This is a genomic window from Acinetobacter soli, from assembly GCF_000760595.1.
GTDB lineage: Bacteria > Pseudomonadota > Gammaproteobacteria > Pseudomonadales > Moraxellaceae > Acinetobacter > Acinetobacter soli.
Window position 1 is genome coordinate 1 of sequence record NZ_BBNM01000013.1, and the last position, 57671, is coordinate 57671.

Below are 57671 nucleotides of genomic sequence, written 5' to 3' on the forward strand. Positions count from 1 at the left end.
TTTTTTGCTTTTTTTATGCCTTTTTTAAAGTTTTTTTGCTTTAATAGTAGCTATAAGGAAACTGTTAAATAAAAATGATCTTATTTAAAATCATATAAGCTTTCACCTTCGAGATGGTGGTTAAGGAATTCTATGCATTATTCAAAACTTTTTTTTGCTGGTCTCTTGTCGGCAGGTCTATCTGGTTATGTGTTTGCCCAAGACACCGCGGAGCAAAATACTAATGCCAACGCTGTGGCTTCTGACAGTATGCAAGCCGATGTAGAACCCTCTACGCAATCATCAACTCACTTTCAATCTTTACGTAATCTCAAGTCTGAATTAAAAAATGTTAAAGCCAGTGACTTTAAGGTAAATGCAAAAGCATCTCAGCCCGATGAAGTGAAAGATCCTTTACAGCCCTTAAACCGTCAGTTTTATGCTTTTAATGATTATTTAGATCGTAATGTAATCCGCCCTGTGGCCGTACAATATGTGGCTAAAACACCTGAAGATGTAAGAGGTTCGTATCGTCAGTTTAGAAAAAACCTAGGCGAACCTTGGAATGCAGTCAATCAGCTGATTCAAGGCAGACCAACCCGTGCGGCAAAAACATTAGGACGTTTTACAATTAACACCTTAACTACGCTTGGTCTGGCAGACCCTGCACGTCGACTTGGACTACCACCTGAAGAAGAAAGCTTTGGCGTCACGCTGGGTTATTATGGTGTTCCGTCTGGTCCATTCTTAATGTTGCCGTTTTTTGGGCCAAGTACATTACGTGATACTGTTGGCTTAGCAGCAGACAGTCAGGCTCGTCCACAAAAATATATTATGGACGATCAAGATGGTTTGTATTGGTCTACTAACGTGCTGCAAGCAATTGACACACGTGCTCAAGTGCTCGATATCGAACAAATTTTACAAGGTGATAAGTACGCTCTAATTCGCGACTTGTATTTGCAACGTAAAAATTTCCAGATTGCAGAGAAGAAAGGAAACTCGTCTGAACAAATTAATTTTGTGGATACCGATGATGACGGGTCAGACGACAGCGACACACCACAACCCTAACGTTATTTCCAATAAGAAGATTGCTATCTGGATGTGACATCTTCTAGCAATCTTTTGTTTTCTATAGTACATCTACTACTATGGTAAATACGGTTTTCTTGTAAAGGCAGTGTTCAATCCTCTATGTATCTCATTCAACCGACTCGTTCTATTTATAATTTAGACGAAACGCTTCAGGCGTTGCCCGATCTACAAGTGATTCACATAGAAGATATCGACCTTTACGATCCAACGATTATCGCGATTGCTGATGTGCAGGATTATCTACACTATCAGTGGTCGTTACCAACGATTGTACTTGGATTTGAACATGAAGGTGCCGCGCTTTCACAAGCATGGGAAATGGGTGCCCTAGCAGGCTGGATCTGGGGAAGTCTGCCTAAAAACTCGAATGAAGCATTATTGAAAATTGATGCCAAATATAAACGTAACCAAGACAGTCGTGATCTGCCCGCTGCTGCTGAATTACAAAAAAAATTACTTCCCAATCCAATTGACTTACTAGATTACAAGATTGAAGCTTTTTTTCAGCCTTCTGCGTATTTGTCTGGAGACTGGTACGATTACTGGAAGCTCAATGACAAAGAAGTCCTGTTTTATTTGGCTGACGTTTCAGGCCATGGTGTGACCAGCAGTCTACTGACTTCTTGGATGGCTGCATTTCACGGCCGCTCAAAAACACCTCGTCAATTGCTGAAAAAACTAAATGGAATGCTGTTACAAGAGAATATCGAAAAACATATTACGATTGTGGCGGGTATTTTAAATCTGCAAACGCATCAAATTCGCTGGTCAAGTGCTGGTCATTATCCACCGCCGATTATTTTTGAACCCGATCAACCACCAAAAATTTTAACCACCAGCAGTTTCCCTTTAGGGCTGACTGATGAGCTGGATTTTGAAGAACATGAATGTACATTAAGTCGTCATACACGTTTTATTGTTTGCTCGGACGGTGCACTTGAACCTTTCGATGGTGGATTGAATGAACAGTTTTCCCAACTCCTCGATCATTTGCAAAAACAATCATTCAAAGCACCCGATCATGTTGCAGACGACATTGCTATTTTAAGCTTATGTAGAATGAATTAATTTAAAAAACAATAGGTTAATTCTTTTGAAATCATTATGCGACTGTCAAGCACTTGAGTATCGATTCACCCTATGTGATAATTTTGCTATCCTTCTCTGAAAATGGCATTTATATGTCAACAGGTCATGTTGAATATGCAAGTTTAGATGGAACGCATATTTTCAAACTTATTGGTGAAGTGCGTGCTCAATCTTGCATCAGTCTTGATAAACTTTTAAACCGAATTGAACAGCAGAAAAATGTCGTTGGTGCGATCGTAGATCTTACCCGAACAACATTTATTGACAGCACAGTTCTCGGCATTCTGGCAAAGCTGGGTCTTAAACTTAAGCAAACGCACCACATTCAGGCAGTTATGCTGTCGACCAATCCAGATATCAGTACCTTGGCCAACAGCATGGGGCTTGGGCAGGTTTTTGTCATCTTGAATTATTGTGGCGATCCAAACGTATGCACGTTGGAACTCACCGAAGAACATATCACTCATAATGCCATGTTGACCACGGTATTAGATGCGCACAAAACCCTAATGCGACTCAACGAAAACAACCAAAATATGTTTGAGCCGCTTGTGAAACAACTACAAAAAGAACAAGATACTCTGGATCAGGCCTGCACCAAGCAAAATGCTTGACGCCTAAACGGACTTATACCTCATGACTTTACTTTCTGTTGCACAAATGAATTCGCAAAACGATATTGGAGCAAATTTCTGTATCGTTGAATCTCTGATTGAGGAAAGTAAAGCCAAACAGGCTGAGTTAATTGTTTTCCCGGAAAATTTCATTTGTTTTGCTGCCGGCAAACAACGTGAAACTGCTGCTCAATTTGAATCGATACAAGCCCAGTTGGAAGAACTGGCTCATCGACACAACATCTGGATTGTTGCAGGTACATTACCTTGTCCGTTTCGCCCAGATGGTAGTGTGATTCGGGATGGTCGTGTCAGAACATCAAGCTTATGTATTAGCCCCGAAGGTACAGAAGCACGCTACGACAAAATTCATCTATTTGATGTTCAGGTTGGCGACGCGGTGGGTGGTTATCAGGAGTCAAAGTTTTTTGAACCGGGTGATCAGCCTGTTGTCGTCAATACACCATTTGGACATATTGGTTTAATGGTGTGCTATGACTTACGCTTCCCCGAACTTGCATTAACTTTACGTGCCCAAAATGCACAGATATTAACTGCACCTGCTGCATTTACCTATACCACGGGTCAGATGCATTGGCAGCTCTTGTTGCAAGCACGTGCAATGGATACACAATGCCATGTACTCGGTGCCGCGCAACAAGGCTGGCATGGTGAAAAACGTCAAACTTGGGGACACACTGCTGCGGCGAATAGTCGCGGGCAACTGCTGGATATTATTCAAAACGATGGTACTGGATTAATCACAGTTGATTTTGACAGTGCAGAGCAGCAGCAGATTCGTGAATCAATGCCCTTAATGCAGCATCGCAAGCTCATCCAGTTTTAATTCATTTCTTTCTAAGCCATCGCTTAACTGGTCGTTATAGCGAAAACAAGGCTATACTTGAGACTTGCCAAATGACTCATGAGGCCTTTATGCAGCAAGACAGTTCTATTTTACATCTTGATAATCAATTGTGTTTTTTGATTTATTCAACCAATTTGGCGCTGCATCAGTTATATCGTAAGTTACTGGCCCCCCTCGGACTCACCTACCCACAGTATTTGGTCATGTTGGTGCTTTGGGAAAAGGATCATATAACGGTATCGGATATTGGTGCACAATTGTTTTTAGAATCGTCTACCCTGACACCCCTGTTAAAAAAACTCGAATCGTTACAACTCCTCACACGCCAGCGATCAAAGCGCGATGAGCGTCAAGTGATTATTTCACTGACAGATCAAGGTGCACAGCTTAAATCACAGGCGCTAGACATTCCGCATCAGCTCGCCCAAGCCAGTGCATGTGATTTAGATGAATTAATGCAGCTTAAGTCTCAGCTCGAAGCACTTCGTACAAATATCAGCAAATAAATGCATTTGATTACAAAAAAACCTCTTGCACACCTATTTATATCGTGTACGATATATTTGTACACAAATTAAAGGTGGTTTAAAAATGTCATTAGAAAAAGTTGTATACACAGCACACGCTAAAGCAACCGGTGGCCGTGATGGTCGAGCAACATCTTCGGACAATATCTTGGATGTAAAACTGACCGTGCCTAAAGAAATGGGCGGTGCAGGTGGTGGTACCAACCCAGAACAACTTTTTGCAGCTGGCTACTCTGCATGTTTCCTTGGTGCCATGAAGTTTGTTGCCAACCGTGACAAATTCAATATTCCAAAAGACGCTTCAGTTGAAGGCGACGTTGGTATTGGTCCAATCCCAACTGGATTTGGTATTGAAGTCAAACTTCATGTTCACTTGCCAGGCATGGACGCAGATGAAGCGAAAAAACTGGTCGATGCTGCGCATATTGTCTGCCCATACTCAAATGCAACACGTAATAACATTGATGTCGATTTCAATATTGTTACCGATGCTTAATTGATTGAGCAGTTTGTAAAAAAGCACCTCCATTGAGGTGCTTTTTTTATTCTTCAGCTTGATTGGTCACACGAAGTACTTCTTCGAGCGTGGTTTTACCCGCCAATACTTTTTTGAGTCCATCGTCTCGGATTGAACCTGCGCTACGACGTGCATAGGCTTCTAGTTCAAATTCGGCAGCATTGCCATGTATTAGACGACGGATATGTTCATCGATAGGGACAATTTCATAAATGGCTGTTCGACCAGTAAATCCAAGATAGGAGCAATGTTCACACCCTTGAGCTTCTGGTAATTGAAGATGCGTTCGATCAGATTGTACATTTTGAAAAATTTGCCGTTCGAAGTCGTCTCCCTCGCGCCATGTAGCGCAGTGCGAACATAAAGTTCGAACCAGTCGCTGTGCAATCACACCAATTAATGAACTCGACAATAAAAAGGGTTCAATTCCCATATCTTTTAAACGTGTCACGGCGCCAATGGCCGTATTGGTGTGCAAAGTAGATAAAACCAAGTGACCCGTCAGTGAGGCTTGAACTGCAATTTCAGCCGTTTCAAGATCACGAATTTCGCCGACCATGACCACGTCTGGATCTTGCCGTAACATGGCCTTTAAGGCACGCGCGAATGTCATGTCGACTTTGTTGTTCACCTGCGTCTGACCAATCCCCTCTAGCTGATATTCGATTGGATCTTCAGCCGTTAGAATGTTTCGAGTATTGTCATTTAAATCAGATAGAGCCGCGTAAAGTGTCGTGGTTTTTCCTGAACCTGTAGGCCCCGTGACCAAAATAATCCCATGTGGACGATGAACCAAATAATCCAGACGCTCATAATCTTCGGGCATCAACCCCAAATGCGTCATATTTAAACGACCGGCCTGCTTATCGAGCAATCGCATCACTACCCGCTCACCATGCGATGACGGCAAAGTCGAGACACGCACATCGACTTCACGGCCAGCTAAACGCAAAGAAATACGGCCATCTTGAGGTATGCGTTTTTCAGCAATATCCAGCTTAGCCATTACTTTAATCCGTGACACCAACAGTGGTGCCAGTTCACGGCGCGGCTGCACAATTTCACGTAATTGACCATCGACACGCAACCGCACGGAAAGCTTTTTCTCAAATGCCTCGATATGAATATCCGATGCATTGACGCGAATTGCTTCTGACAGTAAGGCATTGATCAGACGAACAATCGGGGCATCATCCTCCTGATCCATCAAATCTTCTGCTTCGGGTACTTGGTCTGCCAGACTCAATAAGTCAGGATGATCTTCTAGCCCTGCGGCGACCTGCTGCGACTCTCCACGATCTCCAGCATAACTAGAACTGAGCAAAGCATTAAACTTTTGCTCGTCACAAAGTTCATATTGTGCCGCCCTGCCCACGATTCGGCGTGCTTCTTGTAATGCAATCCATGCGGTTGTTTGTTTTCGAACAATAAAAACCTGATCACCGTCGTATCTCAACAAGACACCATGACGTTTTGCAAAACTATAAGGAATTTGTATTTGTTTGAGTATTTGCATCACAAATTTATAATGATCATAAAGATAGTTTTGAGTGTACTCTAAGCGTATGACAGCGTGAAGTCCGTTTTAGATAAACTCAGCAGAGGATTTTTTCGACTTGACTCAACAACATGACCTTCAGGAGCTTGCATCCCCACATTTAAAATGGTGGGGCGAGCATACATTTGAATTACACCAAGTCAAAGCTTGGCAATTTGGTTCTCTGCTTTTTCGATTGACGCGTGGGATCAATGAATGGCGGCTGGAATATCATCGTCCGCAATATCAATACGATTACGAACAAAACTGGCATTCAATTACCGATACCAATTTTGCCTGCCCACAACCGCGTAAAATTGAACGCTACATGTTTAAAAAAACCCATGAAACCTTTCAGTTAATGCCACGCCTTGCAGATCGTTCTGTGGTGATTAAACCAGTCGATCCAATTTATATTCCGGCAGGCCAGCGCGGTACTTTATATATCAGTACGCCACTTTGGATCGCAGGCTTTGTCGAAGGTCAGCGTGAACCATTGTTTGATCTTCCAGTGATTCAGCCTAAAGATACTTGGTTTGGCCCAGATCGTCGTAATGGTGAAATCTGTTATGCCACCGCAGTGGATGGGCGTACCGATATCAACCAACTCAAGCCACGCGCCTTTCGTGCCGTAACCCCTGTCGAATTCCACAACACCAGCAGTCAGCAATTGCGATTTGACCGGATGAATGTCCCCGTTGCTGCATTGCCTCTGTTTTACAGTGAAAGTACACAGCGCTTATGGACCTCACAAATTAAAGTTTTGCATGAAGGCTACGACAAGCCACCGCGTATTCGGATTGAAAACCGGACGCCACCTTTGGCCGGTGAAGTCATTTATGTACATCCACCGCGTTCACCAGGTGGTGCATTGTTTAATATGTTTGATTCATTTTTCTAGGACGTAGTATGGCTGATTCCAATATCCCGAAAGATGTTGCCGTGAGTCTTAAAGGGATTTTTACCAATATCAATCTGGACCGTCTGAGCGAATTGCTGGTTGCACTGGTACTGTGTTTAATCGGGTTTATCATTGCCCGACTGGTCTCGAATACGTTTATTCGTACCATTGGGCATCGTTTTAATGCCCATCAAAGCATGGTGTGGCGACGCGGGATTTTTTATTTTATTTTCTTAATCTTTGTGATGGCCAGCCTAAAAGAAGCGGGCTTTAAGCTCAGTGTATTTTTAGGTGCAGCAGGGATTCTTACCGTAGCGCTGGGTTTTGCCTCACAAACTTCGGCCAGTAACTTGATTAGTGGACTGTTCCTGATTGGTGAAGGCTCTTTTGAGGTGGGTGACACCATTCAGATTACTCTAATACGTGGTCAAACCATTGAAGGCGAAGTCATTTCAATCGATTTACTGTCGGTCAAACTGCTCACTTTAGATAATGTATATGTACGTTTGCCAAATGAGCAACTGATTCGTGCACCCGTAATGAATCTGTCAAAGTATCCGATTCGACGAATTCCCATTACACTAGCTATCAACTTCCAAGAAGACATCATGAAAGTTCGCAAGGTATTGTTGGATGTGGCATCTAAATACCCATTGGCTCTAGATGAACCGAAACCTGAGGTCACCGTTACCGCTTTTCGTGAATCTTCAATCGAGCTTTTATTTACCGTATGGTGCAGGCAGGAATTTTTCTTAAAATCACGTGATGAATTGCAAGAACGCATCCGCAATGGCTTTTTAGAAAACCAAATTGAAATTCCAGTACCCAAAATGGGCTTTGTTGATCGCCCACCTATTAGCGCGCTAAACGAAGATGAAATCGATCAATATGCCAATAAAGAATCACTTAAGCGTGAACCTAAAGCTTAAATCCCATTAACTACAATATTCACTAGGATGTGTAACCATACAACTAGGTGACACATCCATCTCAATTTTGTATTCCAATGATGAAATAGCAAAAGATGAATCAGAAGGCATCGGAAAGCCATGAAATGCCCACATCAACAGATACAGGCATCCTAAAATCATCACGACAAAAAATAGAATTTTTAAGCTATTTATGATCATCGGTTTTTTTCTCTATATCCCTATTCTCAATAGGCGGTAAAGGCGCCAGATAAGCAATGACCAACATCACACCTCCAGCACCAATAAACGAAACCACTCGAGTTAAGGTGCCACTTTGTGACAAATCCAGACTGACCAGTTTGATCACCACTATTCCCAGTAAGGCTGCACCGACAAACCAGATCTGACGAATGTGTCTTTGGCTGGAAAAAGTCATCAACACAAAGGCCAAAATGACCCACAGCAAAGTCAGGCTCAGTTGTACTGCACCATTCGACCAGATCGATATCCCCCAAAGCGGTGTTCCCAGATAGACATGTAATGCACGCACCACGATACTACTGAGTACCAAAAGAGCCATTAAAATGCTTATGACTTTACTCGCCCACTCTAAGCCATGCTGTTGAGGCAAAAATTCTTTTCGGTAAATTGCCCAGAGTAAAGCCGTCAGTACCATCAATGACAATCCATCTACCGGATTCAACACAGGCAATAGATACGCGGCGAATGGCGCTTGCTGCAAACTCACCACAATGAGCCAAATCCAAGTGATGCCCCATACCGCAGGATACTGCATTACACCTGAAGTACCCCGAGACATACAGACCATTGCATACACCACCGGAGCGAGTGCCAAAGATAAAATAGCTTCTGCTGGCCACAGCACTGGACCGAGTGCTGCAAGTGCTAACCAGACCACCGAAGCAGCAACGTGCTGCATGATTAAGGAAGCGTCAGCGTAACGTGTGGTGCGTAAAAACAACAACAGCACGAACCCTTGTGCCACCACAAAATTCAACTGCTGGATCAAGTTCAGCCATTTAAAACTTGCAAACAAACCATAGTTAACCAGTTCTATGTAGCTGAGTAACAGTAAGACCGTAGCTAAAATGAGTTCTGGCGTATGGCTGGTGTTTTGTTTTCTGGCCGCGACAAAACGAGCAAATCCAAACAACAACAGCGCGCTGATCGCTAAATATGGACTTAAACCACTCGATTGCCATGCCAAGGCGTGTACACCAGCCAATGCGCCAGCGTAAAGCCCCAAAGCCAAAAAGAGACTGGCCAAAATAGGCGGTTGTTTTTGCTGCTCGGCAAATTGAAACAAAAAGTAGGCAGCAACAAACTGGGCAATTGCATAAATGGTGGTGCTTAACGTCGGAAATCCCTGAACAGACCAAAACTGATCAAATAGTGCCAAAGAACTTAAAAATACCAAAACACAACCTAAATAACGACTAACTGAATAACGCTCAGTCACGCCCCACACAATCAGTGCAGCCCCCTGAACCACCCAACCTACAGCACTCCAGTGCGCACCTTTCCAGAGTGGAAAAATTAAAGAAATAAAGGCCACTGCCAAGATAAAAAAGCTTTTGGCCAGTACCGACAATTCTGATTGTTTTTGCTTGATCCACCACGCGAGTCCGCTATAGGTCACACCGAGTGCCAGTGCTCCCAATGTTAGTGCCGTACTTGACTGCTGCATCAAGACCGCATGCATTGAAAAACCCAGAATAGGCACACTAAAAATCAGCCCTACATCTATTAACGGCGGCAACACAAACTGGTTGTGTGCTTTAAGACTTAGATATTCTTTTTTAATTAATTGACTATAACGTATGCTTAGCCAGATAAATAATCCGATATGCAGCCAGAGAATTTGATCTAAAACCGCATACTGCTCGGGCTTGGCATATACACTGATATAACTTCCCGCAATCAGACCCGTGGCCACAAAAGCCAATTGATGAAGCAGCTTCCATGGTTTGACAAAATTAATCGCCGCAACCGCAAGGTTGATGACCAAATAATAACTGAGTAAAAACACACTCCCTGGGTGGTACTGTGGAATCAAAAGAGGCGCAAGATAGGCCATCGACAGTGCCAGTATCGATAAATACAGTGCATTTTGAAAGAGACTGAGGGCAATCGTGATTAGCAGTAAGACTGCGAAACACAGGCTAGCGGTCATCAGCTCTTCAATAACCTCAAAGTGATGCGCAAATACCAAGGTTAAGAAAATGATGGCAAGGCCTGCACCTTGTAAAGCCACTGCAAACAGTGCATTTTTATGACGCAAGTAAAATCCAAGCACTGTCGCCGCACCACCCGTTAGTGCAATGGCCAGCAATTTCACACTCAAACTTAATTGCCAGTGCTCACTGGCAAAACGAAGCAACAGCACGACCCCAATCATCAGCACCACAATCGCGACACGCAAAATTGGATTACCGTGCAATAACCAGTGTTGAACAGGCTGCCACCATGTTGCTGCATTTGAAGTCTTGGTCTGAGCTGACACAGCTTTAGTCGATGGCGCGACTTCAGATAAAAATACATTCTGCGGCTGTAACGTATGTTGTGACTGCGCATCCTGAATGGGATGCGCCGAGGTCGAGAGTGCAGATGAAGAAGATGAACTTGAGGGATCAGTCTTTAGGCGATCGAACGCTGTATCAGAAACCTGACGATCTGTGTGCTGTGTGGATGTGAGAGATTCAATGTGATTTAAACGCTCCGTCAGAGCATTAAACATCTGCAACAAGCTCCACAGTCCGATCACGGCACCAAGGATTGGCATCCATACAACGCCAATAAACCCACCGATCAGTGCGATCAATACACCCAGCCAAACACCAGACTGCCAACCACGCATAGATGTGACTGAAAAGGCAACCGCATGGTGCTGCTCAAGCTGCTGAAGGCGTTTGTCTAAACGATTGAGATAATACATCAGCACAAACAGCATCAATGTACCCAGCACAACCGCTAGATTTGCCGCGTGAAGTACATAGCTCATCACTGTGCCCACGCCCAGCATAAGCACGATGATGCTGATCTTTTGTTTATCGTTTTTATACATGATCAAAAAAACAAACACATGGATTGAACTATCATTTTAAACCATGATGTCTTGAGCGTATATTTAGACATACAAAACAACCGTAAAAGTGAATCTCAGCATTTTGATGCTTTTTCACGTAGAATAAGAGCTAATTGTTTGTGAGGAAATGTTCAATGCCACCATTTGTCTTGGTTGATGGCTCATACTTTTTGTTTCGTGCGTTTCATGCACTCCCCCCCTTGACCACGTCAACAGGCCTTCAGACCAATGCCATTCGTGGTGCCATTTCCGCCATTCAAAAGTTAATGCGTCGTACCCAGCCGACGCACATGGCTGTGATTTTTGATACTCCTGAACCGACATTTCGTCACGAACTTTCGCCAATTTATAAAGGTGATCGTCCAAGCATGCCAGAGGAACTCGCACAGCAAATCCCTTATTTGCATGCCTTGATTAAGGCCTTGGGAATTCCGCTGTATATGCTCCCGGGTGCAGAAGCGGATGATGTGATTGGAACACTGGCCAAACGTGCTGAAAAGGAAGGACATCAGGTTCTGATTTCGACGGGCGACAAAGACATGGCACAGCTTGTGACTGAAAAAGTCACGCTTGAAGACAGCTTCAAAGACAAACCCATGGATATTCAGGGTGTATTTGAGAAGTTTGGTGTCTGGCCAAATCAGATTATTGACTACCTCACCCTGATGGGCGATGCCTCAGATGGCATTATGGGGGTACCGGGCGTAGGCGCAAAAACCGCAGCCAAATTACTTACAGAATATGGCTCGATTGGCGGTATCTTGGAAAATGTCGACAAGATTAAGGGAAAAGTCGGGCAAAACATTAAGGAACATGCAGATGGTATTGCGATTGACCATCAGTTGGCCAGTATTGTGTGTGATCTCGATATTGCACTGACTTGGGACGACTTACAACTACGTGAACCGCATGTGGAAAGTTTGCGCAATTTATACACCGAGCTTGAATTTAGAAACCAGTTACAGTCGCTAGATCATCCCAATAATCCGGTAAGCAGCAGCTACAAAGCAGCCAGTCAAGAAATTGAAAAGATACATACTGCACCTGCGATTGAAACTGAAGATCAGGCCAGCCTGACCAGTGAAGATGATCAACTTGGCACGGCAAATTATCATACAGTGCTAACACAAGCTGCTTGGGATGCCTTATTGCAACGCTTCCAGAGCGAAAAGCACTTTGCAATCGACACTGAAACCACCAGTTTAGATTATCGTGTAGCACAAATGGTGGGCTTCTCTGTGGCGTTTGATGCACAAGACGCCTACTACGTGCCATTGGCTCATGACTATGAACACGCACCTGAACAATTGAACCGTGAGCAGGTACTGGCTCAGCTTAAACCCATTTTAGAAGATGAACAGGTTGGTAAAATTGGCCATCATCTTAAGTATGATGCACATATCTTCGCGAATCATGGCATTGAACTTAAAGGCTGGTACTTCGATACCATGCTGGCCTCTTATGTGCTGAACTCGGTCGCAACACGACATGGCATGGATGATGTGGCACGGGTCTATTTAAGTCACCTCACCACCACCTTTGAGCAAATTGCAGGTAAAGGCGCTAAACAAAAAACTTTTAATCAGATTGATCTTGAAGTGGCTGCGCATTATGCCGCAGAAGATGCGCATGTCACCTACCGACTCTATGAGGTACTGGCGCAAAAACTCAAACAAAGTCCAGAACTTGAACAGCTTTTGTACCAGATTGAAGTCCCTGTAGCGCGTATCTTGGCCGGAATGGAAGAAGCAGGCATTAAACTTGACCATGACTTTCTGGGTCGGTTAAGTGGGGAATTCACAAACACCATTCAAGGGCTTGAAGATCAGGCCATCGAACTGGCTGGTGAAACCTTTAATGTCAGCTCACCCAAACAGGTGGGTGAAATCCTGTTCGATAAGATGGGGCTTAAAGGCGGCAAAAAAACAGCCACCGGACAACACAGTACCAGTGAAAGCATTTTGGAAAAAGTTGACCATCCGATTGCCGAGGTGATTTTAGAACATCGCACGCTTTCTAAACTCAAAAACACGTATACCGACCGTTTGGTCGAGCAGTCTCATAACGAAACGCATCGGGTTCATACCAGTTATCATCAGGCCTTGACTGCGACAGGCCGTTTGTCATCGTCTGATCCGAACCTACAAAATATTCCAATTCGCGGTGAAATTGGTCGTCAAATTCGTAAAGCCTTCATTGCACCTGAAGGCCGAGTATTGTTGGCTGCCGATTACTCACAGATTGAATTGCGTTTAATGGCGCACTTTTCTCAGGATGACGCCTTACTTGACGCGTTTAAAAATGGTCAGGACGTACATCGACGTACCGCGGCAGAAGTACTCAACATCGCACTGGAAGACGTCACCAATGATCAGCGCCGACAAGCCAAGGCCGTCAATTTTGGCCTGCTCTATGGTATGTCTGAATTTGGTTTGATTCGTCAATTGGGATTCACTCGTGAAGAATCGCAAAATTACATCAAGCAATATTTCCAGCGCTACCCGGGTATTTATGAATACATGCAGCGCACGCGCCAGATTGCACTGGAGCAAGGTTTTGTCGAAACCATTTTAGGACGACGCTTATACACGCCAGATATCGATGCACGCAACATGATGGTACGTAAAGGTGCCGAGCGCGCCGCAATTAATGCACCGCTGCAAGGCAGTGCTGCCGATATTATTAAATTGGCGATGATTAAAGTCGATAAAATGCTGCCAAAAGATCAAGCCAAGTTACTGCTGCAAGTACACGATGAACTGGTTTTTGAAGTCGATGCGGCAGTTGCAGACCAGCTTGCACCACAGCTTGCAGCCACCATGCAATCGGTGGTCGATATTTCGGTTCCTTTACTGGTGGAAGTCGGTAAAGGTTTAAACTGGGAAGAAGCCCATTAAGCATGTTCCATAAAAAAAGGCCGATCAAATCGGCCTTTTTTTAAAGCAACTTATAGTCCGGTCAGAAGAACTTTAGCCACTTCATTCATCAGAATTTCAGCAATATACAACGCCAAAAAGGCCAAAATAGGCGATAAATCAATCATGCCCATGTTTGGCAATAACCGGCGAAAAGGTGCCAGTAAAGGTTCGGCAAGTTCTTGAATCACTTCGATATAAGGCGAGCGAGACTGGGTAAACATCACCACCCAGCTCAAAATAATCGTAGCAAAAATCAGGTAACGACAAAAACGGATTAAATCCTGAATCATGGTGACAAAAGTCAGAATCAGCAAATGAATCGGACTATTTGGCATTGCACCCGAAAGATACATCACACCAAAAATCTTAAGTAAATACAGCACGACCAACAGCGCAATCGCTGCAAGGTTCACGCGGCCTTTGGCAACCGTTGGGAAAATACGGCTAAAAATATCTACAATTTTGGTGGCTTTAACGGTAGATAAAACCACAGGATTATAGGGAGTAACCCCGGTCAACTGGATGAGAAATCGAAAAAATACCAATAAAATGGCAACATTAATTAAAATACCAAAAATGAGCGCAGAACTCGCCATAGTGTTCCTATCCTACTTAAGTCGTTTTGGTGCTGTCGCTGAGCTCGCGGGCTAACTCTTGACTTCTTTTTTGCGCTGCGGCAAGCGCAGCCTGAATATTTTGAGAGATTTGAGCACGATCAAATACTTCAAGTGCGGCCTGAGTCGTTCCGTTTGGAGAAGTCACATTTTTTCTTAACTCAGACGGAGTGCTCGAACTGGTAATGGCCATTTGCGCTGCACCCAATGCGGTTTGCAGCGTCAATGCGGCGGCAACTTTTTCATCTAGTCCCATGTTTTTACCCGCACGGATCATGCTTTCCATCAGGTAAAAAAAGTACGCCGGACCAGAGCCAGAAACCGCTGTGACTGCATCGATCTGTGCCTCAGACTGTACCCAGATGGTCAGACCTGTAGCTGCTAGAATTTGGCTAGCCAGTTCACGATCTTTTGCACTGACTGTCTCGTGTGCATACAAGCCATGTGCACCCGTTTGTACCAAAGCTGGTGTATTGGGCATTACACGCACAATACGCTCGGCTCCGGTTAAAGCGGCAATCGTTGCAATCTCTGCACCAGCAATCACAGACACAATCAGTTTATCTTCAAACAAGCCTTGAAGTGGCTTAAGTACCTGAGCCAATACCTGCGGTTTAACAGCCAATACCACAACATCTGCATTTTTAATCGCTTGAAGATTATCATCGATGGCATGAATTTCTTTTTCTTGAAGTACTTGGCGAATTGCTTCGACCGGATCAGAAACGGTAATCCGAGTTGAGGGTAATCCACGCGCAACCAGCCCCCCAATCAGGGCTTGCGCCATATTACCACCACCAATAAATGTGATATTTGAATTTAATGTCGCACTCATGAATTATGCTCAACTCGCAAATGATTGACGTCAGAAATTAAATAAGGTTGCCATCCCCCGACTTCACAATAGTCAGATTGTGCCAGCCAAAACCCATTGGGCGTAAAAACCCCTAGCATAACATTATCTACCAGCAATATTTGAATTGTGTGACGTAACCAAGGGAAAATTTGTGCGTTCTGAATCGCTTTTTTAAGTGGCCAATGTCCAACCCGACCATAAAGATGAATCTTTTCGCCGCCCTGACGTGCCAGCACAGTGAGCTCACGTGCCAGAAGAGCTCTAGATAGTCCAATATCTGCTGCTTTTAAGATATAACGACCCGATGACAACTCAAGCATGTGATCGAGTTTCAGGTCAGCAAGTGTTTGCTGCTGAGGCAATGTTTGAGCGGTATAAGCGGCATGTGCAATACGATGCAAAATCTGCTGATAGCGAACATAATAAAAACCGTTCCAATGTAAGGCAGCTTGAGCATCGGCTTTAGCGTGAATGACTTCCTCTTGCAGACGGTTCACCATATCCAGAGAAGGCCTGTACGTTTCTTTGCCTTTCATCCAAAACGATAACAGTTGCCTCTGGCGGGCAGCTGAAAGCTCTAAAAATGGTTGCAGCATCAGATGGTTGTCCGAACCCGTGGTAGCTAAATCTTGTTGCAACACCTCATCTAAAATGGTTTGCGCGTCTTGCATCAATACACTGGTACGCGCAACCGCGTCTTGCATCTTGGGAAAGCGTTGTTCCAGTAGCGGCCAAAGCTGCTCCCGACACCAAGCACGATCATAGCGTGTGTCAAAATTGGTCTCATCTTGTACATAAGGCAATGCAAGTTGATCTACCCACGCCTGAATCTGCTGCCGAGACAGTGATAAAAAAGGACGCCAGCGACGAAGTGTCTGAATGTGATCGTGTTCCTTCATGGCCGCTAAGCCCTGAACACCAGTGCCTGAAAGAAGGCGAAGTAATACGGTTTCGGCCTGATCGTTTTGATGATGTGCCAACACCAGAATATCGTTGGGCTGTGCATGGCGTAAAAAGGCAGCATAACGTGCTTGGCGTGCCTGATTTTCAAGGTTGCCTGCCTCAACATCGACGGGTTGGATGGTGACTGGAATCTGATGTTGCTGTGCAAAATTCTGGATAAAATCGCCCCATGCACGGCTGCTCGATTGCAGCTGATGGTCGATATAAATGGCACGAATGTTATGAGGAAAGAGTTCAGACATTACATGCAGCAGTAGCATGGAATCCATACCACCACTGCATCCAATGAGAAAGACCGAATCAGCAGAGAATTGCTGGGCCTGTATTAAGAGGCGATGCCTAAATTTTCGCTGCCAAATTTCATTAAACGTTGGTAACGCGCTTCGCATCGTTCATCTGCATCCATAGCTAGCAATTCATCGAGCGCTTGTTTTAACACGACTTGCAGATTTTGCATAACCTGATCTGGATTGACATGCGCGCCTTCACCTTCATCGACCACATACTCTACAATACCGATTTTTTGTAGTTTATCTGCGGTCAATGCCAAAGCATCACTGGCTTGTTCTGCTTTTTCAGCCGTTTTCCACAAAATCGATGCGCAGCCTTCAGGTGAAATCACTGAATAAATACTGTGCGATAACATGATAACGCGGTCTGCCACACCAATTCCAAGTGCACCACCTGAACCACCTTCACCCAATACGGTAGCAATCACAGGTACTTTTAGGCTTGAAAGCTGTGCCAAACTGGTTGCAATTGCTTCAGCTTGACCGCGCTCTTCTGCACCTACACCCGGATAAGCACCCATGGTGTCAATAAACGTAAATACCGGCAGGTTAAAACGTTCTGCCATATCGAGCAAACGTTGTGATTTGCGGTAGCCTTCAGGATTACACATCCCGAAGTTGTGCTTGAGTTTTTCACGTGTACTACGGCCACGATGTTGACCCACGACCATCACAGGACGACCTTCAAAGCGAGCCAAACCACCCACCATCGCACCGTCATCACCAAATAGACGGTCACCGTGCAGCGCATCAAATTCAGTGAAGATTTCACCGACATAATCTAAAAACTGCGGACGATCTGGGTGTCGCGCAATTTGAACCGTTGTCCACGCTTTAGACTGAGCAGCTTTATTTTTCATAAGTCGAGCATTATCCCTAAATTAACCAAATCGAGTTAATCGATAAATTTTTCCGACTGAATATTCAACTCAATGTCCCAGTGCTTAAATTGCTCTTGCTCATCATGCAAATCGGCAACCAGCAATGGCCATTGTTTGGCATCACCAGAAACGCTAAGTTGCCATTGTTGATCATTTACAATGTTTAATTCAATGGCAGGAAGCATCTGATCACTGCGACTATGGTTGAGTAAAACAGCAAGGCGAAGAAGTAAACATAAATACATCAGTTTGACCCCACCCACCTTTAAAACATCGGTTTTAACATCACTGCGCAATTTACGGCGATGATGTGCAACCAGATGCGACAGATGGTTTTGGTCAATTTGTGAAAAGCCGGGAATATCAGAATGTTGCAATAAATATGCACCATGGCGATGGTATCCACCATGACTGATGGCCAAACCAATTTCGTGTAAATAGGCAGCGCGACGCAATAAGTCACTGTCTTCACTGACTAAATCCAGACGATCAGCAACATGATCAAAGAGTTGCTGTGCAGTATTCACTACTCGCTCGGCCTGTTTGGTGTCGGCATTGTAGCGCCCCATTAAGGCCTGTACACTGCGGTCACGGATGTCTTCATGTTTGAAGCGCCCAAGCAGATCGTACATCACCCCTTCACGCAGTGCGCCGTCTGAATAAGCCAGTTTATCAATATTCAAAACATCAAATACTGCGAACAAAATGGCCAATCCAGCTGGCAAAACTGCTCGTCGATCTTCTTTTAGTCCCTCAAAATCAATTTCACTGATATGACGGAACTTCAGTAATTTGTCTTTTAATTTTTCAAGGCCCTCACGCGTAACATTTTCTTGCTCGTCGCTTAGCCCCATATTGACCATAATCTGTTTGGCCGCCTTGATGGTACCGCTGGATCCCACAACGGTATCCCACCCTTCAGCTTTATAGATATTGGCAATTGCCGAAAGCTCTTTGCGTGCAGCCACGACAGCCTTATCAAAAATCTTGGCGCTGATTTCTCCTTCAGCGAAATAAGCTTTAGTAAATGCCACACAGCCCATTTGTAAGGATTCAGTTTGAATCGGCTCAAATTCTTCGCCAATAATAAACTCGGTCGACCCGCCGCCAATGTCGACGACCAAACGACGCCCACCATTGGCCATGGTATGCGATACGCCCAAGTAAATCAGGCGAGCTTCTTCACGCCCTGCAATAATTTCAATGGGTTTAGGTAAAATTTCAGCCGCACGCTGAATAAATTCATGACCATTTTTGGCTTGTCGAAGCGCATTGGTCGCCACGATTCGTAAACGGTTGGGCTGCACCGACCCTAAACGTCCGACAAAACGAGCCAGACATGCAAGTCCCCGCTGTTGTGCAGCTTCGGTTAAATTTTTATTTTCATCTAGGCCCGCTGCCAGCTGAACCTTTTCTGACATAGAAGCCACTTTTTTTACTTCGCCATGATCTACACGTGCAATGGCCAAGTGAAAACTGTTCGATCCCATATCGATGGCAGCAAGTAATTCTTCATCTATCAAAAAATCAGCCATTATTGATATAAACCTTTATAAAATTGTCGCTAAGATTAATTCACACGCACCCAATTGAAAAGCCATTTCGCTGATCTTTTAAGCTTGATTTCCCCTTAGATCGCCATTTTACGATAGTGGATTACGATTACAAGTATCGCAAGCATCCATTAGACAAAATTCACATAACCTTGAATAATACGAATCAACCCTTATATTGATCTAGAAGGTTATGTCATACTTAATTTCTGTATTTGTCTAACTTCTATATCCGCAAAAAATAAATTTGGAGCGACCTATGTCTGCCACTATTGTAAATACAACCGATGCTAACTTCCAAGCAGACGTTTTAGATGCTGAAACTCCCGTTCTTGTAGATTTCTGGGCAGGCTGGTGTGCACCTTGTAAAGCAATTGCACCTGTTCTTGAAGACCTGTCTCGTGAATACGAAGGTAAAGTCAAAATTGTAAAAGTGGATGTAACTGCATGTGAAGATACTGCAGTGAAATACAACATTCGCAACATCCCTGCACTTTTACTTTTCAAAGATGGTGAAGTGGTTGCTCAACAAGTTGGCGCTGCACCGCGTTCAAAACTTGCTGCATTTATCGATGACAACGTATAAGCCGATTTATACGCATCATCATCAAATACGCTATTGTTCGATAGCGTATTTTTTTTGCATGGAAATTGACAATTACCCTGATCTGACTTATAGTTCTTGAGCAGGAAGTGCTGAAGGAAAATCACTTCATTTGCCTCCTTTTCGCAAGACACAAAACATAAGATCGCCGCTCGGCAACAGAAATTGCTTCATCTATTTCTATACTGAAATAACCAAACAAACTTCTGCGTTTGTGATTATGCAAGTGCGATTCTTATCGTCATTTGAATGCTTGCGGCTGACCTTTATCTCTTTCCATTTCTGTGCTCCACACACTCCTTTTATCTATCTGACCACTTATGAATTTAACCGAACTCAAGAAAAAACCGATTGGCGAACTCATTAAGATTGCAGAGTTTATGGGCCTTGAAGGTATGGCTCGTAACCGCAAGCAAGATATTATCTTTGCCATCTTGAAACGTCATGCAATGAATGGCGAAGAGATTTTTGGCGACGGTGTTCTCGAAATTCTCACTGATGGTTTTGGTTTTTTACGTTCAGCTGCTGGTTCTTATCTGGCAGGTCCAGACGACATTTATGTGAGCCCGTCCCAGATCCGTCGCTTTAACTTGCGCACCGGTGACACCATCACAGGAACGATTCGCCCACCTAAAGAAGGTGAACGTTACTTTGCATTGCTTAAAGTTAACCAGATTAACTACGATACGCCTGAAAACTCGCGTAATAAAATTTTATTTGAAAACCTCACACCGCTTTTCCCAACCGAACAACTGGTGATGGAGCTGGGTAACGGCACCACAGAAGATTTAACGACGCGTGTAGTCGACTTAATCGCACCGATTGGTAAAGGTCAGCGTTCAATTATCGTTGCGCCGCCAAAAGCCGGTAAAACCATGTTGTTGCAAAGTATTGCACAATCGATTGTTCGCAATAACCCAGAAGTGTTCCTGATTGTTCTTCTGATCGACGAACGTCCAGAAGAAGTCACCGAAATGGAACGTACCGTACGCGGTGAAGTGGTTGCTTCAACCTTTGATGAATCACCTGCACGTCATGTTCAAGTGGCCGAAATGGTGATTGAAAAAGCCAAACGCTTGGTTGAACACAAAAAAGATGTGGTGATTTTGCTTGACTCGATTACCCGCCTTGCACGTGCGTACAACACGGTGATTCCATCATCGGGTAAAGTCTTGACTGGTGGTGTCGATGCGCATGCACTTGAGCGTCCAAAGCGTTTCTTTGGTGCTGCACGTAATATCGAAGAAGGTGGCTCACTGACCATCATCTCAACTGCCTTAATTGAAACTGGCAGTAAAATGGATGATGTGATCTACGAAGAATTCAAAGGTACAGGTAACCAAGAGATTACCCTAGATCGTCGTATTGCTGAAAAGCGTGTCTTCCCTGCGATGAATATCAAGAAATCTGGTACGCGTCGTGAAGAACGCCTGATGGACGAAGATAACCTGCGTAAAGTCTGGATCTTGCGTAAATTGCTTCATCCTATGGATGAGCTTGCCGCAATGGAGTTCTTACTGGATCGTATGAAAGAAACCAAAACCAATGATGATTTCTTTGACCAAATGAAGCGTAAAGCCGCAAACTAAGTTTTGCTGCAAATACTCAATCTAGGCTGTCTATAACGACAGCCTTTTTTGTTTGGTTGACTTAATTTACATAAATATACAATTGACGATTTTCTATGTTAAATTTCGTGTAAGCACTTGATTAATATCATCTTCAATTATAAAAACTGTATAAAATTTAACTAGTTAACCCGTGTTCATCCAATATAAAATTCAGTCTTTATTGTTATTTTCTGTTAAAAATCAGACAATTTTATCGTTTTTTTAGCCACTTTTTCACATCAGGCAGTAGTAATTCGCAAAGGGCAGTGATAGCATATCCGCAGACCAGTTAGACTGCTCTATGCGTTGTTACCTAACCACGTTTTAGGAATAATTAAAGCACAAACAGGCTAACGTAGGTTTTTTTTAATCTCAATTTTTTTATGAGAGTGATGCCATGTTATTCAAGAAAATCGCAATTGCTGCTGCTATCGCTACTACTTTAGCTTTCGTTGGTTGTGCAAAGAAAACTGAACAAGCTGCTGCTGACGCTAACACAGCTGCTTCTCAAGCAACTGCTGCTGCTTCTGAAGCTCAAGCTGCTGTAGACGCTGCTGCTACTTCAGCTCCTGCTTCTGCTGCTGCTGCTGCTGACGCTGCTACTAACGCTGCTGCTGCTGCTACTGACGCTGCTCAAGCTGCTTCTTCAGCTGCTGCTAAATAATCTAGATTTTAGATTATTTGAAAAAAAGAGAGCCTTATGGCTCTCTTTTTTTATGTCTGGTGATCAAGAAAATTTGATCACCAAACCGACACAATCAAATCAATTACTCGATGTACACAGCTCAACACATGGCCAATATAGCATCGGCATTTAAAAGAAGAATAAAAAAATGAGCAGGTTATTCCTGCTCATTTCCTACGCGCTGTCTAAATTTCTGACCCGCTCTAAAAGTCACAACGCGACGGGCAGAAATCGGAATTTCCTCTCCCGTCTTAGGATTACGACCTGGGCGCTCACGTTTGTCACGCAATTCAAAATTACCAAACCCAGAAAGTTTTACGTGTTCGCCTGTAATCAACGCTTGGCTGATTTCATCAAAAAATAACTCGACCATTTGTTTCGCTTCGCGGCGATTTAGGCTTGTGAGTTCGCTTAAATGATCTGCCATGTCTGCTTTTGTTAATGCTGTCATGAGGCCCTCAATGTCGCTTGATAAGTGTTTTCCAACACTTGAATTATATTATCCATACCTGACTTAATTTCAGCATCTTCAAGCGTACGAGATGGGTGCTGCCATAGAAGTGCAAACGCTAGCGAACGCTTACCCTGTTCAACACCTTGACCCGTGTACACATCAAACAACCAAGTCGAATCGAGTAGATCACCACCTGTTTGTTTAATTAACTGCTGAATATCGCTCACATTTATCTTATCACTGATTAATAAGGCAATATCACGTCGAACCGATGGAAAACGTGATAATTCTGTAAAATTAGATACATAAGATTGCAAAATCGCCTTCTGATCAATTTCAGCAACCCATGTTGTACCCAAATCTAGTTCATTTTCCAATGATGGGTGCAAACGCCCCAAATAACCAATCGACTGTCCATCGACTAAAATCTCGGCAGATTGACCTGGATGCAACCAAACACGCTCTGAACGAACATAGCTCACATTGAGACGACCCGCAGCTAAAATTTGCTCGACTTCATTTTTTAGGTCAAAGAAATCCATTGGCTGTACTTTGCCATGCCAGAGCTCCGGTGTACGTGAGCCGACCGCAATTAGAGCTAAAGTCGGGATCTGCTGTAAATCGTGAATTGATGATGCATGCTGATAATCAAATCGCAACCCCAATTCAAAGAAACGTACGCGACTTTGCTGACGGTTCAAGTTATGTTGAACACATGGGATTAAGCTTGAAAGCAAGGTACTACGCATCACAGCCAAATCACTTGAAATCGGATTGGCCAAGGCCAACGGATTTACCTTCGGATTGAGCTGCTTTTCAAGCTTGAGGTCTGCAAAGCTAAAGCTGATGGCTTCTTGATATCCCAAAGTTGCAACGGTTTGACGCAGTGCTGCCAATTCAAGATGATCTTGATACTGTGCAAGCTGAACATCAATTTTTGGCAAGGCAATCTGAATATTGTCGTAGCCATGAATACGCGCAACTTCTTCAATTAAGTCTTGATAAATCGCGAGATCAAAACGATGTGATGGGGGCACAACATGCCATTCGCCTGTGGCAACCACAGTCACTTCACAACCTAAACGCTGTAGTGCATCGGTAATAAAATCGATTTCGACACGATATCCAAGTAATGCATCGACTTGCGATTGATGCAGCGTAATCGGATCACGCTTTGGCAATAGCTCTGCTTTTTCAGCCACGCTGATTGGCCCAAACTCACCACCGGCATATTGCTGAATCAATTCACTGGCGCGATGCATCGCCAGCATTGGCAATTCAAAGTCGACCCCACGCTCATAGCGCTGTGATGAATCGGTATGCAAACCGAAACGACGTGCACGTCCCGCAATCGCTAGCGGCGCGAAAAAGGCACTTTCAAGGAAAATATCACGGGTTTCATCAGTGACACTTGAGTCTAGGCCACCCATAATTCCAGCAATTGCCAAAGCTTTGCTATTGTCTGCAATGACCATAATATCTGGGTTCAGCTCAACTTCTTGCTCATTCAACAAGACCAGCTTTTCCTGATCTGCTGCTTGACGAACATGAATATCGCCGTCGATTTTTGCCAAATCGAAAGCATGCATCGGCTGGCCAAGTTCCATCAATACATAGTTGGTGATATCGACCAGAATGCTGTGCGTGCGAATACCTGAGCAGCTAAGTGCATGTGCCATCCAGTCAGGCGTTTGTGCTTGCACATTGACATTTTTAATGGCGCGGCCCAAATAACGTGGCGCACCATCTGTCGCGAGATGAACCTGCTTTTGTTCTAAAATGCTAGATTCAACCGCAGCAATAACAGGTGGCGTAACCGTTAACTGGTTAATGACACCGATTTCACGTGCAATACCACGAATACTAAAACAATCACCGCGATTTGGCGTGATACTGATATCAATTACATGATCATCCAGCTTCAAATAATCGCGGATGTTGGTGCCCACAGGTGCATCTTGTGGCAATTCGAGTAACCCATCGATTTTATCTTCAAGATCGATCTCAGATGCACCGCACAGCATGCCTTGCGATTCAATACCGCGTAGCTTACCCTTTTTAATTTTAAAATCACCCGGCAATACCGCACCAATGGTCGCAACTGGTGCTTTCATGCCTACACGTACATTGGGTGCACCACATACAATTTGTAATGGCTCACCATTGCCAATATTGACCGTAGTTACACGCAAGCGATCTGCATCTGGATGCTGCTCAACGCTCAATACCTCACCCACGACAACTCCAGTAAATGGCTTGGCAATCGGTGCCAACTCATCGACCTCTAGCCCAAGCATGGTCAGTTGATCGGTCAACGTTTCGCTATCAATGGCTGGATTAACCCAAGTGCGTAACCAACTTTCACTAATTTTCATCTTTATAAAACCTTAAATCTAATCCTGAAAAACTGTTAGGCAAACTGGCGCAAGAAACGCACGTCATTTTGATAGAACATCCGTAAGTCATTAATGCCGTAACGCAACATGGCAAAACGCTCAACACCTAGACCAAAGGCAAAACCTTTGTATTTTTCAGGATCAATGCCTGCAGCACGCAGTACATTTGGGTGCACCATACCGCAGCCCAATACTTCTAACCAGCGGCCTCGTTCATCCATAATGTCTACTTCAGCACTTGGCTCTGTAAACGGGAAGTAAGATGGACGAAAACGAACCTTTAAGTCTTTTTCAAAAAATTCATTTAACAGATTGATCAACAGCCCTTTAAGCTCAGCAAAGCTGGTGTGCTCTGCCACATAAAGTCCTTCAATTTGATGGAACATCGGTGAGTGCGTCTGATCTGAGTCACAACGATACACACGCCCTGGACACACAATACGAATCGGGGGTTGGCTGGTTTCCATGGTACGAATCTGTACGCCCGATGTATGCGTGCGCAACAAATGATTCACATCAAAGTAGAAAGTATCGTGCATTGCACGTGCTGGATGATGCCCCGGAATGTTCAAGGCTTCAAAGTTATGATAGTCATCTTCAACTTCAGGCCCAGTGGCAACGGTAAAACCAGCTTTGGTAAAAAATTGGCAAATTCGTTCTTGTACTTGAGTGACCGGATGAATGCTCCCCATGCGCTGGCCTCGGCCCGGTAAGGTGATATCAATCATTTCACTGGCCAGTTTTTGTTGTAACGCTGCCTGTTGTAATGCAGTTTGGCGTTCGGTCAAGGCAGCATTGATGGCTTCACGTACAGCATGAATGGCCGCACCTTGCACTTTGCGTTGCTCGGGATCCATTTTTCCCAGTGCTTTCGATTGTTCTGCAAGCTGGCTTTTTTTCCCTGTAAACAAAACTCGTACTTGATCGAGTGCAGCAAGGTCTTCAGCCGCTGCTATTGCAGCAAGCGCTTCGGTGGTCAGGGCTTCCAGTGACATAGTAACTCTCAAAGCAACAAAGTTATAAAGAAAATAAAACTCTGCATTCTAACAGTTTTTAAACGGATTGATGAAGCATAAACGCAGGAAAATTACTAGGCAGGGTATTTATAAAACGTATAAGATGAGCGCTGGTGTGAATGAGAAACTCGACAATGACACTTGATCAAATCTGGAAACAACAACTCGCATTGGTCAGTTATGGCAATGAATATCTGAATCATGATCTTAGCTTTTCAGGCTGGAAGCAGCACAGCATCTTTACACGGCATGCACTGTATTTTCGAGATCTGATCACACAGCATTTACTGGCTCAGCATTTTCAGGTTTGGCTTGAAGGGCTTAAACAGCAAGGCGTATACCGGATTAGTCTTCATGCCTCGAATCTACTGATCAATGAAAAAAATCCAAATCCAAATGTTGAGTTGCTGTCGAGTCATGTAGTGGTGACGCATAGTAAAACACAAAAAACAGCCTGGATTATGGGTCAGGAACTTGCCGAGTGGTATTTAAGTGATCAAGCTTTTGAGACTCCCCTAAACCAACGTTCCGATACTCGTGAAACAACATTTTGGCGCTACGATTTAAGTGACAAACTCGCAAAAAAAGTTCAAGCCGATCTGGAAACAGCCAACTGGAAAGACATCTCGGCGTTTTTATCTCGTGAGTTATTTGAACAGCGCTTAGCTCAGGGAGTAGATCTTGAGTCGAACGGCAAGCCTTATTATGGTACAGATACTTTAGCCTCGAGCGAAGCAACAGGCCAATATCTCCCACTATTGCCGAGCGAGTATCCCGCCCAACTGGCACATGAGTTACTCCATAAAGTAGAACGCTTAAGCCATTTTATTCAGCAAAAGCGGCAGCATCCTTATCATGCAACAGGTGAGATGCTCAGTCCTGAAGAGCAGATTGCACTACGCCAGTTTGCCGAAAAAATTGAGGATATGCATGCCAAGCTGATTGTATGCGTAGCCAATCACTACCAATCGGCACATCCGCTTCCTGCTGCGCCAGTAGCCTCTCCGCTTGAGCCACAACTGGCACATACGCCAACCGCGCAGATTGCAAACAGTACTCCACAGCATTCACATAAAGTCGGCTCGCCCAGTGTAATTAAACTGGTGCTTTTAACCATTATTATCTGTGCATGTGCCTATTATTTTGGGCTATAAGTCGGCTAAACCTGACTAGGTGCTTAATCGTGCAGAAGCCTTTAAGCACTTTTAAAAGGTGGGTTTAATTTTAAGAATAATTTTATGACCGCCATCATGTTGATTAATCACATGATGTACACCTTCTACCACACCCTCCACTTCTGCATCTGGCCCATAAAAAACCCGGATGCTCTCTCCCAAACGCGGCAATAGTCCCAGTTCAATTTCAATCGCGCCTTGCTCGATTCCCTCAACCAATACTTTCATGCGTACGCTCCTTTTCTTATTACTGTATTCCTATTACTGTATGAAGAAGCATGTAAGCCTGTCTTATTCATCCTGTGGCAATTGTGTACATCTTTAGTCATTTTCAAGACTTAGGACTTAAAGAGGCGTAATTGATCGATATACCTCAAGCACATTTTTAGACATAAAAAAAGACCGCTAAAAAGCGGTCTTTTTTTTTGAATCTCTAGCTTATGCAGCCAAAGCGCCTTTCGCTTTTTCAGCTAAAGCAGCAAATGCTACTGCATCATGCATAGCGATGTCAGCTAATACGCGACGGTCGATGATCACTTGAGCTTTTTTCAAGCCATCGATCATACGGCTGTAAGACAAACCGTTTTGACGAGCACCCGCGTTGATACGCGCAATCCATAAAGCACGGAATTGACGTTTCTTCTGACGACGGTCACGGTAAGCGTATTGACCAGCTTTGATTACCGCTTGGAACGCTACGCGGTAAACGCGTGAACGAGCACCATAGTAACCTTTAGCGCGAGCAAGAATTTTTTTGTGACGACGATGAGCCACTACACCACGTTTTACACGAGCCATTTATAATCTCCTTAGATGTATGGGCACATACGACGAACTGAATTCATGTCAGAAACATGAACCATTACACAGCCGCGTAATTGACGAATACGTTTCGCAGATTTTTTGGTCAAGATGTGGCGCTTGAACGCTTGTTTACGCTTGAAACCGTTTGCAGTCGCTTTGAAGCGTTTAGCTGCACCACGGCGAGTTTTTAACTTAGCCATAGTAACCTCTTTTAGGCACCTGTTCGGCGCGTTTGCACCATTGCAAACCGACCTGCAGGTAAGGAAGGCGAAATCATACCGTATCTTTGTTTAAAACAAAAGCAGTTTTACTGATTCTGTTCCCGCTTTATCGTGAAATGACTGCAAGATTCTTCATCATTAAAAAATCAATATAAATGGCTATTTTTTAAGAATTCAAACTTATACTGAGTAAAAATTATCAATATACGATATTTATGAACGCTCAACAGGATGCTTTTGCCGCATTACGCTATCGTGATTTCTCTATTGTGACCATCAACCAGTTTTGCTTAACGCTGGCCATTTTAATTCAAGAAATTATCGTTGCGTACTCGTTATATACCATTACCAAAGATCCACTGACTCTGGGCCTGATCGGACTGGCAGAAGCGATTCCATTTATAGGGCTTTCGCTTTGGGGTGGCTATTTTGCCGATAAGTTCAATAAACAGCGCATTATGAAAATTTGTCTGTTTTTCTCCTTTCCTTTGCCTCTGGTACTTTTGGGGTTATTTCATGCTTATACGCTCGGACACTTATCCACCCACAGCTTAGCTTTAGGAATTTATGCCGTAATTTTTGCACTCGGTACGATACGCGGCTTTTATAACCCGTCGGCCACATCACTTAAACCCTTTCTCATCCCGCGTGAACTCTATGCCAACGGTGCCACATGGACCACGATTGGCTGGCAAAGTGGTGTGATTATTGGTCCGATGCTGGGCGGTTTTATGCTGGCATATTTAGGTCGAGAAACCAGTCTTATTAGTGTGGCCATATTGCTATTTGTCTGCTTTGTTCTAATTTCTTTACTCAAAAAGCGTGTTTTTCCTGCCATTGAACATGATCAGTTATGGAGTAGTTTAAGTGAAGGATTTCGCTTTATCTGGAAAACTAAAATTGTACTTTGGGCGATTTCATTGGATCTGGCTTCAGTTTTATTTGGTGGCGTGATTGCCTTACTGCCTATTTTTGCTGAAGATATTTTAAAAGTTGGTCCAGCAGGACTCGGCTATTTACGGGCAGCACCGTCCATTGGCGCGCTGATCACCATGATTGCGCTAACACGTTTTCCACCCACCCAGCATGCTTGGCGCAATATGCTTTTGGCAGTGGCAGGCTTTGGTGGTTTTACCCTTGTGTTTGCATTTTCAACCCACATGTGGCTTTCGCTCTTCGCACTGGCCATGACCGGTGCATGCGACAGTATTTCCGTGGTGGTTCGTCAAACGATTTTGCAGATTTTTCCACCTGAAAATATGCGTGGACGCGTTGCAGCAGTCAACGGTATGTTTGTTTCTAGCAGTAACGAACTGGGTGCATTTGAATCGGGGCTGGCAGCAAAATATATGGGAACCATCGCAGCAACGGTATTTGGTGGCTGTATGACTCTCGTGGTGGTGGCACTGAGCTGGGCCAAGACCAAAGATCTGTTTAAAGTCGATATCACTAAAAGTTCAGAACATTAGACATTTTCTTGTTGCGAGTATTCTTTAAACAGGGAATACTTTCGCAATATTTTAATTTTAATTTCCTATAAAGAACGACGTATGAAAGCCTTTGTTTATTTGTCTTTACTCCTTTGCGTGCCCTTTGCGCATAGCCATGCACAGTCACCTGCAGCCAATGTGCAACTGAGCGCTCAAAAAAGTGCTGCACTGCCTGCACATTTAACCACGCGCCTACAATGGGCCAGAACGCCTCAACTTGAATATTCAGATGCCGATTTAAATCAACAAGATCGTGCTGCAATTGTGAGGGTTGTTGCCGATGAAACCGGGCAAATCACGCAAGCGACGATTCAGGAAAGTACTGGACTTTCCAAACTGGACAATATGCTGATCAATGCCACCAAAGCGGCTTTGATTCAACCGTTTCAGGTCGATGACACAGCCGTTCCAACCATTGGATATCAGGCCTTTACCCTAAAAATCGCGCATGCGCTGAAATCTAACGATTGTGTCTATCGTTTTGATTCTGAACACTGGCGTAAGCAACAGCAAGATAAAAAGGTACCCTTTCGCTATATCGAACAACCATCATTACAAGTTGATCGTGATGAGCTCAAAGGCAAAGACCGTTACGTTCGGTTGAGCTTTAAGGTTGATAAGGCCGGAAACGTCACACGCGTTAAAATCAAGAAAGGTTCGGGTATTTACGCGCTGGATGAAAAAGTGATGCAAGCCGTAATGGGGGCCAAAGTTGAGGTCAGTAAAACCCTATGGCTTTATAAAAAATCGACGCTGAGCGATAAAATCAATTTTTCTTTGGATGCCTGTCAGTAATTGTGTCACGTGACTTAAGCATCACATCACGCCAAGGTAGAGCAAATAAATACACAAATAACGCCCCGCCTTGGCGATGGTGACCATCAACAAAAAACGATAAAAGTTTTCTTTTAACACACCCGCAATAAGGGTAATCGGATCACCAATAATCGGTACCCAGCTTAAAAGCAACGAATAAAACCCATAACGATGATAAATCGCCTGTGCCTTTTGCATATGTTGCTGCGAAACCGGAAACCATTTTTTATGTTTGAACTGCTCAATCTTGATACCGAGCCACCAATTAACGCATGAGCCAAGTACATTGCCAACCGTCGCCACCAGAAGAAGTACAACGGCGGGTTGTTGCTTCAATGCTAAAAATGAAAAGAGTATCGCTTCAGACTGTAAGGGCAACAAGGTTGCTGCACCAAAGGCTGAAATAAATAACGCCAGATACTGCATCATGCTGTATTGAGTAAGATGAATAAATCGATGGACTACTATGTCAGATTAATAAAAAATGTCCATCATTATGGACATTTGATCAACACGCACGGTACATGATTTGGCAACGCCAATTTAAACAATACTCAACGATAAGGCTTTTTGTACAGCCGGTCGAGCGGTTAAACGCTCAATATAATCCTGCACATACGGATAGTCGTGCAGATCAATCGACTGCCATTCATGACGCAGTGCCCAAGGCAGAATCGCCATGTCTGCAATTGAATACTCACCTGCCACAAACTTCTGACCAATCAACTGGGTATTGAGCACCTTGTATAAACGCTTACTTTCTGTGACATAGCGATCAATCGCATACGGAATTTTTTCTGGTGCAAAACGGCCAAAATGGTGGTTTTGTCCAAGCATCGGGCCAAATCCACCCATTTGCCACATCAACCATTGTTCAACTTCTACGCGCGCCTGCTCATCGGTCGGATAAAACATGCCGGTTTTTCTGCCTAAATATTGCAAGATAGCACCCGACTCAAAAATTGAAATCGGTTGGCCATGTGGGCCGTTTTGATCAACGATTGCAGGAATTTTGTTATTTGGTGAGATGCGTAAAAAATCAGGCTGAAACTGATCGTTGTCTAGGATATTGATGGGATAAATCTTGTATTCCAATCCCATTTCTTCAAGCGCGATGGTGATTTTGTGTCCATTGGGTGTACCCCAATAATATAGGTCGATCATGAAATACCTTCTTATCCTATTTTTCTATCTATGATTGTTTGTGTACGTTTATAACATGATTTTCATGTTCTAGAAGCAGCACCAAACAGGTTTTATTCTAACAGTCACTTTGCTTAACAACCTTAAAGAAAATCACAAGATGAGAATTTTAAAAATTATCCTTGAAAAAATGATAAGTGAACTTATATCTAAAAAGGCAATGATCATCTGATATTGCACATGAATTGTGGATGCACAGTCATCACAATGCATATTTCTTATTTATAGACTTTGCTGAACCATCAGGAGGTTTTATCAATGAGTACTGTAAGTCTAAGTCCGTTATTTCGTCGTAGCATCGGTTTTGATCGTTTAAATGATTTATTTGATTATGCGATGCAATCTGAAGCACCTAACTATCCGCCGTATAACATCGAAAAACTCGGTGATAACCAATATAAAATTGTGGTTGCAACCGCAGGCTTCGATCAAAATGAGCTCAGCATTCATCTCGAAAATCAGGTGCTGACCATTTCGGGTAAACCAGATGAAGAGCAGCAAAATGCAGCGGTAGAATATTTACATAAAGGCATCGCACGTCGTTCATTTAAATTGTCGTTACGTTTAGATGAACATATTGAAGTGCAGCAGGCCGATTATGCAAATGGTCTACTCAAGATTGAGTTGCAACGCATAATTCCTGAAGAGAAATTGCCGCGCCATATTCCGATCGGTTCATCAAAGACCGTGAGCAAAATTGAAAACCGCGACGAATAAATTCAGTCATAAAAAAACGCAGCGATTAGGCTGCGTTTTTTATTTGGATATAACTTACTTTTTCTTTTTCGGTCCAAGTAACATACCCATTTGACGACCTTCCATTTTTGGTGCTTGTTCAACAACACCATAATCTGTCACGTCTGCTTCAATTTTTTGCAACTGAGCAAGACCCAACTGTTGATGTGCCATTTCACGACCACGGAAACGCAATGTGATTTTAACTTTGTTACCTTCTTCAAGGAACTTTAAAATCGCACGAAGTTTGACCTGATAATCACCTACATCCGTTGCTGGACGTAGTTTGATTTCTTTCACTTGCACCTGATGCTGTTTTTTCTTCGCATCTTTTTGCTTTTGCTTTAGGTCAAACAAGTGCTTGTTGTAATCCATGATTTTACAAACAGGTGGTTCTGCATTCGCCACGATCTCGACCAAATCGAGTTCGACTTCTTCTGCAGCACGCAACGCTTCATTTAATGAAACGATTCCTTTTTGTTCCCCATCTGCACCAACGAGACGCACTTCTTTAGAACGAATCTCGTCATTAATCGCAGGACGGTTACTCTTTGCACCTTGTTGTTGGTTACGGTCAGGCTGTTTAATCTCTCTTACTCCACAATGTACCGGCCACGTTCGGCAACGGCAGATTTCACCAAGTCGACGAATGCATCGATTGACATGGTACCTAAATTTTTTCCTGAGCGAGTACGAACATTAACAGTACCTTCCTCAACCTCGCGGTCACCTAATACTAAAAGGTACGGAATACGCTCAAGTGTACGCTCACGAATCTTAAAGCCGATTTTCTCATTTCTCAAGTCAGAAATCGCTCTAAGACCATTTTCTTTGAGTTTTGCCACTACAGATTCACAGGCTTGAGCTTGAGAATCGGTAATATTCATTACACATGCTTGTACAGGCGCCAACCAAGGTGGCATAAACCCAGCATAGTGTTCAATAAGTATACCAATAAAACGCTCGAAACTGCCAAGTATTGCACGATGCAACATCACAGGCTGGTCACGTTCATTGTCTTCTGTCACAAAAGAGGCATCTAGACGGATTGGCAAGTTGAAGTCACATTGAATAGTACCGCACTGCCAGACACGGCCCAAGCAGTCTTTCAATGAAAATTCGATTTTCGGACCGTAGAATGCACCTTCACCTGGCTGTAATTCCCACTCAAGACCCGCAGCATCCAAGGCATCTGCCAAAGATTTTTCTGCAAGATCCCAAAGTGCATCATCACCCACACGTTTTTCAGGGCGCGTAGACAATTTCATTTGTACATCTTCAAAACCGAAGTCTTTATAGACATCAAGCGTCAATTGAATAAAGTCTGCCACTTCCTTGCCAATCTGTTCTTTGGTACAGAAGATATGCCCATCGTCTTGCGTAAAGCCACGTACACGCATAATGCCGTGCAATGAACCTGACGGCTCGTTACGGTGACACGAACCAAACTCAGCCAAACGCACAGGAAGGTCACGGTACGATTTCAAACCTTGATTGAACACTTGTACGTGACACGGACAGTTCATTGGCTTAACGGCATAGTTACGGCTTTCTGAATGTGTGGTAAACATGTTTTCTGCATAATTGGCAGCATGTCCCGACTTTTCCCAAAGCGTAAAGTCGACAATTTGCGGCGTACGGACTTCTTGGTAGCCGTTGTCTTGCTGAACTTTACGCATGTATTGTTCAAGCGCTTGATAAATCGTCCAGCCATTGGCGTGCCAAAACACCATACCCGGTGCTTCTTCTTGCATATGAAACAGATTCAGTGCCTTACCGATTTTACGGTGGTCACGTTTTTCAGCTTCTTCAATACGTTTTACATATGCAGCCAGCTCTTTTTTGTCTGCCCATGCTGTACCGTAAATACGCTGCAACTGTTCATTTTTCGCATCACCGCGCCAGTATGCACCCGAAATCTTGGTCAGTTTAAAGTTTTTCAAGAATTTGGTGTTGGGCACATGTGGTCCACGGCACATGTCCACATATTCCTGATGGAAATATAAACCCATCGCCGTTTCATCAGGCATATCATCGATCAAACGCAGCTTGTAGGTTTCACCACGCGCTGAGAATTCTTTGATGACCTCTTCACGAGGCGTCATTTTCTTAATGACATCATAGTCTTGATCGATCAGCTGCTTCATGCGTGCTTCAATTGCAGCCATGTCGTCTAGCGTAAAAGGTTTTGGACTAAAGATGTCGTAGTAAAACCCTTCTTCGATGACCGGACCAATCACCATCTGTACATCAGGGAACAATTGCTTAACCGCATGGCCAACCAAATGTGCACAAGAATGGCGAATGATTTCGACACCTTCTGGGTCTTTTGGAGTAATAATTTGTAATGTCGCATCTTCAGTGATGAGATCACATGCATCGACCAGGCGATCGTTCACTCGACCTGCAACGGTGTTTTTTGCAAGGCCAGGCCCTATACTTTGGGCGACTTGCATAACAGATACAGGCTGATCAAATGATTTTTGATCACCATTTGGCAATGTGATAATTGGCATAAAAAAATCCTTAAGGAGTGATGCCCCGCACAATGGAGCATATCACCGCGAGATTATGATCGAGGAAAGCCTCAAAAGATAAAAACGGTGGATGGGTTAAATTAAATCGAACCGGAATTTTACACCTCTTCGACCACACTGCAAACCTATTCATCAATAAAAGAGCAATTTGATTCAAAATCATAAATTTTATGGGGCTGCAAACCGTATATTCAAGATGTCGTGCTGATTTGTAACGCATGTACTATAGACAGCACTGGTTTTTTGGCGCTAAAAAATAATTAGAAAAGATGAGTATAAAGCGCCCATTGATTGAGACAAAGTATGCGGCCTAAGACTAAAGCATAAATGAATTGAAGCCTTCAAGCGCCTATCTTTTCAAGCAGATTAGAACAATTAGATGGAGTAGAGACATGGTGAGTGCTTATGATGAGTTTCCACGCACGCCCGCGAATTTTGTTGCATTATCACCATTACGATTTTTAGAACGCGCAGCCTATATTTATGCCGAGCAGGCTGCAATCGTTCACGGTTCACGCGTAATTACATGGAAAGAAACCTATCAGCGTTGCCGACAATTTGCAGCCCAGCTTAAACAACTCGGAATTCAAAAAAACGATACCGTGTCGGTATTGTTACCCAATGTGCCTGCCATGATTGAAGCACATTTTGCAGTGCCCATGAGTGGCGCGGTACTCAATACCATTAATACCCGACTCGACGCCAAAACTGTGGCTTTTATGCTTGAACATGCTGAAAGCAAGGTCTTATTGGTCGATCAGGAATTTGCTGGACTGGCCAAAGCTGCACTTTCGCTGGTAAAACAGAATATTTTTGTGATTGATGTCGACGACGCAGAATATGAAAACTGTTTTAGCCCGCCGATTGGTGAAATTGAATACGAAGATTGGCTCTGTGAGGGAGATCCCGAATTTGAATGGACACTTCCCGACGACGAATGGGATGCCATCAGTTTAAATTACACATCAGGCACGACGGGTAATCCCAAGGGAGTGGTATATCACCACCGCGGTGCTTACCTGAATGCGGCCAGCAATATGATGGCTTGCGGTATGACACCTCGCGCCAAATATCTCTGGACTCTGCCTTTGTTTCATTGCAATGGCTGGTGTTTTGCTTGGACGATCGCTGCCAATGGCGGTACTAACTACTGCTTGCGTAAAGTTGATCCAGCTTTGGTCTTTCAACTGATCGAAAAGCATAAGATCGAGTATTTTTGTGGTGCGCCAATTGTACTTTCGATGTTGATTAATGCCCCTAAAAATCAGCAGATTGCCTTTGAACATCGTGTTGAGGTACTCGTTGCAGGCGCTGCACCGCCTGCCGCGATTATCGAAGGCATGCGCAAGCTAGGCGTAAATGTCACGCATGTATATGGATTGACTGAAACCTACGGCCCATCTGGGCTATGTGCCGCACAGGCTGGCTGGAATGACCTGAGCCTAGAAGAACAGGCCAAATTACATGCACGTCAGGGTGTGCCCTATCCGCTTCAAGACAGTATGCGCGTTTTAGACCCCGAGACCCTAAAGCCCGTACCTGCAGATGGTGAAACACTTGGTGAGATCATGTTTCGCGGCAATATCGTAATGAAAGGCTACCTGAAAAACACTGAAGCCACTCAGGCGGCATTTGCAGGAGGCTGGTTTCATTCTGGCGATCTGGCCGTTTGTCAGCCCGATGGTTATGCCAAAATTACTGATCGAGCTAAAGATGTGATCATTTCAGGAGGAGAAAACATTTCCTCTTTAGAAATTGAAGAGGTGCTATACCGTCATCCTGCCGTGTTGACCGCAGCAGTCGTGGCCAAACCCGATCCGCAATGGCAAGAGGTTCCCTGCGCATTTATCGAGTTAAAACAGCATGCAGAGGCTACACCTGAAGAAATCATAGAGCATTGCAAAAAAGAACTGGCACGCTTTAAAGTACCCAAAGATGTAGTGATTGCCGAAATTCCGAAAACATCGACGGGAAAACTACAGAAATTTATTTTACGTGAATGGGCCAAAGAGCGTGCAGTAGGCGAATTTGGTTAATTTTCATTGAAGTTAAAAAGCCCGCTCATACAAATTGAACGGGCTTTTTTGACAAGAATTTTTTAAACGAATTGTATCAGCACAAACTATGGCTGATATTTTGTCAGAACACTGTTAGTTATCTGATAGCAAAGCCACTTGCTGTACATAATTGAAAAACTTCAGCTTCGAAGCAGCCAGTTCCTCTTCACCCGCACCTTGTGTAATATCGCGCTGGATACGCAATACATGCTGACGCAAGGTGTGACGTTCTGATGCATTGTGCAATTTGCTGAACTCGTTGACAGCTGGGTCACCCTGCTCGATCATCCGATCAACCCAACGTTGCAACTGTGCTTGTTTCTTTGCACCTTGTTGAGGCGTCAGATACGATAAAATCACCGTTTCATCTTCATTACGGAGTAATTTGCCAATGCGCTGATACTGTCGGCGTTTTGCTTCGAATGAGCTAATGGTTTGAACATCTAGCAAGGCATCAATCAAACGTTCATCTACTGGGAGTTTTTGAATCTGTTTTGCCGAAAGCTGAGCCAGTTGCTCACCCAATGCTGCCATACGCTGTACAGCTTTTTTTTGCTCAGTTTTGCTCGCACGTCCTTCTAAAGAATCGAAATCATCTTCATTAAAACGCTGGGTACGACGTGCCACGATTAATCTGCCTCATAAAATTTTGCAGCGAATAGTGCCTGAATTTCTTCCTGTGCTTTTTCTTCATCCGCACCTTCAATCACTAAACGCAAAGTGGTTCCCTTACCGGCTCCGAGCATCAGTAAGGACATAATGTTTTTTGCATCGACCAGTTTATCGCCTTTACCAATCTGGATAGACGAGCGGAACTTGGTGGTGACTTCAATCAGCTTTCCAGATGCGCGTGCATGCAAGCCAAGTTTGTTAATGACATCTAGCGTGGTATCAATCATGACCAGTGCTTCATTTCTCTGTGTAAGACCTGAATAGACCATTTTGCCTCAAGCGCTTTTTTTAGTCTATCTACAATATAAACTGAACGATGCTGACCACCCGTACAGCCGATCGAGATCGTCATATAATGACGATGCCCTTCTGCAAACACAGGCAACCATTTGTCCAGAAAGTGAAATACGTCATCAAACATTTCATTGGTTTGATCACTGGCTTCCAAAAACTGACGAACGGGTTCATCTAAACCCGAAAAACGACGTAATTCTAAATCCCAATGCGGATTTGGTAAATGCCGTACGTCAAAAACATAGTCTGCATCGAGTGGAATACCATGTTTGTAACCAAAAGACTGCAAGATCAGAATCAGTTTGTCGGACTGGCCCAATTTAGACAACAGCGTATGTTTCAGATCATGCACGCTTTTGTCGGTGGTATCGATGTGCACAGTCGAGCGAAACTGAATCGGAAGCAGCAGTTGTTTTTCTTCCTGAATACATTCCGTCAGGCTTTTAAAGCGATTGGCTAACGGATGCGGACGACGCGACGCGCTAAATCTGGCAATCAGTTCCTGATCTTGTGTCGTTAAATAAATCACATCGACCGTTCCATGCTTTTGCAATTGCTCAAACACCAGGTCAAATTCCTGCATATCTGCGCGCGTGCTTCGCACATCTACCCCAAGAGCCAGTTGCTCCAGATTATTTTCATGATCCAGCTTGGCGACAATTTCTGGCAACAATGCCAAAGGCAAATTATCTATACAGTAGTAACCCAAGTCTTCAAGTACCTGTAGTGCCGAGGATTTTCCGGAACCTGATTGACCTGTGACGATAAGAATACGTTTCATGGCATGGTTGTCCTGTCGAAATTATGCCTTAAACTTGACCTGCAAATTGTCGATAAGTCGCGTATTGCCCAGCTTGGCTGCAATAAACAGCACCAGATCTCGATCAAAATTTGAGACAGGCTGCAAATTTGGCTGTCGCGCTTCTACATAATCGACCTTAAAACCGGCATTGCTCAATGTCGCTTTGATGGTGGCCAATACCGACTCTAGCGTCTCACCTGCATGCAATTGTACTTCTGCATGTTTTAAGGCTTGATAGATGGTCGGTGCGGTTTGACGATCGGCCTCAGACAAATATCCGTTACGCGAGCTGAGCGCCAACCCATCTGCTGCACGTGCAATTGGCACGCCAATAATATCAATCGGCAGATTTAAGTCTTGAACCAATTGACGAATCACTGCGAGCTGTTGATAGTCTTTTTGACCAAAAAACGCCACATTGGGCTGCACAATATTAAACAGCTTGGTGACCACGACAGCCACACCATCAAAATGTCCAGGACGCGACTTACCACATAAATCATCAGTGATCTCGGCCACCGAAATATTGGTTAAACGTGGCTGCTTGCCATACATTTGCTCAACCGTAGGTGCAAACAAGATATCGCAGCCCACATCGGCCAGCAGATGACTGTCTTGCTCTAATGTCCGCGGATAGTTTTCAAAATCCTCACCTTCACCAAACTGGATCGGATTGACAAAAATACTGACCACCACAATGTCACACAGTTTTTTTGCTTCGCGAACAAGGTTCAAATGTCCTTGATGCAAATTCCCCATGGTTGGTACAAAACCAATAATCTTTCTTGAGCTACGTGCAGGATGAAGTGAAGCTGTTAATCCCTGAATCGTGGTTTCGGTTTTCATAAATTACAGCTCTACCTGAAAAGTATGTTCGGGTGCAGGAAAACTCTGGTCTTGAACTGCAGCGTGATAAGCTTTCATGGCATCCACAATTGCCGTCTCGCCGGATTGTTCTTTCATAAAATTACGGACAAAACGTGCCAGTTTACCAAAGGTAAGTCCAAGCATATCTTGCACCACCAGCACCTGACCATCGGTCTGATTGCCTGCACCAATGCCAATCACGGGCACTTCAGGAAAGAGTTGTGCAATTTCTTCGCCTAGCTGTGCTGGCACGCATTCGAGCAATAAGATCGCAGCACCCGCATCAACCACAGCCTGACAGTCTGCAATCAGACGATCTGCGGCATCGCGTGTTTTCGCTTGCAGCTTATAGCCACCAAAAACATGGACCGATTGTGGTGTAAGGCCTAAGTGTACACATACAGGAATACCGTTTTGTGTCAAAACACGAACCGATTCACTCAGCCATGCTCCGCCTTCAATCTTGATCATTTGGGCGCCTGCCTGCATGACCTGTTTGGCACTTTTCAGGGCATCTTGTAAGGTGGCATAACTCATAAATGGCAAGTCTGTCATGATAAAGGCATGCTGATTACCACGACGAACTGCCGCAGTGTGATAGGCCATATCTTCGACTGTAACAGGTAGTGTCGAGTCATGCCCCTGAATGGCCATACCCAAAGAGTCACCAATCAAAATCGAATCGACTTGAGCGATTTCCATGGCTTTGGCCATGCTTGCATCGTAGCAAGTCAGGCACGAAAACTTACGCCCCTGCGATTTAAATTTTTTTAAGTCACTTAGACTAATCATTACGATGTCCTCTATCGACGTTTCCACATAGAAACGCGCTTATTCAGCCCAGTCACTCGCTGCCAAAACTGTCAGCGACGGTGCCTGTGCCAGCTTTAACTCATTTAAATGTTGACCTTTTACGACAAGGTTCTTATTCAGATCCAATAAGGGCACCACCACAAAATCGCGCTCCAAAAGCCCGACGTGTGGGACCGTAAGCCGCTCATGCTGAATCTCTTGATCAGCATACAACAGCAAATCCAGATCTAAGGTGCGCTCACCCCAGCGGCGCAAACGCACACGTCCTGCATCCTGTTCAAACTGCTGTAAATGATCGAGTAGTTCAAGTGGACTAAGTGTTGTTTCAAGCTGTGCCACTGCATTTAAATAGTGCGGTTGATCTTGCGGCCCCATGGGTGGGCTTTCATACAACCGTGAAACTCGAACCTGTCCAAGCTGTTTCAGCTGCTCTACAGCACTGCGCAGAATCTCACGTGACTCACCCAGATTACTGCCCATCCCAATATATGTGGTGTAACTCATTGTGTTGGCCCGAAAACCACGTGCTGTAGATCACGCTGAACGCGCTTGCGCTTAAGAATAGGATGATCGGCAGATACCCCACTCTCAGTTGCACGCGACTGCGTAGCCCCCTGATGACGTGGCTCACGTGATTCAGGCTTGCTTTGTGCACGTCGGTCACGACGATTACGTGGTTCAGGCACATCAACCAATGGCTCGATGTCTAAACTTTCACGTGTATCGACTGGATCAAGCTGTTGCTTACGGCGCGATTTAGCACGCTGACGATTGTACTTCGCGATCATGGCTTCTTTGCCATCTGCATTAAGCAACTGGTACTGATCCCACCACTCGCCCATACCTTCGGTGGTTGAATCGCCTGATTTTTCGCGCAGTAGTAGAAAGTCAAAGCCTGCTCGAAAACGTGCATGCCCGGCTAAAGCTTCAATTTGCTGTGGTTTTGGATTGAGCAGTCGGGTTTGCATCTCCCACACTTCGCGAATAAAGGTTTCGGCAAAACGTGGAATCACAGTACGGGTCGCTTGGCGTTTTAACACATCCAGACCAGCCTGCGCTCGCGCTTCGGCAGGCACTACACCTTTTTGCAAATAAAACTCGCAGCGATCTGAAAATGAACGCCACAACAGTACAGCATAGAAAAACGCTGGATTAATGGTTTTTCCAATCTGGATACGCTGATCGGTATTACGCGCAGCACGCTCAATGAACGGGGTGATATCGGGTTTAACATCGGCAAACAATTGACGCCAGATATCAAACTCAATCAGCATCGGCAACACGCGTGCCAGATGCCCCATAGTAAAGAGCTTTTGTGATTCATCATAAAGTCGATGTGGTGATACATCGCGCAGCAATTGAGTCATCTCGACATCAAAAATTTTGAGAATCTCTGGGTCGATCGTAAAGTCGAGTTTTGCAGCAAAGCGCAATGTTCGGAGCATGCGCACCGGATCTTCTTCAAAACGCTGTGTAGGATCACCTAGCAGACGCAATGTTTTACTTTTGATATCGGCAACAGCATCACAAAAATCCAGCACAATCCCTTTACGTGGCTGATAGTACAGCGTATTGATAGAGAAATCGCGTCGGGCAAAGTCTTGCTCGATGGTTCCCCAGTTGTTATCACGTAAAATCATGCCCGAAGCACTGGTCACCGCTTTTTTAGGTGGTGCTCGAAAGGTCGCAACCTCAATCAGCTCACGCCCAGAATAGACATGTGCCAACTCAAAACGACGACCAATAATACGGCATCGACGCCCAAAAACCTCTTTGACCTGTGAAGGTGTTGCATTGGTTACAGCATCGAAATCCTTTGGATTAAGCCCGAGCATTAAATCTCGAACTCCCCCACCCACAATGTATGCTTCATAGCCTGCTTTGGTGAGACTATCGATCACATCTAAAATTGAAGCAGGTAACTGTGTGGTTGATAGCCCACATTTTGACGCGCGCAAAGTTTGCAAAAGACGCTGTCTCCTACGTCAGGACGTTAATAATAAGATGTTGCTAATCATATCTCTAACCTGAGTAAAGGGCAATTTGATTCTCTCACTGCTTTAACAGGTTCATCTTGATTGCTCAACACAGTTTAAATGGCCAAGCGATGACGATTTTTTTCAATGAATTTAGGCCCAATGCCTTTCACTTTCTGTAAATCATCTACTGAGTTAAAGCGTCCGTATTGCTGGCGATACTCTACAATTGAGAGTGCCTTTTTCTCTCCTACCCCATGTAACTGCTGCAAGTCTTTGGCTGTCGCAGTATTGATATTCACTTTAGGGCCTGTGTTTGCCTGTAAGGAAGGTTTGGCTAAATAATGATTGGAGTGAGATGACTGTAGTCGTGCGTCGTGTGCCTGTTGCTGGCTTTTCCACGCTTGGTATTGCTGGTCAAACGCCTGAGCATACAAACTTGAACTGAATAGTAAACTGGTCAGTAGCGCGCACAAGGCGCCATAAAAAATTCGAATCATCATGTATGAACCGTTTTTAAATATTCTTTGGCCTGATTCCACAACTGATCCATCTCTTGGAGCGTCATGTCTTCAAGCACTTTATCTTGATGCTGTGCTTGCGCTTCTATATAAGCAAAGCGCTGTCTAAATTTGTGAATCGTGGCCAGCAATGCAGCTTCACTGGAGAGGCCTAGTTTACGTCCAACATTCACCAAAGAAAATAAACAATCACCAAATTCTTCAAAAATGTGATCGGGTGACTGCTCCTGCATGGCCTGCTCAAACTCATTCAGTTCTTCTTTGAGTTTTTCAAACGCATCTTGAGGCGTTTCAAAATCAAATCCAAGCTGGGCGGCCGTTTTTTGAATCGCCTGTGATTGATTGAGTGCAGGCCCTGGTTTGGTCTCATCTAGTCTGGATCGTGGTTTTCCTTGCTTTTCTTTGTGTTTGATCTGCTGCCATAAATGGCTCACCTCTTCAGGCGTAAGCGCATTGAATGATGCCGCATCAAACACATGCGGATGGCGACGAATCAGTTTTTCTGTCAGGGTTTGCACCACATCGTAAAAATCAAATGCGCCTTGCTCTTGATACATCTGTGACTGAAACACGACCTGTAAAAGCAAATCTCCCAGTTCCTCACGAATCTCTTTGATATCTCCACTCTGCACGGCAGCTTCAACTTCATATGCTTCTTCAATGGCATAGCGAGTGAGGCGCTGAGGGGTTTGCTCACGATCCCACGGACAATTTTCACGTAAGGTACGCATAATCTGTAGTAATTGATCCATGTTTCGTTCCTTTAAAAACTTGTAAGGCAGCGCCAGCAGGCACGAGATTATCACCCTTGCCATGATGCCAAAACTCGGCGTAAGATCACAATCGATTCATCTTAAAATAATGAGTGCAATGATGAACAAAACTGTTTTTATTACAGGTGCAGGGCAAGGGATTGGCGCCGAAATTGCTCGGATTTTTTATCAACACGGCTATTATGTCGGATTGTTTGATGTGCAAGTTGAACAGGTCAAGGCTTTACAGCGTGAGCTTGGTGAGCGCGCGTTTGCAGGATATCTGGACGTTTGTGATTACTCAGCTTGGCAAGTTGCACTGGCAAATTTTGAAACTTGGGCTGGAGCACTGAATATTCTGGTCAACAATGCAGGTGTTTTGTATTCGGGGCCATTTGAAGATACCCCGATCGCCCATCATCAGCGTACACATCAAATCAATGTCGGCGGTGTGCTCAATGGCTGTCATGCTGCATTGCCCTATCTTCAAAAAGCACACCATGCGCGTGTGATTAATCTCTCTTCCGCCTCGGCAATTTATGGGCAGGCTGATCTGGCATCGTATTCAGCCAGTAAGTTTGCCGTGCGCGGACTAACCGAAGCACTCGATGTCGAGTGGTCAAAATACAAAATACGCGTACTGGATGTCATGCCGCTTTTTGTTCAAACCGCCATGGTCGAGCAGATGAATGCAGCCAGTATTGAGCACATGGGTGTGCAATTGAGCGCTCAGGATGTTGCATGCGAGGTCTTTCGCTTGGCCCAAGCCACAGATCGCGGTTTATGCCCAACCCATACCCCAGTGGGTTTTAAGGCCAAGATCATGTTTCAGCTATCTAAACTTAGTCCGCAGGTGCTGAATCGCTTGAGCAACCTCTGGCTCTCTCGACGCGACTAAATAAAATAGATATAAAAAAGGCCTGCCAATGCAGCCCTTTTTTATGATTTTGACTTAGTTGCCTTGTATCAGACGGCGTGCGCTAATGATACCCGGTTGCTGCTCCAAACGTGCCAACAAACGTGACAGTTGAGCCAGCCCTTTCACTTCAATCAACAGTTTCATATTGGCAATACCATCAGCCTCTGAAATGGTATTGACCTGACGGATATTGATTTGATCAGAAAAAATCACTTGCGTGAGGTCTTTGAGTAAACCACGACGATCATAAGCATCAATCACAATCTGTACGCTTTGGCCTCGTGTTGGCTGCATTTCCCAATCCGCCTCGACGGCGCGCTCAGGCTCCAGTTTAATCATACGCTGATAATCTGGACAGCCGATCTTGTGAATACTCACACCGCGATTTAAAGTGATATATCCACCTATCGACTCACCATGTACGGGCTGGCAGCACTGGGCAATATGCAGCTCGACGTTATCCAGACCATCGATCAAGATACCATGCGCCGATAAGGTATGGCTGGCACGCGGATTCAAGGTCGGTTTGAGCACCAGCTCAGGTTCGTCTTGATCCAGATGCATCTGACGATTAATCTGATTGATCAGTGCATGTAGGCTGATATCACCACTGACCAAGGCAATCATAATGTCATCGCCGGACTTCACATTAAAGTGCGACGAGTAATCATTCAGATCGATACTTTTTGGATGAATGGCCAGACGAGACAGTTCCTTATTCAGAATGTCCTTGCCAATCTCCAAGTTTTTACTGCGATCTTGCTGACGGAACCAGTGGCGTAATTTGTCTCTGGCACGTGAGGTACGAATATAACCTAAAGAATTCACCAACCAGTCACGGTTCGGCTCACGGTCTTTTTTGGTCAGAATTTCGACCTGTTCACCCGTTTTCAGGGTATAAGTCAGCGGAACATAACGCTGGTTGACACGCGCAGCGTAGCATTTATTCCCAACTTCGGTGTGCACATGGTAGGCAAAATCGAGAACAGTCGAACCGCGTGGCAACTCTCTGATATCGCCATCACGACTAAACACATAAATTTTTTCAAAATCTTCAAAATTCTGGATTTCTTCAAAATTTTCCGTGTCATCATCGTTTTTATGTACCGTCGAATCGTTACGTTCTTGATAATGCTCAAGCACCGAACGCAATGAATGTAAACGATGATTAAATGAGTGATCGGTGTTTTTCGCGCCTTCTTTATAGTTAAAGTGCGAGCACACGCCGAGTTCGGCTTCTTGGTGCATTTCATGGGTTCGAATTTGCACTTCCAGCGATTTGTTTTCTGCAATCACTGCCGTATGCAAAGAGCGATAACCATTGGCTTTCGGATTGGTAATATAGTCATCAAACTGATGCGGAATATGCCGCCAAATTTGATGCACAATGCCAAGCGAGTGATAGCACTCAGGCACATTTTTGACCAATACGCGAAGTGCGCGAATATCATAAAGCTGATCAAAACTGAGGTTCTTGCTCTTCATTTTTCGATAAATCGAATAAATGTGTTTGACCCGACCCGTGATTTCGGCCTCAATGCCGTATTCACCTAATTCACCTTTGAGCTTCGAGATCACAAACTGAATATACTGTTCGCGCTCGAGGCGTTTTTCGTTTAATAACGAAGCAATTTCTTTATAACGCTCTGGTGCCAAGTAGCGAAAGGCCAGATCTTCGAGTTCCCATTTTAACTGGGCAATCCCTAAACGATGGGCCAAAGGTGCGTAAATAGTGAGAATCTCACGAGCAACACGTTCTTGACGCTCACGTGAGGATTTAGCCAGTTCACGTAAGGCAAAGGTTCGTTCTGCCAGCTTAATCAGTACCACACGAATATCTTCTGTCACGGCGATCAGCATTTTATATATGCCAGACAGATGCTCACGTTGATTATTATTAAAATGATCTTCCAGACGTTTGTTCTTTTCAATCATTTCAGAAAGCTTACCCATAGCCAAAGTACCTTTGACCAAGCTATGGACATGCTCTCCGAATTTTTCTTGAACAATATTAAGCGGAATCACGCCCTCACGAACACTTCGATACAGTACAGCAGCGGATAAGGTGTCTTCATCGACATGCAAGTGCGCCAAAATATCGGCCATTCCAATACCCGTAGTAAAGGTATTGGATGGATGATTGACAGTGCTTTCAAGCTCACTCTTTAAGGTGAGTTGAGCGACTTTTTCAAGTTGTTTTAGCTCAGCCCCGTCTAAAATATCCCCCACTCGCTTCACCCAAGCGGCCAAGTCGAGCTGGGTTTTTTCGGCATGTTCTACAGTCGTTTCCTCAGCTAACTCTGAAAGTCGCTCAGGCAACTGCTCACGTACTGTGACCATACCAATCTCCTATGGTGTTATAACTCATTTTTTAATCGTTTATCTCTTGAATTTTCTCAAATAAAGCAATCGACTCAACATGTTCTGTATGTGTAAACATGTCCATGACGCCTACTTTCTTCAACTGGTAACCTTTTTGTACCAGCACACCTGCATCCCTTGCCAGTGTTGCTGGATTACATGATACATAAACGATTCTTTTGGCCTCAAAGTTCGAAATATACTGCATAATTTCCAGTGCACCCGAACGAGGAGGATCAATCAATAATGCATCAAATCCTTGATTCGCCCAAGAATGATGCGAGAAGTCTTTTGTTAAATCTTGTGAAAAAAATTCAACCTGTTGTATCTTATTGAGTGCCGCATTTTCATGGGCACGCTGAACCATTTTGTCACTGCCTTCCACGCCAACCACATGCCCGGTCTGCCCAACACATTGCGCCATAGGCAAAGAAAAATTGCCTAAACCACAAAATAAATCCAGCACCCGTTCACCTTTTTTCAGATCTAGCAAGTTACATGCCAAGGCAATCATTTGGCGATTCACCCCAGCATTCACCTGAGTAAAATCAGACGGCGCGAAGTTAAAATTCAGATTGAATTCGGGTAAGGCATAACTCAAACGCATCGCGGCTTGAGGCTCGTCCAAGCGCTTAAGCTGTTCACTGCGACCCGCATGAACATAAAGTTGCCAATTTTTTTGCTGGCAAAATGCAAGCAATGCTTGGCGGTCTGCTTTACCAAGCGCGCCTAAGTGACGTACCACGAGTGCAATATCCTGATCGCCCATGGCCAGTTCCAGATGTCCAATTTCAGCTTTGGCCGACAAAGATTGGATCAACTGATTCAGATCTGGCAAAGCTGAAGATAAGGCTTGATCGAGCACTGGGCACTGCTGAATCGGGGTTAAACGATTACTGGCATGCTCACGAAACCCCATCACCAACTGATCTTTGGCGGCGATGTAGCGTACGCCTATCCGAGCACGACGGCGATAGTCGTCACGATCTGAACGAATGGGCGCGAGCCATTCTTGTACATCGAGTCCTGCAAAGTGCTGTAAATGCGACTTTAAAACATTTTGTTTGATCTTGATCTGCTCTGAAGCGGTAATATGCTGCATGCTGCAACCACCGCATACGCCATAATGAGGACAAATCGGATCGACGCGAAGCGGTGATTTGCCCTCTAAGATTTCCAGCACTTCACCTTCTTCAAAGCGCTTGGTGGCGTGGGTAATTTTAGCCAAAACGGTTTCGCCCGGAAGTGCATAACGGATAAATGCTTTCTTACCGTGCTTGTCTAGCGGGTGGTCATTAGACTGACCGAAATGTGCAATCCCTCGTCCTTCATGTGAAAATGATTCAACCTGAAACGTATAGCGCGTGACAGATGGAGAACGAGATGGCGCTTGCTTTTTCAAAAGAGACCTTCTTCCTGCTGTTCAGGAAAATCGTGTGAAGTAAAGGTGGTATGTGCCGCAGTGCGTTGCCAAACCGCTAAAAAGTCAGCCTGTTGGGGTTGCTGCTGCAAATATCCAATTGTAGCCTGAATCCAGCCTTGATGTTCTTCACGCTGCAACTGCCCTTTAAGCAATAACCAGCGCAAATAAATCAGCCATGTATTGAGCACATCACCTTCGCAATAACTGCTCAGCTTCAGCCACTCGGCCTGCTGAACATAAGCAGGCACATGATAGCCATTTTCACCGCGCTTGCCGGGTAAGCCCAGCACGCAGGCGACATCATCAAGTTTCTGAAAATTACGACCATTAAACATGGCCATCACATCCATTAAATCCACATGACGATGGTGATAACGGTTCTGATAGTTATTATAGCGCTTTTGTTGGTCTAACTCACCCTGATCAAACAAACTCGGTGCAGAAAGTCCATGATACATGGCGCGAAACAAAATTACCGGCAAGTCAAATTGTGAACCATTCCAGCTCACCAAGGTCGGGTGGCGCTTGTCAAAAATAGACAGAAACTTGGCCAGTAACTCGGCTTCACTCCAGTGTTCTTGACTAAACGAAAACAAGCGCAAGCCTTGTTCATCGATCCATAGACCAGAAATACAGACAATTTCATGTAGTGCTAGACGCTGAAAATCTGTTCCAGATTCTTGACGACGCAATTTAGTTAAGGCCTGCTCTAGATCATCTTGTGGTAAATCCAGATGATACAAATGCGCTCCGGCCTTTAAATCGGTCAAGGTTTCAATGTCGAAAACCAACGTGGGAAAACGCATTTTATTCTCACAAATCGAGTAAAATCAGTCTTTCACCGAAAATAGTCCGGTCGACAGATAACGATCACCACGGTCGCAAATAATGCAGACAATCACGGCATCTGGCTGCTCTTGAGCAATTTTAAGAGATGCCCAAACCGCACCACCCGAAGATGTACCCGCCGAAATTCCTTCTTCACGCGCTAAACGGCGCATGGTTTTTTCTGCTTCGATTTGTGGAATATCAATAATACGATCGACACGTGACGGCTCAAAAATCGTCGGTAAATATTCTTGTGGCCAGCGACGAATACCCGCAATACTTGAGCCCTCAGATGGCTGTAAACCCACAATCTGAATCTCAGGATTTTGTTCTTTTAGATATTTCGACACGCCCATAATGGTGCCTGTGGTTCCCATAGAGCTGACAAAATGCGTGATTTTGCCCCCCGTTTGCGACCAGATTTCTGGGCCGGTGGTCAGATAATGTGCCTGAACATTGTCTGGATTTCCAAACTGGTTCAAGACCACACCCTTGCCCTCTGCCTGCAAACGAAGCGCCATATCTCGTGCGCCTTCCATGCCCTGTTGCTGGGTCACTTCAATCAGCTCAGCGCCATAAGCCAGCATTGCATCTTTGCGCTCTTGGCTCATATTGTTGGGCATGATCAGCTTCATTTTATAGCCACGCATAGCGGCGACCATCGCCAGTGCGATGCCTGTATTGCCACTGGTGGCTTCAATTAAGGTATCGCCCGGTTTGATGTCACCGCGTTTTTCAGCTTGCATAATCATGTTATATGCAGGGCGGTCTTTTACCGAACCAGCCGGGTTATTCCCTTCTAGTTTTGCCAAAATGGTCGCTTGTGTCTGTGCGCCAACACGCTGTAAACGCACCAACGGCGTCTTTCCAACATAATGGTCTAACAAAAACTCATCGGCTAAAAAATCAGGTTCTGCTGTGTTCATGCTTAACACCCAAATCAAGGTGACGCCTATTGTATGAAAAAAACACCTCGGCTGCACTCCTTTCACTCAGCTTTTTCTTGGGGATGATTAAAGCACCATCAGTTTGACCCAAAGCATGCTAATATGCCGCTCATCGGGATAGATCTGATCGGGCTATGTCAAATTTTAATAAAAAGTTATCCAAACGCTTACAGTTAAACCATGCCTATGGTCAATTAATCGCGTTGATTTTTGTTCCAATTTTAGTGTTGGCCGCGGTGGGAACCGTATTGGTCCTCAATGAAACTGGTGCAGCAGCCCAATCTCAGCAGCGTCATACTGCCGCTGCCTTATTAACACGCTATGAACATACCGCCAGCAATTTACTCAGACTGGTAGAATTACGTCCCGATCAGTACGATCAGGCGCTTCGGATCATGCAAAGCATGTACAACGAACGCTACCTGAAACGTGCCGCGATTATCGATCAAAAAGGCCAAGTCTCGTTAAGCATCGGCTATCGCGATACGCGCTTTTGGCCCAAAATTCCAGATATGATCTTTTTTGGCCCCATCAGCCATAACCACAACAATATTTATGGCCAGCGCATCCAATCCAGCAATAATCGACCGATGTGGCTGGTGGTGGAAATGGACAATCAACCGCTACAGATTGCTCATTATCGGGTTTTCACCGTATTGATTGTCACGGCCTTGATCACCTTATTATTATTGCTGCTGTGTCTGAACTTTTACTCACGGCGCTGGATTGCACCGATGTACGAGATTCGGATGCAATTGCAACGCCTCAATGCCGATACGCTCGATCAGCATATGGTCATTAACAGTACTGGCGAACTGCGCTTGCTACAGCGTGATATTGCCAATGTGGTCAAGCGCTTACACTTTAGTTTCTTAGAGCTAAAAGAACATACCGAGCAAACCGAAGACGATTTGCGTCGCACACTCGATACACTTGAAGTGCAAAATATTACCTATCGCCAAGCGCGTGATCAGGCCATTTCAGCCAATCAGGCCAAATCGGTTTTTCTGGCCAATATCAGCCACGAGTTGCGTACTCCACTCAATAGTATCGATGGTTTTATCCATTTATTGCTGCGTCAGCAAAGTTTAAGTAATGAGCAACGTTTGTACTTGCAGACCATTCGTAAATCATCTGCACATTTGCTGGCGCTGATTAACGATGTACTCGACTTCTCAAAAATCGATGCCGGTAAGCTTGAACTTGAAACGGCGGCATTTAATTTAGAAGAAGCTATTTTTGATGTGATGGATATGCTCTCGCCGCTGGCGGCACAAAAGCATATCGATATGGCCTTTTATTATGGCGATAACATTCCTGAAATCGTGAATGGAGATGCGCTACGCGTCAAACAGATTTTAACCAATCTGATTTCCAATGCGATCAAATTTACCCCAGATGGTGAAATTATCGTTCGGGTTCGAATGGAACACGATGATATTGGTCAGTGCTTGCTACATTTTAGTGTGCAGGACAGTGGCATTGGTTTAAGTGGTACCGACCGCAAGAAACTGTTTGAGTCGTTCTCACAAGGCGATGCATCGGTAACACGTCAGTTTGGCGGTACAGGACTTGGACTTGCCATTTCCAAACAGCTGGTGCAACTCATGCACGGTCATATTGGTTTTGAAGACAACCAAGAACGTGCACCAACCGAAAAAGGCTCAACATTCTGGTTTACTGCACAATTTAAAACCGAAGACGATATTATTCCAGAGTACCCGCAATTTCCTCAACTGCATGTGGTGTCGTATCTTGCCCATCCAGCCACAGCTAATATTTTGCGGCATTATCTCGAAAACTATCGCGTCAATCACACCGAAATCACTTCGATTTTGGAACTCTTTAGCCGTCTGAATCATTTGAGCTCAAAAGAAAATACTTGGCTCATTGTCGATCATAGTGGCGATACCCAAGCGCTGCTCAAAGAGATTCGTCAGCGCTATACCGGTAATTTAGCGGTGTATGGCTACCAGATGGCACTTGAGCCAAATATGCTCAATGACTATCGTGCACGACCGTTATATCAGCCGCTGAGTCGAAGCGCACTGGTTCAGCTTCTGAGTAACCAGCCGATTTTTGAGCATCAACCCGAACAGTTTAATGGCCGGGGCCTGCATGTATTGGCGGTCGATGATCATCTACCTAACCTGATTGTGCTTGAGGCGTTGCTGAGCGAGCTGAATGTCACCACCACCAAAGCACTTAGCGGTCAGGAAGCTTTAAATATTATCGAACAGCGCATCGAACAAAAAGAAAAGCCGTTTGATTTGGTATTTATGGATATTCAAATGCCGGTTATGTCGGGCATCGATACCACGCGTGCCATCCGCTCACTTGAATCGACACTAGATAACAATATGCGCCTACCGATTATTGCACTGACCGCGCATGCACTGGCTGATGAAAAGCAAAAGCTGTTAAAAGTCGGCATGGATGACTACGTGACCAAACCGATTCAGATGGAACAGATCATTCACATTTTGAATCAGTGGAGCAAAGCCGATTTTGATAGCCCCGCAGCAAATGAACATCAAATTTTGATCGATGCACTCGACCCGTCTATTTTAGACTGGCAGCAAAGTTTACAGCTTGCAGCCAATAAAGAAGATTTGGCCTTCGATCTCCTTAAAATGCTGGTCGATAGTTTTGATACTGAATTGAACGAAATGGAGCAACTCATCGAGCTGGAGGATTTTCCACAGCTTGAACATGTTTTGCATCGTTTATATGGTGCGACGCGCTATGTGGGAACCCCGAAACTGCAACAGGTAGCCGGCGAATTTGAACAGTTTGTCTCGACTTTACGTAAAGAACGCCGTAAGGCAGATGCTGCGTTTATTCAGGAAACTCAGATACGGTTTGAAGCACTCAACTTAAGTATTCGTGAAGTTGAGGGTGCGGCCAAGCATATATTGTCTGAGCGTGATTAGCTCAAGCCCTGTGACTGATGTGTTCGTGTTAATTTTGAAGCACATGCTATGCTGAGCTGAATAACAATTTAAATGAATACGAGTGCTCAAACATGGAACTGATCAAACTCAGCATACAAAATGGTATTGCAGAGGTGCGCTTAAACCGACCAGAAAAACGCAATGCCATGAGCTTTGCTTTGCTACGTGAGCTGATTGTGACGGCCAAAACCATAGAAAAAGATCGTCATATTCGCTGTGTAATTTTAAAAGGTGAAGCGCAGGTTTTTAGTGCAGGGATTGATTTAAGTGATTTAAATAACCCTAAAAATCGAGCCTATGCCGCGTGGGAGCTGATCAAACCGGGCGAAAGTCTGTTTCAAAAAGCTTTTTTAATTTGGCAACGCTTGCCTATTCCAGTGATTGCGGTACTCGAAGGTTATTGCTTTGGTGCTGGTATGCAACTGGCTCTGGCTGCCGATATTCGCATTGCGCATCCAGATACCCAGCTTTCGATCATGGAAAGCCGTTGGGGACTGGTTCCCGACATGGGGCTTACACGCTCACTAAAAGGGCTGGTCGGGCCAGATCTGGCCAAAGAACTTACCTTAAGCGCACGTATTTTTGATGCTCAATATGCAAAAACCGTCGGATTGGTTACTCATCTTGCAGAGGAGCCACACCAAGCCGCAGAGCATTTAGCTGTTGAATTTCTACAGCGCTCTCCAGATGCCGTGGCCGCAGCCAAGTCAGTTTTAAATGCCATGGAACATGCACCTCATCGTGCATTACGGCTAGAGAAACTTTGGCAATTAAAGTTATTATTGGGTAAGAACAGCCGCCTCGCTCGGCAAAAAGACAAACACCCTGAGGTGGAATTTCTGCCTCGACAATATAAATAAACAAGGACTGATGTATGCGCTTTGATCTTCACACGCCCGTTGCATTTATAGGCATGGGACTTATGGGTAGCCGAATGGCGACCCGACTGATTCAGGCCGGCTTTCAAGTCGCGGTATGGAATCGAACTCAAAGTGCATGCGATGTATTGCTGGATATGGGCGCAGCATTGCTTAAATTTGAAGATCTGGGTAATTACCCCCTCATTTTAACCTGTGTTGCTGACGATGCCGCCATGCATGATGTCTTTGCTCAAATACAGCCGTATTTGAAAGCCGAGCAAGTAATTGTCGATTTTTCAAGCTTGTCGGTTGAGGCGACTCACCAACTGGCCAAACAGGCCGCACAGCATAAAGTGATCTGGATTGACTCACCTGTTTCGGGCGGGACAGCCGGCGCTGAACAAGGCACCTTGGTGATCTTTGCCGGTGGTGATCCTGCTGTGATTCAAGACTTGAATCTACTTTATAACATCTTGTCACAACGTGTGACCCGTATGGGAGATGTCGGAACTGGGCAAGCAACCAAAATTTGCAATCAACTCATTGTCGCGGCCAACAGCGCTCTGATTGCTGAGGCTGTAGCACTGGCTGGTCGAGCTGGTGTAGATACCACTTTGCTGGCACCCGCGCTGGCGAACGGATTTGCAGACTCCAAGCCATTTCAGATTTTGACACCGCGCATGGCCAAGCAGGTTTTTGAGCCGGTGCAATGGAAAGTCCAAACCCTTGCCAAAGACTTAAACAATGCGGTGCTGCTGGCACAGCGCTGTAACCTGCATATTCCAGTTGCGGTACAAGCCTTGAGCCAGTTACAAGCACACCAAGAAAATGGCTATGCACAGCAAGATTTAGCCACTATGATCAAACATGTAGATGATGTAAATCACTAACAGAAAAGGACATTCATGATGAGTCAGTTGGCTGTTAATTTATCCATGATCTTTACGGAAGTACCTTTAATTGAACGCTTTGCGCTGGCGCACCAACATGGCTTTCAGCACATCGAAATTCAGTTTCCGTATGAGTTATCTATTGAGCAAATTCAGACACAGTTGCATGATCACCAACTCGATTTATGCCTGATCAATGTACCTGCTGGCGATTTAATGCAAGGCGGAAATGGGCTGACGGGTGTACCCGGCCAAGAGCAGGCTTTTGCGCAGGCTTTGCAGTTAGCGATTGATTATGCCACCGCATTAGATGTGCCACGCGTGAATATTTTGGCGGGCAAGCAGCCACACGACTACGATTTATTGCCTTGCCTGAATACTTTGGCAAGCAATCTTAAACTTGCCTGCAACCTGTTAAGCGCTCATCATATTCAACCCTTGATTGAAATGATCAACGGTACCGATATGCCACGCTTCTTAATTCAAAACACGGCACAGGCTCAAGAGATGCTTGAAGCGGTTCATCACCCTGCACTCAAGCTACAATACGATTGTTATCATATCGCCATGATGGGCGAAGATGTATTAGAAGAACTCAAAGAAAACATTCACGACATCGGACATATTCAGTTTGCTGATTGTCCCGGTCGCCACCAACCCGACACAGGTCAGCTCAATTTTGAGCAGATATTTGCTTGGCTACAAAGTAGTCATTATTCGGGTTTTATTGGCGCAGAATATCGGCCACGCGCATCATCGAGCGACTCTTTTGACTGGAAATCAAAATATTTCTCTGATGATGTAAACACTTAGTTTGAATTGACAGTTTTTTAAACAATTTTTTTCAAACTCAACCGATAGGAAAAATTGAAATTCGGGCGTAAAGACGCTATATTAAACAATGAGTAATTGTCAGGAAACTATACCCTTTATGAATTTAGAACCATCGCCCAGCGCTTCTAATTCTCACGATCTCGCCATGAATTCTACGTCGCAGAATGTACAAGGCTGCCTAAAAGTCGTACATGATGCGCTCACCGATGTAAAAGCAAAAGATATTTTAGAAATTGACGTTCGTAACATCAGCAATGTTGCAGACGCCATTGTGATTGCCAGTGGTACCTCTACCCGTCATGTTAAAGCCCTTGCAGACAACGTTGCAGACGAAGCACGTAAAGCAGGCTATCGCCCGATCGGAATCGAAGGCGAACGCGACGCCGAGTGGATCTTAATCGATCTAGGTTATGTCGTGGTACATGTGATGTTACCAACTGCTCGTAAATTTTACGACCTTGAAAGCTTGTGGCGCAATGCACCAGAAGCAATAGCTTAAAGTTAAGCATATAAAAAAGCGACCTGAATGGTCGCTTTTTTATGATTGAGATTTAGATTGATACTTGCATGAGAGACCACAGAGCCACTTAACCCAATCAACCATACACTTTCATGATGATTCGACACTTAGAGTGCACCTGTCTGCCATTTCTTTTTACGAGTATTGATCAAAATAAAAACTCCCACTACAGTTCCTATTGGAAATCCAAGGAGCAATAAACACCCTAAACCCTGTGATAATGTTTTTCCAACTTCAGTGCCGTTTTTCACTTCGTTTGAAGCCTTAAGATGCAAAAAGAACATGCCACCGTAGATGGCAGTCAGTAAAATTAAAACAGTAATCGTGTCCGACTTGCTATGTTGTATAAAAATAATCCACGCCAATACCAACATCAGGGCATATAAACCCATCATACATCGATGCGTATAAAATAAAGCTTTGTTCACCGTTGTTTTTCCTATTTTTAATTAGTCTTTTTACATCATAAATTTGGAGATCTTATTGTTCTGTAAAGCCTATTCAATCATAAACTATTCATTGTCTTTAAATTTAATTCCACCAATAATATTGGTTGAGGCTTAAAAAAACCACCTTTAGGTGGTTTTTTTATCTATTCGATTAGTGACCATTGCCATTAATGGCTTTGGTCATATCTTCCACCACTTTCTTGGCATCACCAAAAATCATCATGGTTTTTTCGTTATAGAACAAATCATTATCCAGACCTGCATAACCTGTTGCCATTGAACGTTTGATCACCATAATGGTTCGTGCCTTGTGGGCTTCCAAAATCGGCATACCATAAATTGGAGAGCTTGGATCATCTTTCGCAGCCGGATTGACGACGTCATTGGCACCAATCACAAGCACGACGTCGGTTGCTGGAAAATCAGAGTTAATCTCATCCATTTCCAGAATGTCTTCGTATGCCACATCTGCTTCTGCTAACAATACATTCATATGGCCCGGCATACGCCCCGCCACTGGGTGAATTGCAAAACGCACCTTTACACCCTGCTCTTTGAGTAATTCGCAAAGTTCTTTTACCGCATTTTGTGCACGACCTTGTGCCATACCATAGCCCGGTACAATCACCACACTGTCTGCATTCGACATCAAGAAGCCTGCATCGTCTGCCGAACCTGAACGGTGGTTACGCTGCACCTGTTCACCTTTGGCAGCGCCCGCAACCGCAGCACCGCCCATTGCGCCACCGAATAAAACATTCAAGATGTTTCGGTTCATGGCTTTACACATAATGTAAGACAGAATCGCACCCGATGAACCGACCAGTGAACCAGCCACAATCAGCATGTTATTTTCTAAGGTAAAACCAATTCCTGCTGCCGCCCATCCAGAAAATGAGTTAAGAAGTGATACCACCACTGGCATATCACCACCGCCAACTGGTGCAATCCAGACCCAGCCAAA

At 44.5% G+C, this 57671-nt stretch carries 56 protein-coding genes (1 of these 56 running past the window's edge); 23 read left to right on the forward strand and 33 right to left on the reverse strand.

Annotated elements, in window-relative coordinates:
• The first annotated feature begins 249 nt into the window (after nucleotides 1-249).
• The 6 genes from Aso01_RS13460 (at nucleotide 250) to Aso01_RS13485 (ending at nucleotide 4671) form a co-directional block, all read left to right on the forward strand.
• Entirely contained in the window at nucleotides 250-1053 is an 804-nt protein-coding gene (locus Aso01_RS13460; RefSeq protein WP_162897613.1) for an MlaA family lipoprotein, read from the forward strand.
• 123 nt (nucleotides 1054-1176) lie between these two features.
• Complete coding sequence (gene gigA / locus Aso01_RS13465; RefSeq protein ID WP_004940408.1) at nucleotides 1177-2145, forward strand: RsbU family protein phosphatase GigA; 969 nt, start codon at nucleotides 1177-1179, stop codon at nucleotides 2143-2145.
• 113 nt (nucleotides 2146-2258) lie between these two features.
• Nucleotides 2259-2780 carry an anti-anti-sigma factor GigB gene (gene gigB / locus Aso01_RS13470; RefSeq protein ID WP_004940412.1) on the forward strand — a complete coding sequence of 174 codons (522 nt, stop codon included), beginning with the start codon at nucleotides 2259-2261 and terminating at the stop codon, nucleotides 2778-2780.
• Between the two features lie 22 nt (nucleotides 2781-2802).
• On the forward strand, nucleotides 2803-3627 hold the full coding sequence (locus Aso01_RS13475; protein WP_004940414.1) for a carbon-nitrogen hydrolase family protein: 825 nt from the start codon (nucleotides 2803-2805) through the stop codon (nucleotides 3625-3627).
• Nucleotides 3628-3716: 89 nt separating this feature from the next.
• Nucleotides 3717-4154, forward strand: coding sequence for a MarR family winged helix-turn-helix transcriptional regulator (locus Aso01_RS13480; protein WP_004940417.1), 438 nt, complete (start codon nucleotides 3717-3719; stop codon nucleotides 4152-4154).
• Nucleotides 4155-4239: 85 nt separating this feature from the next.
• Nucleotides 4240-4671 (forward strand): organic hydroperoxide resistance protein, encoded by a 432-nt coding sequence (locus Aso01_RS13485; RefSeq protein ID WP_004940419.1) that lies wholly within the window; start codon nucleotides 4240-4242, stop codon nucleotides 4669-4671.
• Between the two features lie 46 nt (nucleotides 4672-4717).
• Here Aso01_RS13485 and gspE read toward each other — a convergent pair whose 3' ends face one another.
• The gene (gene gspE, locus Aso01_RS13490) at nucleotides 4718-6208 is read right to left on the reverse strand and encodes a type II secretion system ATPase GspE (protein WP_004940423.1); all 1491 of its coding nucleotides are present in this window, start codon (nucleotides 6206-6208) and stop codon (nucleotides 4718-4720) included.
• A gap of 100 nt (nucleotides 6209-6308) precedes the next feature.
• Here gspE and Aso01_RS13495 point away from each other — a divergent pair, with 100 nt between their 5' ends.
• Both Aso01_RS13495 and Aso01_RS13500 read left to right on the forward strand, forming a co-directional pair.
• Nucleotides 6309-7130, forward strand: coding sequence for a DUF432 domain-containing protein (locus Aso01_RS13495; RefSeq protein WP_004940426.1), 822 nt, complete (start codon nucleotides 6309-6311; stop codon nucleotides 7128-7130).
• Between the two features lie 8 nt (nucleotides 7131-7138).
• Nucleotides 7139-8059 (forward strand): mechanosensitive ion channel family protein, encoded by a 921-nt coding sequence (locus tag Aso01_RS13500; RefSeq protein WP_004940428.1) that lies wholly within the window; start codon nucleotides 7139-7141, stop codon nucleotides 8057-8059.
• A gap of 187 nt (nucleotides 8060-8246) precedes the next feature.
• Here the strand turns inward: Aso01_RS13500 and Aso01_RS13510 are convergent, their stop codons facing one another.
• Entirely contained in the window at nucleotides 8247-11126 is a 2880-nt protein-coding gene (locus Aso01_RS13510; protein ID WP_004940433.1) for a DUF2339 domain-containing protein, read from the reverse strand.
• A 155-nt stretch (nucleotides 11127-11281) separates the two neighbouring features.
• Here Aso01_RS13510 and polA point away from each other — a divergent pair, with 155 nt between their 5' ends.
• Nucleotides 11282-14044 carry a DNA polymerase I gene (gene polA / locus Aso01_RS13515; protein WP_004940435.1) on the forward strand — a complete coding sequence of 921 codons (2763 nt, stop codon included), beginning with the start codon at nucleotides 11282-11284 and terminating at the stop codon, nucleotides 14042-14044.
• Between the two features lie 50 nt (nucleotides 14045-14094).
• Here polA and Aso01_RS13520 read toward each other — a convergent pair whose 3' ends face one another.
• From Aso01_RS13520 to ppx, 5 genes are read right to left on the reverse strand one after another with little or no spacing between them, the layout of a single operon-like run.
• Entirely contained in the window at nucleotides 14095-14661 is a 567-nt protein-coding gene (locus Aso01_RS13520; RefSeq protein WP_004940437.1) for a YggT family protein, read from the reverse strand.
• A 16-nt stretch (nucleotides 14662-14677) separates the two neighbouring features.
• Nucleotides 14678-15514 (reverse strand): pyrroline-5-carboxylate reductase, encoded by an 837-nt coding sequence (gene proC, locus Aso01_RS13525; RefSeq protein ID WP_004940440.1) that lies wholly within the window; start codon nucleotides 15512-15514, stop codon nucleotides 14678-14680.
• Nucleotides 15511-16887 carry a tRNA lysidine(34) synthetase TilS gene (tilS, locus tag Aso01_RS13530; RefSeq protein ID WP_081401059.1) on the reverse strand — a complete coding sequence of 459 codons (1377 nt, stop codon included), beginning with the start codon at nucleotides 16885-16887 and terminating at the stop codon, nucleotides 15511-15513. The genes proC and tilS overlap by 4 nt, the downstream gene beginning before the upstream one ends.
• Nucleotides 16824-17648, reverse strand: a complete 825-nt coding sequence (locus tag Aso01_RS13535) for an acetyl-CoA carboxylase carboxyltransferase subunit alpha (protein WP_004940445.1) — start codon at nucleotides 17646-17648, stop codon at nucleotides 16824-16826. The genes tilS and Aso01_RS13535 overlap by 64 nt, the downstream gene beginning before the upstream one ends.
• A 35-nt stretch (nucleotides 17649-17683) precedes the next feature.
• Nucleotides 17684-19204, reverse strand: coding sequence for an exopolyphosphatase (gene ppx / locus Aso01_RS13540; protein ID WP_004940447.1), 1521 nt, complete (start codon nucleotides 19202-19204; stop codon nucleotides 17684-17686).
• A 277-nt stretch (nucleotides 19205-19481) separates the two neighbouring features.
• Between ppx and trxA the strand changes: the two genes are divergently transcribed.
• The 3 genes from trxA (at nucleotide 19482) to Aso01_RS13555 (ending at nucleotide 22100) form a co-directional block, all read left to right on the forward strand.
• Nucleotides 19482-19808: a thioredoxin gene (trxA, locus tag Aso01_RS13545; RefSeq protein ID WP_004940451.1), complete on the forward strand. Its 327-nt coding sequence runs from the start codon at nucleotides 19482-19484 to the stop codon at nucleotides 19806-19808.
• Between the two features lie 338 nt (nucleotides 19809-20146).
• The gene (gene rho / locus Aso01_RS13550) at nucleotides 20147-21415 is read left to right on the forward strand and encodes a transcription termination factor Rho (RefSeq protein ID WP_004940453.1); all 1269 of its coding nucleotides are present in this window, start codon (nucleotides 20147-20149) and stop codon (nucleotides 21413-21415) included.
• Between the two features lie 418 nt (nucleotides 21416-21833).
• The gene (locus Aso01_RS13555) at nucleotides 21834-22100 is read left to right on the forward strand and encodes a hypothetical protein (RefSeq protein ID WP_004940457.1); all 267 of its coding nucleotides are present in this window, start codon (nucleotides 21834-21836) and stop codon (nucleotides 22098-22100) included.
• Between the two features lie 178 nt (nucleotides 22101-22278).
• Here Aso01_RS13555 and Aso01_RS13560 read toward each other — a convergent pair whose 3' ends face one another.
• From Aso01_RS13560 to pheS, 3 genes are read right to left on the reverse strand one after another with little or no spacing between them, the layout of a single operon-like run.
• Nucleotides 22279-22572 (reverse strand): integration host factor subunit alpha, encoded by a 294-nt coding sequence (locus Aso01_RS13560; RefSeq protein ID WP_004940460.1) that lies wholly within the window; start codon nucleotides 22570-22572, stop codon nucleotides 22279-22281.
• Nucleotides 22569-24950 carry a phenylalanine--tRNA ligase subunit beta gene (pheT, locus tag Aso01_RS13565; protein WP_004940462.1) on the reverse strand — a complete coding sequence of 794 codons (2382 nt, stop codon included), beginning with the start codon at nucleotides 24948-24950 and terminating at the stop codon, nucleotides 22569-22571. The genes Aso01_RS13560 and pheT overlap by 4 nt, the downstream gene beginning before the upstream one ends.
• Nucleotides 24951-24985: 35 nt before the next feature.
• The gene (gene pheS, locus Aso01_RS13570) at nucleotides 24986-25966 is read right to left on the reverse strand and encodes a phenylalanine--tRNA ligase subunit alpha (protein ID WP_004940464.1); all 981 of its coding nucleotides are present in this window, start codon (nucleotides 25964-25966) and stop codon (nucleotides 24986-24988) included.
• Between the two features lie 155 nt (nucleotides 25967-26121).
• On the opposite strand from pheS, the gene Aso01_RS13575 reads away from it, so the two are divergent.
• Nucleotides 26122-27141 (forward strand): hypothetical protein, encoded by a 1020-nt coding sequence (locus Aso01_RS13575; protein ID WP_004940466.1) that lies wholly within the window; start codon nucleotides 26122-26124, stop codon nucleotides 27139-27141.
• A 51-nt stretch (nucleotides 27142-27192) separates the two neighbouring features.
• Here Aso01_RS13575 and Aso01_RS13580 read toward each other — a convergent pair whose 3' ends face one another.
• The 3 genes from Aso01_RS13580 to rpmI form a co-directional block, all read right to left on the reverse strand.
• Nucleotides 27193-27390, reverse strand: coding sequence for a hypothetical protein (locus Aso01_RS13580; RefSeq protein WP_004940467.1), 198 nt, complete (start codon nucleotides 27388-27390; stop codon nucleotides 27193-27195).
• 210 nt (nucleotides 27391-27600) lie between these two features.
• Nucleotides 27601-27960: a 50S ribosomal protein L20 gene (rplT, locus tag Aso01_RS13585; RefSeq protein ID WP_000124858.1), complete on the reverse strand. Its 360-nt coding sequence runs from the start codon at nucleotides 27958-27960 to the stop codon at nucleotides 27601-27603.
• Between the two features lie 11 nt (nucleotides 27961-27971).
• Nucleotides 27972-28166 (reverse strand): 50S ribosomal protein L35, encoded by a 195-nt coding sequence (gene rpmI, locus Aso01_RS13590; protein WP_002054552.1) that lies wholly within the window; start codon nucleotides 28164-28166, stop codon nucleotides 27972-27974.
• A gap of 236 nt (nucleotides 28167-28402) precedes the next feature.
• On the opposite strand from rpmI, the gene Aso01_RS13595 reads away from it, so the two are divergent.
• The gene (locus Aso01_RS13595) at nucleotides 28403-29656 is read left to right on the forward strand and encodes an MFS transporter (RefSeq protein WP_004940469.1); all 1254 of its coding nucleotides are present in this window, start codon (nucleotides 28403-28405) and stop codon (nucleotides 29654-29656) included.
• Nucleotides 29657-29737: 81 nt separating this feature from the next.
• Nucleotides 29738-30472 carry an energy transducer TonB gene (locus tag Aso01_RS13600; RefSeq protein ID WP_004940472.1) on the forward strand — a complete coding sequence of 245 codons (735 nt, stop codon included), beginning with the start codon at nucleotides 29738-29740 and terminating at the stop codon, nucleotides 30470-30472.
• Between the two features lie 21 nt (nucleotides 30473-30493).
• Here Aso01_RS13600 and Aso01_RS13605 read toward each other — a convergent pair whose 3' ends face one another.
• Nucleotides 30494-30919: a YqaA family protein gene (locus tag Aso01_RS13605; RefSeq protein WP_004940474.1), complete on the reverse strand. Its 426-nt coding sequence runs from the start codon at nucleotides 30917-30919 to the stop codon at nucleotides 30494-30496.
• Between the two features lie 117 nt (nucleotides 30920-31036).
• The gene (locus tag Aso01_RS13610; protein ID WP_004940476.1) at nucleotides 31037-31657 is read right to left on the reverse strand and encodes a glutathione S-transferase N-terminal domain-containing protein; all 621 of its coding nucleotides are present in this window, start codon (nucleotides 31655-31657) and stop codon (nucleotides 31037-31039) included.
• A 297-nt stretch (nucleotides 31658-31954) separates the two neighbouring features.
• Here Aso01_RS13610 and Aso01_RS13615 point away from each other — a divergent pair, with 297 nt between their 5' ends.
• The gene (locus Aso01_RS13615; protein WP_004940478.1) at nucleotides 31955-32413 is read left to right on the forward strand and encodes an Hsp20 family protein; all 459 of its coding nucleotides are present in this window, start codon (nucleotides 31955-31957) and stop codon (nucleotides 32411-32413) included.
• 54 nt (nucleotides 32414-32467) lie between these two features.
• Here Aso01_RS13615 and infC read toward each other — a convergent pair whose 3' ends face one another.
• Together infC and thrS are read right to left on the reverse strand one after the other, a co-directional pair.
• Nucleotides 32468-33019, reverse strand: coding sequence for a translation initiation factor IF-3 (infC, locus tag Aso01_RS13620; RefSeq protein ID WP_076033019.1), 552 nt, complete (start codon nucleotides 33017-33019; stop codon nucleotides 32468-32470).
• A 5-nt stretch (nucleotides 33020-33024) separates the two neighbouring features.
• A complete protein-coding gene (gene thrS / locus Aso01_RS13625; RefSeq protein ID WP_004940482.1) occupies nucleotides 33025-34947 on the reverse strand; it encodes a threonine--tRNA ligase in 1923 nt (640 codons plus the stop codon).
• Nucleotides 34948-35360: 413 nt separating this feature from the next.
• Here thrS and Aso01_RS13630 point away from each other — a divergent pair, with 413 nt between their 5' ends.
• Nucleotides 35361-37004: an acyl-CoA synthetase gene (locus Aso01_RS13630; RefSeq protein WP_004940485.1), complete on the forward strand. Its 1644-nt coding sequence runs from the start codon at nucleotides 35361-35363 to the stop codon at nucleotides 37002-37004.
• Between the two features lie 114 nt (nucleotides 37005-37118).
• Here the strand turns inward: Aso01_RS13630 and yjgA are convergent, their stop codons facing one another.
• The 9 genes from yjgA to mazG form a co-directional block, all read right to left on the reverse strand.
• Nucleotides 37119-37652, reverse strand: coding sequence for a ribosome biogenesis factor YjgA (gene yjgA / locus Aso01_RS13635; RefSeq protein WP_004940489.1), 534 nt, complete (start codon nucleotides 37650-37652; stop codon nucleotides 37119-37121).
• A 2-nt stretch (nucleotides 37653-37654) separates the two neighbouring features.
• Nucleotides 37655-37924 carry an HPr family phosphocarrier protein gene (locus Aso01_RS13640; RefSeq protein WP_025096094.1) on the reverse strand — a complete coding sequence of 90 codons (270 nt, stop codon included), beginning with the start codon at nucleotides 37922-37924 and terminating at the stop codon, nucleotides 37655-37657.
• Nucleotides 37921-38772 (reverse strand): RNase adapter RapZ, encoded by an 852-nt coding sequence (gene rapZ, locus Aso01_RS13645; protein ID WP_004940495.1) that lies wholly within the window; start codon nucleotides 38770-38772, stop codon nucleotides 37921-37923. The genes Aso01_RS13640 and rapZ overlap by 4 nt, the downstream gene beginning before the upstream one ends.
• A 21-nt stretch (nucleotides 38773-38793) precedes the next feature.
• Nucleotides 38794-39639: a pantoate--beta-alanine ligase gene (gene panC / locus Aso01_RS13650; RefSeq protein ID WP_004940498.1), complete on the reverse strand. Its 846-nt coding sequence runs from the start codon at nucleotides 39637-39639 to the stop codon at nucleotides 38794-38796.
• Between the two features lie 3 nt (nucleotides 39640-39642).
• Nucleotides 39643-40452 (reverse strand): 3-methyl-2-oxobutanoate hydroxymethyltransferase, encoded by an 810-nt coding sequence (gene panB, locus Aso01_RS13655; protein WP_004940501.1) that lies wholly within the window; start codon nucleotides 40450-40452, stop codon nucleotides 39643-39645.
• Nucleotides 40453-40491: 39 nt separating this feature from the next.
• Nucleotides 40492-40977 (reverse strand): 2-amino-4-hydroxy-6-hydroxymethyldihydropteridine diphosphokinase, encoded by a 486-nt coding sequence (gene folK, locus Aso01_RS13660; RefSeq protein ID WP_004940504.1) that lies wholly within the window; start codon nucleotides 40975-40977, stop codon nucleotides 40492-40494.
• Nucleotides 40974-42440, reverse strand: coding sequence for a polynucleotide adenylyltransferase PcnB (gene pcnB / locus Aso01_RS13665; protein WP_004940506.1), 1467 nt, complete (start codon nucleotides 42438-42440; stop codon nucleotides 40974-40976). The genes folK and pcnB overlap by 4 nt, the downstream gene beginning before the upstream one ends.
• Nucleotides 42441-42565: 125 nt before the next feature.
• Nucleotides 42566-42952 (reverse strand): ComEA family DNA-binding protein, encoded by a 387-nt coding sequence (locus Aso01_RS13670; RefSeq protein ID WP_004940510.1) that lies wholly within the window; start codon nucleotides 42950-42952, stop codon nucleotides 42566-42568.
• Entirely contained in the window at nucleotides 42949-43722 is a 774-nt protein-coding gene (gene mazG, locus Aso01_RS13675) for a nucleoside triphosphate pyrophosphohydrolase (RefSeq protein ID WP_004940512.1), read from the reverse strand. Before mazG ends, Aso01_RS13670 begins: the two co-directional genes overlap by 4 nt.
• A 121-nt stretch (nucleotides 43723-43843) precedes the next feature.
• Between mazG and Aso01_RS13680 the strand changes: the two genes are divergently transcribed.
• Complete coding sequence (locus Aso01_RS13680; RefSeq protein ID WP_004940515.1) at nucleotides 43844-44620, forward strand: SDR family oxidoreductase; 777 nt, start codon at nucleotides 43844-43846, stop codon at nucleotides 44618-44620.
• A 54-nt stretch (nucleotides 44621-44674) separates the two neighbouring features.
• Here the strand turns inward: Aso01_RS13680 and Aso01_RS13685 are convergent, their stop codons facing one another.
• From Aso01_RS13685 to cysM, 4 genes are read right to left on the reverse strand one after another with little or no spacing between them, the layout of a single operon-like run.
• Nucleotides 44675-46981, reverse strand: coding sequence for a RelA/SpoT family protein (locus tag Aso01_RS13685; protein WP_004940517.1), 2307 nt, complete (start codon nucleotides 46979-46981; stop codon nucleotides 44675-44677).
• Between the two features lie 31 nt (nucleotides 46982-47012).
• On the reverse strand, nucleotides 47013-48404 hold the full coding sequence (gene rlmD / locus Aso01_RS13690; RefSeq protein WP_004940521.1) for a 23S rRNA (uracil(1939)-C(5))-methyltransferase RlmD: 1392 nt from the start codon (nucleotides 48402-48404) through the stop codon (nucleotides 47013-47015).
• The gene (locus tag Aso01_RS13695) at nucleotides 48401-49231 is read right to left on the reverse strand and encodes a 3'-5' exonuclease (protein ID WP_004940527.1); all 831 of its coding nucleotides are present in this window, start codon (nucleotides 49229-49231) and stop codon (nucleotides 48401-48403) included. The genes rlmD and Aso01_RS13695 overlap by 4 nt, the downstream gene beginning before the upstream one ends.
• 24 nt (nucleotides 49232-49255) lie before the next feature.
• On the reverse strand, nucleotides 49256-50179 hold the full coding sequence (gene cysM, locus Aso01_RS13700) for a cysteine synthase CysM (protein ID WP_025096089.1): 924 nt from the start codon (nucleotides 50177-50179) through the stop codon (nucleotides 49256-49258).
• Between the two features lie 155 nt (nucleotides 50180-50334).
• Here cysM and Aso01_RS13705 point away from each other — a divergent pair, with 155 nt between their 5' ends.
• The 5 genes from Aso01_RS13705 (at nucleotide 50335) to rsfS (ending at nucleotide 56237) form a co-directional block, all read left to right on the forward strand.
• Nucleotides 50335-53133, forward strand: a complete 2799-nt coding sequence (locus Aso01_RS13705) for a GacS-like sensor histidine kinase (RefSeq protein ID WP_004940532.1) — start codon at nucleotides 50335-50337, stop codon at nucleotides 53131-53133.
• 92 nt (nucleotides 53134-53225) lie between these two features.
• On the forward strand, nucleotides 53226-54014 hold the full coding sequence (locus tag Aso01_RS13710; protein WP_004940535.1) for a crotonase/enoyl-CoA hydratase family protein: 789 nt from the start codon (nucleotides 53226-53228) through the stop codon (nucleotides 54012-54014).
• A gap of 14 nt (nucleotides 54015-54028) precedes the next feature.
• The gene (locus Aso01_RS13715) at nucleotides 54029-54904 is read left to right on the forward strand and encodes an NAD(P)-dependent oxidoreductase (RefSeq protein WP_004940538.1); all 876 of its coding nucleotides are present in this window, start codon (nucleotides 54029-54031) and stop codon (nucleotides 54902-54904) included.
• Nucleotides 54905-54922: 18 nt separating this feature from the next.
• Complete coding sequence (locus tag Aso01_RS13720) at nucleotides 54923-55717, forward strand: hydroxypyruvate isomerase family protein (protein ID WP_039910133.1); 795 nt, start codon at nucleotides 54923-54925, stop codon at nucleotides 55715-55717.
• Between the two features lie 118 nt (nucleotides 55718-55835).
• The gene (gene rsfS / locus Aso01_RS13725; protein ID WP_004940540.1) at nucleotides 55836-56237 is read left to right on the forward strand and encodes a ribosome silencing factor; all 402 of its coding nucleotides are present in this window, start codon (nucleotides 55836-55838) and stop codon (nucleotides 56235-56237) included.
• Between the two features lie 2 nt (nucleotides 56238-56239).
• On the opposite strand, the gene Aso01_RS16055 is transcribed toward rsfS, so the two are convergent.
• The 3 genes from Aso01_RS16055 to Aso01_RS13735 form a co-directional block, all read right to left on the reverse strand.
• Nucleotides 56240-56365 (reverse strand): hypothetical protein, encoded by a 126-nt coding sequence (locus Aso01_RS16055; RefSeq protein WP_255210189.1) that lies wholly within the window; start codon nucleotides 56363-56365, stop codon nucleotides 56240-56242.
• Nucleotides 56366-56686 (reverse strand): hypothetical protein, encoded by a 321-nt coding sequence (locus Aso01_RS13730; RefSeq protein WP_004940543.1) that lies wholly within the window; start codon nucleotides 56684-56686, stop codon nucleotides 56366-56368.
• A gap of 172 nt (nucleotides 56687-56858) precedes the next feature.
• Nucleotides 56859-57671, reverse strand: partial view of an NAD(P)(+) transhydrogenase (Re/Si-specific) subunit beta gene (locus Aso01_RS13735; RefSeq protein ID WP_004940546.1) — the 3' portion only. Its footprint extends 642 nt past the window's final position; the window shows 813 of its 1455 coding nt (coding positions 643-1455); the start codon falls outside the window, past its right edge; it ends in the stop codon at nucleotides 56859-56861.

Coding starts and splice junctions, on each gene's coding strand:
- Aso01_RS13460 (WP_162897613.1), top strand. CDS start 250: ATGCAAGCCGATGTAGAACCCTCTACGCAATCATCAACTCACTTTCAA.
- gigA (WP_004940408.1), top strand. CDS start 1,177: ATGTATCTCATTCAACCGACTCGTTCTATTTATAATTTAGACGAAACG.
- gigB (WP_004940412.1), top strand. CDS start 2,259: ATGTCAACAGGTCATGTTGAATATGCAAGTTTAGATGGAACGCATATT.
- Aso01_RS13475 (WP_004940414.1), top strand. CDS start 2,803: ATGACTTTACTTTCTGTTGCACAAATGAATTCGCAAAACGATATTGGA.
- Aso01_RS13480 (WP_004940417.1), top strand. CDS start 3,717: ATGCAGCAAGACAGTTCTATTTTACATCTTGATAATCAATTGTGTTTT.
- Aso01_RS13485 (WP_004940419.1), top strand. CDS start 4,240: ATGTCATTAGAAAAAGTTGTATACACAGCACACGCTAAAGCAACCGGT.
- gspE (WP_004940423.1), bottom strand. CDS start 6,208: ATGCAAATACTCAAACAAATACAAATTCCTTATAGTTTTGCAAAACGT.
- Aso01_RS13500 (WP_004940428.1), top strand. CDS start 7,139: ATGGCTGATTCCAATATCCCGAAAGATGTTGCCGTGAGTCTTAAAGGG.
- Aso01_RS13510 (WP_004940433.1), bottom strand. CDS start 11,126: ATGTATAAAAACGATAAACAAAAGATCAGCATCATCGTGCTTATGCTG.
- polA (WP_004940435.1), top strand. CDS start 11,282: ATGCCACCATTTGTCTTGGTTGATGGCTCATACTTTTTGTTTCGTGCG.
- Aso01_RS13520 (WP_004940437.1), bottom strand. CDS start 14,661: ATGGCGAGTTCTGCGCTCATTTTTGGTATTTTAATTAATGTTGCCATT.
- proC (WP_004940440.1), bottom strand. CDS start 15,514: ATGAGTGCGACATTAAATTCAAATATCACATTTATTGGTGGTGGTAAT.
- tilS (WP_081401059.1), bottom strand. CDS start 16,887: ATGCGAAGCGCGTTACCAACGTTTAATGAAATTTGGCAGCGAAAATTT.
- Aso01_RS13535 (WP_004940445.1), bottom strand. CDS start 17,648: ATGAAAAATAAAGCTGCTCAGTCTAAAGCGTGGACAACGGTTCAAATT.
- ppx (WP_004940447.1), bottom strand. CDS start 19,204: ATGGCTGATTTTTTGATAGATGAAGAATTACTTGCTGCCATCGATATG.
- trxA (WP_004940451.1), top strand. CDS start 19,482: ATGTCTGCCACTATTGTAAATACAACCGATGCTAACTTCCAAGCAGAC.
- rho (WP_004940453.1), top strand. CDS start 20,147: ATGAATTTAACCGAACTCAAGAAAAAACCGATTGGCGAACTCATTAAG.
- Aso01_RS13555 (WP_004940457.1), top strand. CDS start 21,834: ATGTTATTCAAGAAAATCGCAATTGCTGCTGCTATCGCTACTACTTTA.
- Aso01_RS13560 (WP_004940460.1), bottom strand. CDS start 22,572: ATGACAGCATTAACAAAAGCAGACATGGCAGATCATTTAAGCGAACTC.
- pheT (WP_004940462.1), bottom strand. CDS start 24,950: ATGAAAATTAGTGAAAGTTGGTTACGCACTTGGGTTAATCCAGCCATT.
- pheS (WP_004940464.1), bottom strand. CDS start 25,966: ATGTCACTGGAAGCCCTGACCACCGAAGCGCTTGCTGCAATAGCAGCG.
- Aso01_RS13575 (WP_004940466.1), top strand. CDS start 26,122: ATGACACTTGATCAAATCTGGAAACAACAACTCGCATTGGTCAGTTAT.
- Aso01_RS13580 (WP_004940467.1), bottom strand. CDS start 27,390: ATGAAAGTATTGGTTGAGGGAATCGAGCAAGGCGCGATTGAAATTGAA.
- rplT (WP_000124858.1), bottom strand. CDS start 27,960: ATGGCTCGTGTAAAACGTGGTGTAGTGGCTCATCGTCGTCACAAAAAA.
- rpmI (WP_002054552.1), bottom strand. CDS start 28,166: ATGGCTAAGTTAAAAACTCGCCGTGGTGCAGCTAAACGCTTCAAAGCG.
- Aso01_RS13595 (WP_004940469.1), top strand. CDS start 28,403: ATGAACGCTCAACAGGATGCTTTTGCCGCATTACGCTATCGTGATTTC.
- Aso01_RS13600 (WP_004940472.1), top strand. CDS start 29,738: ATGAAAGCCTTTGTTTATTTGTCTTTACTCCTTTGCGTGCCCTTTGCG.
- Aso01_RS13605 (WP_004940474.1), bottom strand. CDS start 30,919: ATGCAGTATCTGGCGTTATTTATTTCAGCCTTTGGTGCAGCAACCTTG.
- Aso01_RS13610 (WP_004940476.1), bottom strand. CDS start 31,657: ATGATCGACCTATATTATTGGGGTACACCCAATGGACACAAAATCACC.
- Aso01_RS13615 (WP_004940478.1), top strand. CDS start 31,955: ATGAGTACTGTAAGTCTAAGTCCGTTATTTCGTCGTAGCATCGGTTTT.
- thrS (WP_004940482.1), bottom strand. CDS start 34,947: ATGCCAATTATCACATTGCCAAATGGTGATCAAAAATCATTTGATCAG.
- Aso01_RS13630 (WP_004940485.1), top strand. CDS start 35,361: ATGGTGAGTGCTTATGATGAGTTTCCACGCACGCCCGCGAATTTTGTT.
- Aso01_RS13640 (WP_025096094.1), bottom strand. CDS start 37,924: ATGATTGATACCACGCTAGATGTCATTAACAAACTTGGCTTGCATGCA.
- rapZ (WP_004940495.1), bottom strand. CDS start 38,772: ATGAAACGTATTCTTATCGTCACAGGTCAATCAGGTTCCGGAAAATCC.
- panC (WP_004940498.1), bottom strand. CDS start 39,639: ATGAAAACCGAAACCACGATTCAGGGATTAACAGCTTCACTTCATCCT.
- panB (WP_004940501.1), bottom strand. CDS start 40,452: ATGATTAGTCTAAGTGACTTAAAAAAATTTAAATCGCAGGGGCGTAAG.
- folK (WP_004940504.1), bottom strand. CDS start 40,977: ATGAGTTACACCACATATATTGGGATGGGCAGTAATCTGGGTGAGTCA.
- Aso01_RS13670 (WP_004940510.1), bottom strand. CDS start 42,952: ATGATGATTCGAATTTTTTATGGCGCCTTGTGCGCGCTACTGACCAGT.
- mazG (WP_004940512.1), bottom strand. CDS start 43,722: ATGGATCAATTACTACAGATTATGCGTACCTTACGTGAAAATTGTCCG.
- Aso01_RS13680 (WP_004940515.1), top strand. CDS start 43,844: ATGAACAAAACTGTTTTTATTACAGGTGCAGGGCAAGGGATTGGCGCC.
- Aso01_RS13685 (WP_004940517.1), bottom strand. CDS start 46,981: ATGGTCACAGTACGTGAGCAGTTGCCTGAGCGACTTTCAGAGTTAGCT.
- Aso01_RS13695 (WP_004940527.1), bottom strand. CDS start 49,231: ATGCGTTTTCCCACGTTGGTTTTCGACATTGAAACCTTGACCGATTTA.
- cysM (WP_025096089.1), bottom strand. CDS start 50,179: ATGAACACAGCAGAACCTGATTTTTTAGCCGATGAGTTTTTGTTAGAC.
- Aso01_RS13705 (WP_004940532.1), top strand. CDS start 50,335: ATGTCAAATTTTAATAAAAAGTTATCCAAACGCTTACAGTTAAACCAT.
- Aso01_RS13710 (WP_004940535.1), top strand. CDS start 53,226: ATGGAACTGATCAAACTCAGCATACAAAATGGTATTGCAGAGGTGCGC.
- Aso01_RS13715 (WP_004940538.1), top strand. CDS start 54,029: ATGCGCTTTGATCTTCACACGCCCGTTGCATTTATAGGCATGGGACTT.
- Aso01_RS13720 (WP_039910133.1), top strand. CDS start 54,923: ATGAGTCAGTTGGCTGTTAATTTATCCATGATCTTTACGGAAGTACCT.
- rsfS (WP_004940540.1), top strand. CDS start 55,836: ATGAATTTAGAACCATCGCCCAGCGCTTCTAATTCTCACGATCTCGCC.